The following is a 50005-nucleotide window of genomic DNA, read 5'->3' as shown; positions in this document are numbered from 1 at the left end:
ACCTCGGCCATCTCCCCAGGTGTCACACCATCACAACGACACCAACAGCCCAACAGACACGCCACTCAGAAGTGAAGCTGACCAAGCCCTACTAGGGGCGGGGCACGTTGCGGAGGTTGGAGCGGGCCATCTGGAGCATGCGGCCGACCCCGCCGTCGAGGACGATCTTCGAGGCGGACAGGGCGAAGCCGGTGACCATGTCGGCGCTGATCCTCGGCGGGATCGACAGGGCGTTGGGGTCGGTGACGACGTCGACGAGGGCCGGGCCCTTGTGCCGGAAGGCGTCCTTGAGGGCACCGGCGAGCTGCTTGGGCTTCTCCACCCGTACCCCGTAGGCCCCGCAGGCGCGGGCGACCGCGGCGAAGTCGGGGTTCTTGTTGGTGGTGCCGTACGACGGCAGTCCCGCGACCAGCATCTCCAACTCGACCATGGACAGGGAGGAGTTGTTGAACAGGACGACCTTCACCGGCAGGTCGTACTGGACCAGGGTGAGGAAGTCGCCCATCAGCATGGTGAAGCCGCCGTCGCCGGACATCGACACGACCTGGCGCCGGCGGTCGGTGAACTGGGCGCCGATCGCCATGGGCAGCGCGTTCGCCATCGAGCCGTGGGAGAAGGAACCGATCACCCGGCGACGCCCGTTGGGGGTGAGGTAACGGGCGGCCCACACGTTGCACATCCCGGTGTCGACCGTGAACACCGCGTCGTCGTCGGCGAGTTCGTCGAGGACGGAGGCGACGTACTCGGGGTGGATCGGAGTGTGCTTCTCGACCTTGCGGGTGTACGCCTTGACGACGCCCTCCAGGGCGTCCGCGTGCTTCTTGAGCATCTTGTCGAGGAAGCGGCGGTCGTTCTTGGCCCGCACGCGCGGGATCAGGCAGCGCAGGGTCTCGCGGACGTCGCCCCAGACCGCGAGGTCCAGTTTGGAGCGCCGGCCGAGGTGTTCGGGGCGCACGTCGACCTGGGCGATCTTCACGTCGTCGGGCAGGAAGGCGTTGTAGGGGAAGTCGGTGCCGAGCAGGATCAGCAGATCGCACTCGTGGGTGGCCTCGTAGGCGGCGCCGTAGCCGAGCAGGCCGCTCATCCCGACGTCGTAGGGGTTGTCGTACTGGATCCACTCCTTGCCGCGCAGGGCGTGGCCCACCGGGGACTTGACCTTCTCGGCGAGTTGCATGACCTCCGTGTGGGCGCCCGCGGTGCCGCTGCCGCAGAACAGGGTGACCCGGTCGGCGGCGTCGATCATCCGGACCAGCGCGTCGATCTCGGTGTCGCCGGGGCGGACGGTGGGCCGGGAGGTCACCAGCGCGGTCTCGACGGCCTTGGCGGGGGCCGGCCGGTCGGCGATGTCGCCGGGCAGGGAGACGACGCTGACTCCGGAGCGGCCGATCGCGTGCTGGATGGCGGTCTGCAGCAGCCTCGGCATCTGCTCGGGGCTGGAGATCAGCTCGCTGTAGTGGCTGCACTCGGTGAACAGCCGGTCCGGGTGGGTCTCCTGGAAGTAGCCGAGGCCGATCTCGCTGGAGGGGATCTGCGAGGCGAGGGCGAGGACCGGCGCCATCGAGCGGTGGGCGTCGTAGAGACCGTTGATCAGGTGCAGGTTGCCGGGACCGCAGGAGCCGGCGCAGGCGGTGAGCCGGCCGGTGATCTGGGCCTCGGCACCCGCCGCGAACGCGGCGGTCTCCTCGTGGCGGACGTGCACCCATTCGATGCCGGGGGTGCGGCGCACCGCGTCCACCACGGGGTTGAGGCTGTCGCCGACGACGCCGTAGAGGCGTTCGACTCCGGCACGGACGAGGATGTCGACGAACTGTTCCGCGACGTTCTGCTTGGCCATGGCTCCGGGGTGCCCCTTCGGTCTCCTTCGATGCCTCCGGGTTCCATTGGAGGCACAGGGGCGCGCGGTTCGCTCGGTCAGCTCTCCCAGACGGCGGCGGCGGTGCGGTCGTCGGCGTAGCCCTTGACCCGTACCTGGGTGTCGGCGAGGAACGCGGCGAGTCCCGGCGGGGTGGGCCCGGACCAGCGGTCGGTGAGGTGCCGGGCGAGGTCCGCCTCGCCGCGCAGCGGCTCGGCGAGGCCCCCGGTGCACATCAGGAGCGTGTCCCCCGGACGGGCTACGGAGGCGCGGAAGCGGAACGGTTCGCGGGCCGGTTCCGGGGCGGGCTCGTACGGGCTCGGGGGTGTGGGGATGCCCAGGTCCATGGTGAGCCGGTCGCCCTCGGGGGTCTCGGAGGGCGGCGAGCCGAATCCCACGACGGCCTCGCCGACGGCGTCGGTGACCCGGGGCTCGATGTCCTGCCACTGGCCGTCCCGCAGCCGGAACAGACCGCCGGCCCCGACGCCGAAGAAGACCCGGGTGCGGCAGGCGGGGTCGGCCGGCAGGAGCAGACAGCGCAGGGTGGCCGCGTACTCCTCCGGGTCGACACCCTGTTCGGCCGCGCCGGCGCGGAGCTTGCCGAGGCTGCGGTCGGTGAGGCGGTGCAGGCCGGACTTGAGGTCGCCGCGGCGGCCGGCGCGGATGTCCTCGGCGAGCCGGGCCTGGCTGCGGCCGACGGCCCGGCCGATCCAGTGGCAGACCTCGGCGGCGGCGCGGTGGGCGCCGGGGGTGGCGCGGGCGCCGGTGGCCATGGCGACGAGGACGAGGGCCAGGTCGCCGGTGCCGAAGCGGGCGGTGAGCAGGGCGTCGCGGCGGGGCTCGCCGCGGTAGCGGGCGGAGTCGCCGCGCACGGAGGCGGCGCGCAGGGTGCAGGCGCCGTAGTGCGCGCCGTCGAGCACGGTGTCGGCGACCAGGTCGTCCAGCGCGTCGGGGTCGGCGGGCGGCAGGGTGGTGGGCTCGGCGTCGTAGGTCGGCGGGCCGGAGCCGACGTGGGCGACGGTGACGGGCCGCTCGGCGAGGAGCGCCTCGGCCGTGGGCGGTACGGGGCTCGTGCCCACCGCGGAACCGGTGGGCTCGCTGGGCTCGGCCGGCTCCGCGGGCTGCGGTTCCCACGGGGCGCGGGGCCTGCCCACCGTGTGGGACGCCGAGGCGAACCGGTCGTCCAGCGAGTCCGGCGCGGCGGCGGGGCCGGTGTCCTCGGCGGTGTGGTCGTACAGCTGCATCCACCAGTCGTCGTCCCGACCGGTGGGCCTTCCCCCCTGCTGGCTCATGCCCCTAATTGTCCACCGCTCGGGGCGGATGAAAACGGGGCATCCGGAAAATCGGGTGAGGCGTCGAACGGGTGTGGGATTCCTGGGACACGGGGCGCCGCGGGGGGGTTCCGGAGTCCCGGCGGCGCGGGCCGGCGGGGGCGGCGCTGACCTGCGGGGTCATCCGGGCTCCTGCACTCTGGTCAGATGGGAGTGTGGGATCTCCTGCTGGTCGGCATGGTCATCCTGCTCGGCCTGTGCGGAGTGCTGGTGCCCGGCGTGCCCGGGTCGTGGCTGGTCTGGGCCGCGGTCATGTGGTGGGCGCTGAAGGACCCGCAGCCGGTGGCGTGGTGGCTGCTGGCCGGGGCGACGGTCGCGCTGTTCCTGTCCCAGGTGGTGCGCTGGGCCCTGCCGCCCCGACAGCTGCGGGAGAGCGGCGCGTCCCGGCAGATGGCGGTGTACGCCGGGTCGGGCGCGTTCCTGGGCTTCCTGCTGATCCCCGTGGTGGGCGCGATCCCCGGGTTCATGGCCGGTATCTACCTGGAGGAGCGCCATCGGCTCGGCCGGCACGCCGAGGCGATGGCGGCCCTGCGCACGGCGATGCGCTCGGGCGGCTCCAGCGTGCTGGCGGAGCTGTTCACCTGTCTGCTGATCGCGGGGGCGTGGGTGGGCGTGGTCCTGTGGGGCTGACCGGGCGGGGTGTCACAGCAGCGTGCCTTCGAGGGTGAGCAGGGCGGTCTTGCGCTCCAGGCCGCCGGCGTACCCGGTGAGGGAGCCGTCGGCGCCGATCACCCGGTGGCAGGGGCGGACGATCAGCAGCGGGTTGGCTCCGATGGCGCCGCCGACCGCCCGGACGGCGGCCCGGGGCGCGCCGATCCGCGCGGCGATCTCGCCGTAGGTGGTGGTCGCGCCGTAGGGCACGTCGTCGAGGGCGTCCCACACCTTCCGGCGGAACTCGGTGCCCTCGGCGCGCAGCGGCAGCCGGAACTCCTTCAGCTCCCCCGCGAAGTACGCGGCGAGCTGCTCCTCGGCGTCCCGGAACGCCCCGGGCGCGTGCAGCCAGCCCTCCGCGACGCTCCGCCCGCCCTTCTGCCCGGGCACGGACAGCGAGGTCAGGGCGCCGCTGCCGGGGTCGGCGGTGAGCAGCAGCGCGCCGACGGGGCTGTCGAGGCGGGTCCACTGAACGGTCATGTCGGTCACTCCCACTCCCCTGCGGTGCGCAGGTGCAGTACGGCGTACGAGCGCCAGGGGCGCCAGCTGTCGGGGACGTCGGCGCCGGGCGGGGCGACGTCGGGGTCGCCGAGGGCGCGGGTGCGCACGACGGCGGCGGTACGGGCGTCCAGTCCGGGCAGGGCGAGCAGTGCCCGGCGTGCCTCGTCCCGGTCTGCGCCGGGGTCCAGGCGCAGGGCGCCGTCGGCGAGGGCGGCGGTGAGCGCGCCGAGGGTGCCGTGCGGTTCGGCCTCGGCGAGGACGGCCGGTTCGGGGAAGAGGTGGGTGAGCGAGCCGCAGGGGGCGTCGAGCGCCTTGCCGTACCGGCGTACCAGCCGTTCCGACTCCGCCGGGCCGGCCACCGTCCGGACCGCCAGTTCCTCGGGGTCGGCGGCGCCCGGTGATCTCAGGCCGGGGCGGGCGGCGACCAGGGGGGCGAGGCGGGCGTCGGCGCCGAGCCGCTCGTCGACGGCGTAGGGGTCGGCGTCCAGGTCGAACAGGCGGCGCAGGCGCTGTACGGCGGTGGTGAGGTCGCGGGGGTCGGTGAGGCTCAGCCGGGCGTCGAGCCAGCCGCCGGGGCGGGTCGCGGTGCCGGTGCCGGTGCCTGTGCCTGTGGTGCCGGGGCGCTCGTGCACGGCGGCGATACCGGTGCCGTGCGGGAGGCGCAGGGTCCGGCGGTAGACGCGTCGGCCGGGAACTCCCTCGACGTCCTCGACCCCGGGGACGGCCTCGGCCTGGAGGAGGTCGAAGACGGCGTCGGCGCGGTAGGGGCCGCGGTGGGCGAGCCGCAGGGGGACGCCCGCGGCCGGGGTGGCGGCGCGGCGGACCGAGCGGGCGGTGGCGGCGCGCAGCCGGCTGGGGGTGCTGGCGTACACCGTGCGCACGGTGTCGTTGAACTGCCGGACGCTGGCGAAGCCGGCCGCGAAGGCGATCTCGGTGATCGGCAGGTCGGTGGTCTGGAGCAGGACGCGTGCGGTGTGGGCGCGCTGGGCGCGGGCCAGGGCGACGGGGCCGGCGCCGAGCTCGCCGGTCAGCTGGCGCTGCACCTGGCGGGCGCTGTAGCCGAGCCGGCCGGCGAGTCCGGTCACCCCTTCGCGGTCGACGACGCCGTCGCCTATGAGCCGCATCGCGCGGCCGACGACGTCGGCGCGGATGTTCCAGTCGGCCGAGCCGGGTGCGGCGTCGGGACGGCACCGTCGGCAGGCCCGGAATCCCGAGCCCTGCGCGGCGGCGGCGGTCGCGAAGAAGCGGACGTTGGCGCGTTTGGGGGTGACGGCGGGGCAGCTGGGCCGGCAGTAGATGCCGGTGGTGTCGACGGCGAAGAAGAACGCGCCGTCGAACCGGGCGTCCCGGCTGCGCACCGCCTCGTACCTGGTGTCCTCGTCCATCACGCGTCCCAGTCTCCGCCAGTGCGGGGGCTGGCGCTGGCGGGATTCGGACATGGCGGTGGTCACCTGTCGGCCGGTGGGGGGTTCTCGCGCAGTTCCCCGCGCCCCTGGGTGGGTTTCCCCGGGCGGGGTTGGGGGCCACCGTCGGCCGTTGGCGGCGGTGGTCACCGTTGCGGTCGGTGGGGGTTTCTCGCGCAGTTCCCCGCGCCCCTGGGTGGGTTTTCCCCGGGCGGGGTTGGGGGCCACCGTCGGAGGTGGTCACCGTTGCGGTCGGTGGGGGGTTCTCGCGCCGTTCCCCGCGCCCCTGGGTGGGTTTCCCGGGGGCGCGGGTGGGGGGCCACTGTTGGTGGTGTTATCGCCAGCCGTTGCGTTTGGCTTCGCCTGCTGCTCGACCCTCGGCTCCCTTGCGCTTCCAGTCGCGGCGGATCTCGGCGCGCAGGCGGGCGTCGGTCTTGGCGACGATGCGCTGGTTCTCCCGCATCAGCTTGCGGTAGCTCTCCAGCCGCCGTTCGGGCAGTTCCCCGGAGTCGATCGCGCCGAGGACCGCGCAGCCCGGCTCGGACTCGTGGGCGCAGTCGTGGAAGCGGCAGCGCCCCGCGAGTTCCTCGATCTCCGCGAAGACCTGTCCGACGCCGGCCTCGGCGTCCCACAGGCCCACGCCGCGCAGTCCGGGAGTGTCGATCAGGACTCCCCCGCCGGGCAGCGCGAGCAGGTTGCGGGTGGTGGTGGTGTGCCGTCCCTTGCCGTCGGCGTCCCGGGTGTCCTGCACGTCCATGACGTCGGCGCCGAGGAGCGCGTTGGCGAGGGTGGACTTGCCGGCGCCGGACTGGCCGAGCAGCACGGACGTGCCGCCGCCGACGATCGCGGTGAGCGTGTCGAGCCCCTCGTCGAGCCGGGCGCTGACCGCGAGCACCGGCACTCCGGGCGCCGTGGTCTCCACGTCCTGCACGAGGTGCGCGAGGGTCACCGGGTCCGGGACGAGGTCGGCCTTGGTCAGCACGACCACAGGCTGTGCGCCCGATTCCCAGGCCAGTGCGAGGAACCGCTCGATCCGGCCGAGGTCGAGTTCGACGGCGAGGGAGACGGCGACGACGGCGTGGTCGACGTTGGCCGCGAGGATCTGCCCCTCGGACCGCTGGGAGGAGGTGGAGCGCACGAAGGCGGTACGGCGCGGCAGATACGTCCGTACGTAGCGGGGGTTGCCGCCGGGTTCGACGGCGACCCAGTCGCCGGTGCACACGACCCGCATCGGGTCGTGGGGGGTGACGAAGGCGGTGTCGGCGCGCAGCACCCCGGTGGCGGTGACGACGTCGCACTGGCCGCGGTCGACACGGACGACGCGTCCGGCGATCAGTCCTTCGGCGTCGTGGGGGGCGAACTGGTCCGCCCAGGCGTCGTCCCAGCCGTAGGGGGCGAGCGCGGAGGAGGCAGAGCTGGAAGTCAAGGGTGACCCTTCACAAGGGCGGCCCCGGCACGCGTCGTCGGACGCGGAAGTGGAGTGGGTTCAGCCGGTGGCCACGGGAGTGGACGTGATGGATTGCTGGATGCGGGCAGCGCCCTGCGCAAGGACAGCCATCGGTCACACCTCCCGTACTTCACTCGTCGGTCACACACGTCGTTGTGACGCGCCGCCACTGTAGCCCGGCGGTGCGGCGGCGCGTCAACGGGTTTTCCGGGTCAGGAGACGGCGCACTCCCGTCCGTTCAGCTCGAAGTCGTGCGCCGGGGAGTTGCGGCCCTGCCAGGAGGAGATGAAGCCGAAGGTCAGGGCGGAGCCGGCGGCGACCGTCCGGTTGTAGGCGGCGGCGGTCGCGGTGACCCGGGAGCCGTCCTGCGCGAGGCTCGCGTCCCACATCTGGCCGACCCGCTGGCCGTCGCGGAAGGACCAGGCCAACTGCCAGGTTTCCAGGGCCTGTTCGGTGGTGACGGTGACGGTGGCCTGGAAGCCGTCGGGCCACTGGTTGACCAGGTCGTAGCGGACCCGGCAGGTCTCGTCGGCGTCGTCGGCGGACTGGGCGCCGCCGCCCGCGGTGGTGGTGGAGGTGCCCTGGGGCTCGGGGTCGGGGTGCTCGCGCGTCGGCGTGGCCTCGGGGGTGTCCTCGGTGGGCCGGGGGGAGTCGCTCCCGGCGGTGCCGTCGGCGGAGGGTTCGAAGGAGGCGCCGGGGTTGGCGGCCACCGGGGTGCGGTCCTGGGGTTCGCCGGCCGCCGCGTCGCCGCCGCCGGAGCCGCCGAAGGGCATCATCGACACCCCGAGCGCCAGCAGCGACGTCAGGACGGCCGCGACGAGGAGCCCGCCGCGCACCGCCCTGGCGCGCTGGGCGGCGGGGTCGGGTCCGGCGGGCGGCAGCTCGGGGCGGCCGGCGCCGAGCCGGACCTCGGCTGCGCGGCGGCGGCGCTCCAGGTAGGCGAGGCCGCCCCAGCCGATGACGCCGCCGGCGAGCGCGGCGGGCAGTCCGAGTCCGTGCAGTCGCAGACAGGCGGCGGCCTCGGCGCATTCGACGCAGGTGGCGAGGTGCCGGGAGAGGTCGTCGGGGGTGTCGGCGACGGGTGAGCGGGTCACGGCGTCGAGGAGCCGGACGTAGCCGCGGCACTCGGGGGCCTTCGGCGCGTCGAGGTGGTTGCGGTGGCAGCGGTCCCTGAACAGGGCGCGTACCTGGGCGAGTTCCTCGGAGGCGGTGGCCGGGTCGAGGCCGAGGCGGCGGGCGGCGACCGGCAGGGGCAGCGCCTCCACCTCGGCGAGCCACAGCAGTTCGGCGTCGGACTGCTGCATGTCGCGCAGTGCGCGCGGGGCGAGCGGGCGGCCCTGCGGAGGTCCGGCGTAGCGGGCGGCGTTGGCCGAGTTGAGCCACAGCCGCAGATCGGGGTCGAGGCGGTTGCCGCGCCCGGAGACCTCCCAGTCGGCGGCGGTGGTGCGTACGGCGGTCAGCAGCAGGGGTATTCGGGGCAGTCCCGGAGTGCGGCGGCCGGTGGGGCGGCCGGCCGGCGACTCGAGGGCGCGGACCTCGCGCATACCGGTCGAGAACGCCTCCGTGGCCAGCTCGGTGGCGGCGGTGGAACCGGCCGTGCACAGGTCCGCGTAGGAGAGCACCGCGTCCCAGCACTCGGAGAACAGCGCGGCCTCGGTGGCGTCCTGGGGGGTCGGCAGGTCAGGCATGAGTCTCCTGCATCCACAAGCGAAGTCAACTCGCCATATTGGCAATGGAGTTGGGGGGAACCTCGCGGCAGGACAGGACCTTTTCACGTTTCTGACACAACTGACAAGCGCGCCATTCGACTGCCACGGGCGCCCGTCCCGCCTCCCTCAACTCCTCCGCATGGTACGGATCCCGGGCGCCTCGTGCTCACCTCTGGTCACATCGCGGTCACACGCTGGTCCGTGATCACGCGCCGGCCGGCCGGTTCTCGGGCAGGCTGTCCATGAAGGAGCTGACCGAGAACACCGCGCGGCCGGGTCCGGGCGGGCCGTATCCAGGGGGCGAGGAGAGACCGAACTCGTCCATGGTGGCGCGGTAGGCCTCCAGCAGCCGGATGTGGTACTCCAGCGGCGCGCCCTGCGGGTTGGCCTTGCCGAGCGGGGTGGTGGGCTCGGGGCACCAGGTGGTGAAGCGGGGCGTGATGCCCTGCGACATGAAGAAGCGCAGCCCCTCGGTGGTGGAGGCGATCGCCTCGTCGACGGTCTTGAAGCCGAAGGGCTCCGCCATCTCCACGCCGGCGACGAAGTTGGGGATGACGTTGCGGGCGCCGAACACCTCCGCCGAGTCCAGGATCCGCTTGTGCCACACGTCGCGGCCGACGTAGCGCTCCTTGCCCGGGCAGAACAGCTTGAACAGGTACTCGTCCCACACCTCGTAGTTGGGGTGGTAGATCTGCACGCCGTAGTCCTTGAAGCGCTGCACGTCGTCGCGGGGCAGCGCCTGGGCGACGACCTTGCCGATCCAGCGGCCGGGGAAGCGCTCCTCGATGGCCTTGGCGTACATGCCGTAGAAGTCGGCCTCGTCGCGCCCGGCGACCGTCTTGGTGATGGCGCCGCCGGTGAGGGTGTAGGCGGTGGAGGCCCGGGCGGTGTCGTAGCGGTCGATGATCTCCAGCGCCTCCAGCACCTCCTCGACGTCCTTGACGCCGGTGTAGGGCCGGCCGGCGGCCTTGTGCTGGCGCCAGTTGTGGTTGATGTCGCAGTACTGGCACTCCTCCTTGGCGCCGAAGTACTGGCAGACCCGGAAGACGGTGAGGTAGATCAGATAGCCCCACTGGATGGTCGGGGCGACCTCCATCACGGACTTCCCGTTGGAGAGCTTGTGCCGGTAGTACTCCGGCATGGGCGGCACGCCGACGTCGGAGATCCGCTTGCCGTCGAGGTACAGCCCGAGCATGCCGTCCTCGTCGGCGGCGACGCGGTACGGCGACGACGGGTTGACCCGCACGGAGACCACGGTGCGCCGCAGGTCGTAGGGCCCGCCGGTGAGGATGATCTCCTCCGGGGGTCGGCGCAGCGCGGCCTCGCCCAGTTCCGGCAGGGTGCCGTGGTCGAAGGAGAAGATGAAGTACGACTTCGGCTTGACCTCGCCGGACTCGTTGTCGCTCAGCGCGGACGCGTCGAAGGCGACACCGCCGCGGAGCAGGTCCTCCTTGAAGACGGCCTCCCGCGGTACATGCGGAAACCGCTCCATCAGATCCTCGACCAGCGCGGTACGGCTGCCCATCCCGACTCTCCTCCCGGCTCAGGCGTTCGACTCCTCACGGTATGCCCCTGCCTGCCCGTCGCATGTACCGGGGCCCCTCGTGCCGCCCGGCGGGAATGAGAAGGTCTGACCGGAAGCACTCTCCGGGAGGAACCACGGATGACGGACACGGTCACCAACTGGGCGGGCAACATCGTCTACGCCGCCAAGGAGCTGCACCGCCCGCACTCGCTCGACGCGCTCAGGGCACTGGTGGCCGGCAGCGGCCGGGTGCGGGTGCTGGGCAGCGGGCACTCCTTCAACGCGATCGCCGAGCCGGGCGAGCGGGGGGTGCTGCTGTCGCTGTCGGGGCTGCCCGCCGAGGTCGACGTCGACACCGGGGCCCGCACGGTGCGGGTCGGCGGCGGGGTGCGGTACGCGGAGCTGGCCCGGGTGGTGCACGCGCACGGGCTGGCGCTGCCGAACATGGCCTCCCTGCCGCACATCTCGGTGGCCGGGTCGGTGGCGACCGGCACCCATGGCTCCGGGGTGGCCAACGGTTCGCTGGCCGCGCCGGTGCGCGAGGTGGAGCTGGTCACGGCGGACGGCTCGACGGTACGGATCGGGCGGGCGGACCCGCGCTTCGGCGGCGCCGTGACCTCCCTCGGCGCGCTCGGCGTGGTCACCGCCCTCACCCTCGACCTGGAGCCCGCCTTCGAGGTCGAGCAGCACGTGTTCACCGAACTCCCGCTGGAGCGGCTGGAGTTCGAGACGGTGGCGCGGGCCGCGTACAGCGTCAGCCTGTTCACCGACTGGGCGGAGCCGGGGTTCCGGCAGGTGTGGCTGAAGCGGCGCACCGACCAGCCGCTCGCCGCCTTCCCCTGGGCGGCGCCGGCCACCGGGAAGATGCACCCGGTGCCGGGCATGCCCGCCGTCAACTGCACCGAGCAGTTCGGGGTGCCCGGGCCCTGGCACGAGCGGCTGCCGCACTTCCGGGCGGAGTTCACCCCGAGCAGCGGCGCCGAGCTCCAGTCCGAGTACCTGCTGCCCCGGCCGTACGCGATGGACGCGCTGCGGGCGCTGGACGCGGCGCGGACGGCGGTGGCGCCGGTGCTGCAGACCTGCGAGGTGCGGACGGTGGCCGCGGACGAGCAGTGGCTGAGCCCGGCGTACGGCCGCGAGACGGTGGCACTGCACTTCACCTGGACCGATGACACCGCGGCGGTGCTGCCGGTGGTGCGGCGGGTGGAGGAGGCGCTGGAGGGGCTCGACGCGCGGCCGCACTGGGGGAAGGTGTTCACGGTGCCGGCCGAGGTGCTGCGCGGGCGCTACCCGCGGCTCGGGGACTTCCGGCGGCTCGCGGACTCGCTGGACCCGGGCGGAAAGTTCGCCAACGCGTTCGTCCGCGACTTTGTACACCCCCTTTCCTAACCCCTTGTCGAACGTCCCGGGCAGCCCATAGCCTTCTCGCGCGCCGGTGCCGCGTTCCGCCCCGGCCTGCGAGAAGGGAAGGGTGGCGGCTTCGATGAAGCGCACCTCACGAGACATCCGCACCGCGAACCGCTACGAGGTGCTGCGCCAGATCATCGCCGCGTCACCCACCTCGCGGCAGGAGCTGGCGGCCGCCACGGGGCTGAGCCTGGCGACGGTCGCCACGCTCGTCGGTGAGCTGCTCGACCTGCGGATGATCACGGAGGTCGGGTTCGAGGACTCGGCGGGCGGGCGGCCCCGCGGCCTGGTCGCGGTCGACACCGCCGGGGGCGCGCTGATCGGCGTCGACATCGCGGAGACGTACGTCCATGTCGAGCTGTTCGATCTCGCGCTGAACGTGCTGGCCCGCGCCGAGGAGGACGTACGGCCGGGCGAGAGCCTGCCCGAGCAGGTGGTCGCCCATGTCGCCTCCGCCGTCGGTTCGGTGGTCGCGCAGGCCGGCGTCGAGGGCTCCCGGGTGCTCGGCGTCGGGGTGAGCGTGCCGGGGCAGGTGGACCGCGCCACCGGTGTCGCCGAGTACGCGCCGAACTGGGACTGGCACGAGGTGCCGCTGCTGGACCTGCTCACCGAGCACATCGCCTACCCGCTGTACCTGGACAACCCGCTGCGCGCCTGTGCGGTCGCCGAGCTGTGGTTCGGGGCCGCCCGCGGGCGCGGGGACGCGGTGGTGGTCAACCTCGGGACCGGGGTGGGCGCCGGGCTCGTCCTCGGCGGGGCGCTGCACCGGGGGGTCAGCAACAGCGCCGGCGAGTGGGGGCACACCACGATCGTGCTGGACGGCCGGCTGTGCCGGTGCGGCCGGCACGGCTGCGTCGAGGCGTACGTCGGGGCCTCCGGGATCATGCTCACGCTCCGCGAGCTGAGCCCGCGGAGCCCGCTGCTGCACCCGGAGGACCAGACGGCGACGATCGCCGCGCTGGCGCGGGGTGTGCGGGCCGGCGACCCGTTGGCGCTCGAGGCGCTCCGTGACACCGTCCGGTACCTGGGCGCCGGAATCGCCGACCTGGTCAACCTGTTCAACCCCGAAGTGGTGGTGCTCAGCAGCTGGGTGGCGGCCGCGCTCGGCGAACCGCTGGTCGCGGAGGTGCGCGAGGCCGTCGCCCGGCACGCGCTGCCCCGGCCGACGGCGGCCACCGAGATCGTCCTCTCCCCGATCCCGACCGACCCGGTGTGCCTGGGCGCGGCGACGTTCGCGCTGGAGGGCGCCCTTCAGTCGGTCGGCCAGCGGCAGCCCCGGAGGAGCCGTACGACCCCCTCCGTGTGACGGCGGCGGTCCGACGCCCGCGCGCACCGACCCGGTGCGCGCGGGCGCTGTCGTGCGCCCGAGCCCCGGGCGTGCACGCCCCACCCCCCTTTACCCCACCCCTTGTCCGGCATCCCGAACGACCGGCAACGCTTCGAACCGACTTCGTCCAACCCCTTGCCGAAGCATTAGCCGAAGGTTAACGTCCCGCACCGCAACGGCATTTGGGTCATCGGTGCCGTGGCGTGGAGCCGCAGCCGCACAAGAGACAAGGACGTCAGCATGTCGGCAACGAGCAACAGCAACTGGGACCGCCGTACCGTTCTGCGCGCCGCTCTGGGCCTCGCCGCCACGGGAGGGCTCGCGGCGTGCGGCGGCAACACCGGCCGCGGGGGCGGGTCGGGTTCGGGCACGAACCTGGTGCAGTACTTCCACGCCTACGGCGAGGCGGGCACCGAGCAGGCGATCAAGCGGTACGCGAAGGCCTACGACAAGGCGAACGTCACCACGCAGTGGATCACCGGCTCCAACTTCGAGAGCAAGCTGTTCTCCGCCCTGCTCACCGAGAACGCGCCTGACGTCTTCGAGTTCCACCCGCAGATCCAGCTCGTCAGAAGCGGGCAGGTCGCCGACCTCAGCGACCTCGTCAACCCGGTCAAGGACGACTTCAACCAGGCCGACATCGCCTCGCACACCATCGACGGCAAGATATGGGGCGTCCGCATGATCGACGACCCGCAGTTCTTCTACTACCGCAAGTCGATGCTGGCCGACGCGGGCGTCGAACCACCGGCCACGCTCGACGAGTTGGTCGAGGCGGCGGCGAAGCTCACCACCGACAAGGTCAAGGGCGTCTTCCTCGGCAACTCCGTCACCCCGGTGATGAACCCGCTGATCTGGTCCACCGGCGCCGACACCCTGGACGACCGGAACGGGATCGCGTACCACACGGACGCGGTCGCCGCAGGGCTCGGCAAGCTGCGGACGATGTTCGAGGACGGCCATCTGCTGCTGGACGCCCCCGCCGACTGGTGGGACCCCTCGGCCCTCACCCAGGGCCTCACCGCCATCCAGTGGTGCGGCATGTGGGCGATGCCGGTGATCGAGAAGGCGCTCGGCGACGACGTCGGCATCATCCCCTTCCCCTCCTCGGCGGACGGCGGCAGGCCCGCGGTCACCAACGGCGGCTGGTCGATGTTCGTCAACGCCAAGTCCAAGCACCTCGACGAGGCGAAGGAATACGTCAAGTGGCTGTGGATCGACCGCAAGGAGTACCAGGAGGACTGGGCGCTCTCCTACGGCTTCCACATCCCGCCGCGCACCTCGCTCGCCGACTCCGCCGAGAAGCTGAAGTCGGGGCTGGCCGCCGAAGGGGTCAAGCTCTTCAACGAGTTCGGGCACTTCGACAACCCGGCCTGGACCCAGGCCATGATCGTCGCCCTGGAGGGTGTCGTCGCCGACTCCGTGCGCAAGGGCGGCAGCCCCGAGGCCGCCCTCGACAAGGCGGACACGACCGTGAACCGCGAGCTGAAGAAGCTGTTCGGATAGGCCGGCGCAGAGAGACCGACGCCATGTCGACGACCACCGCGCGCGGTGCCACCGAGAACCCCGCCGCCGAAGGGACCCCCGCGGTCCCCCGGCGGCGCGGGGTCCGGGGCCGCACCCTGAGCTTCTGGCTGTTCACCGGCCCGTTCCTGACCGGGCTGGTGATCTTCGTCTACGTCCCGATCGGCTGGAGCGCGTACCTGTCCTTCTTCGAGGCGCGCTACACCGTCACCCCCAGCGAGTTCATCGGCTTCGAGAACTACTCGTACATGCTGACGAACGACAAGTTCGTCGAGTCGCTCGTCACCTTCACCGTCTTCGCCGCCATCGTGGTGCCCGTCACCTGGGCGCTGTCGCTGGGGCTCGCGCTGATGGTGAACCGGATCCGCTTCATGCAGGCGTTCTTCCGGTCGGTGTTCTTCCTGCCGACGGCGGTCAGCTTCGTCGCCGCCTCGCTGATCTGGAAGATGTCCGTCTTCAGCGGTGTCCGCTTCGGCCTCGCCAACACCGTGCTGAGCTGGTTCGGCGTGGAGAACATCGCCTGGCTGGCCGACCCCGAACCGCCCTGGTACTGGCTGGTCATCGTCACCGTACGGCTCTGGCTCCAGGCCGGCTTCTACATGATCCTCTTCCTGGCGGCCCTGCAGAACATCCCGCCGGTGCTGTACGAGGCCGCCGCCATCGACGGCGCCCGCCCCGGCTGGCAGACCTTCCGCCACATCACCCTGCCGCAGCTGCGGGCGACCTCCACGGCCGTGATCCTGCTGCTCCTGGTCGCCGCCTACCAGGCGTTCGACGAGTTCTTCAACCTGCTCGCCAAGACCACCTGGGGCCGGCCGCCGCTGGTGGAGCTGTACTACACGGCCCTCGGCGAGAACCAGGACTACGGCGCCGGCAGCGCGGGCGCCATGATCCTCACCCTGCTGATCTGCACGGTCACCCTGCTCCAGGGGAAGCTCATGGGCTTCGGACGCGGGGAGGAGGCCAGGTGAGCACCCGACGCACGGCCACCACCGGCCTGTACATCGCCACCGGATTCGCCGCGTTCCTGTTCCTCGTCCCCTTCTATCTGATCGTCCGCAACGCCCTGTCCACCGATGCCGAGATCACCGGCGAGAACTGGAAGTTCTTCCCCACCGACATCCAGTGGGGCAACTTCACCGAACTCTTCGACGACCCCACGGTCCCCTTCGGCCAGTCCCTGTGGAACTCCGCGGTCGTCGGCGTGCTGCACACCGTCGGCACCCTGCTGGTCTGCTCGCTGGCCGGGTACGGGCTGGCCCGCATCCCCTACCGGCACGCCGACCGGATCTTCTACGCGGTCCTGGTGACGCTGATGGTGCCGACCGCCGTCACCTTCGTGCCCAGCTTCGTGCTGGTCTCCTCACTGGGCTGGGTGTCCTCGCTGCGCGGGCTGGTGATCCCGGGCCTGTTCAGCGGATTCACCTGCTTCCTGTTCCGGCAGTACTTCCTGGGGTTCCCCAGGGAACTGGAGGAGGCGGCACGGGTGGACGGGCTCGGCTACTGGGGCGCGTACTGGCGGATCGTGGTGCCGAACTCGCTGAACTTCTTCGCGGCCATCGCCACCATCACCTTCATCAGCGGCTGGAACGCCTTCCTGTGGCCCCTGGTCATCGGCCAGGACCAGGAGGCGTGGACGGTGCAGGTGGCGCTCTCCTCGTACATGACCAACCAGACCGTCAACTTCCATCTGATCTTCATGGCCACCGCCGTGTCGATCCTGCCCCTGGTGTTCGTCTTCCTGTTCCTTCAGCGCTGGCTGGTGCAGGGCGTCGCACAGACCGGCATCAAGGGCTGACCCCTCCTCCTCACCTCCCCCGAGACCTGGAGACCCATGTCGTCGCGCACCACCACCTACGTCGAGGACGTCTCGCCGGGCCGCGGGGCCCTCGCGCCCCGCGCCCGGTACGTGCACTCCGACGCCAAGACCCTCCCGCTGAACGGACCTTGGCACTTCAGGCTGTCGCCGACGGCGGACGCGGAGGACGACTCCTTCGCCGCCGAGGGGTACGACGCCACGGGCTGGGCGTCGGTGGAAGTCCCCGGCCACTGGGTCCTCCAGGGGCACGGTTCCCCCCTCTACACCAACCACCTCTACCCCTTCCCTGTGGACCCGCCGTACGTCCCGACGGAGAACCCGACCGGGGACCATCTGCGCCGCTTCGACCTGCCCGGGGACTGGCCGGAGCACGGCGGGGCGACGATCCGCTTCGACGGCGTGGAGTCCTGCGCCCGGGTCTGGCTGAACGGCACCGAGCTGGGCGAGTTCAAGGGGTCCCGGCTGCCGCACGAGTTCGCGGTCGGCCCCCTGCTGCGGCCCGTCGGCAACGTGCTCGCCGTCCGGGTCCACCAGTGGTCGGCCGGCTCGTACCTGGAGGACCAGGACCAGTGGTGGCTGCCCGGGATCTTCCGGGACGTCACCCTGCTGCACCGCCCGCCGGGCGCCGTCGGCGACTTCTTCGTGCACGCCTCCTACGACCATGTCACCGGCGCCGGCACGCTGCGGGTGGACTCCGAGGCCGGGGGCCGGGTGACCGTGCCGGAGCTGGGGCTCGACCTGGCGGCCGGCGAACCGGTGACCGTGCCGGTCGAGCCGTGGACCGCCGAGACACCCCGGCTGTACGACGGGGTACTGGCCACCGCGGGCGAGCGGGTGCCGCTGCGGATCGGCTTCCGCACGGTGCGGCTGGAGGACGGACTGATCAAGGTCAACGGCCGGGCCGTCCTGTTCCGGGGCGTCAACCGGCACGAGTGGCACCCCGAGCGGGGCCGGGCGCTGGACCTCGCGACGATGCGGGAGGACGTGCTGCTGATGAAGCGGCACAACATCAACGCCGTCCGCGCCTCCCACTATCCGCCGCACCCCGCATTCCTCGACCTGTGCGACGAGTTGGGCCTGTGGGTGATCGACGAGTGCGATCTGGAGACCCACGGCTTCACCGAGCAGGGCTGGCGCGACAACCCCGTCGACGACGACCGCTGGACGCCGGCCCTGCTGGACCGGGCGGCGCGGTTGGTCGAGCGGGACAAGAACCATCCCTCGGTGGTGTTCTGGTCGCTGGGCAACGAGGCCGGCACCGGGCGCGGTCTGACGGCGATGGCCGAGTGGATCCGCGGCCGCGACCCGGACCGGCTGCTGCACTACGAGGGCGACGCCAACTGCCGTGACACCGACGTCTATTCGCGGATGTACGCCTTCCACGACGAGGTCGAGCGGATCGGGCGCGGCCTGGACGGCGGCCCCCGCGGGCGACGCGAATTGCCCTTCCTGCTCTGCGAGTACGCGCACGCCATGGGCAACGGGCCCGGTGGACTCGCCGACTACCAGGCGCTGTTCGAGCACTACGACCGGCTCCAGGGCGGCTTCGTCTGGGAGTGGATCGACCACGGCATCCGCCACCCGGAACTCGGCTACGCGTACGGCGGCGACTTCGGGGAGGAGCTGCACGACGGCAACTTCGTCTGCGACGGACTGCTCTTCCCCGACCGGACGCCGTCGCCGGGGCTGGTGGAGTACAAGAAGGTCGTCGAGCCGGTCCGGTTCGAGGGCGACGGCACCGACGGCACCGTCCGTGTGGTCAACCGGTACGACTTCGCGGACCTGTCGGGTCTGGCGCTGGAGTGGTCGTACCAGGTGGACGGCGAGACGGTGGCCTCCGGGGCGCTGGCGTCGGCGCGGCTCGCGCCGGGCGGCTCGGCCGAGGTGAAGCTGCCTTCCCCGCCCGCCGGCGCCGGGGGCGGGGAGGCGTGGTGGACGCTGCGGGCGGTGCTCGCCGAGGACACCGCCTGGGCGCCCCGGGGGCACGAGGTGGCCTGGGCCCAAGTGCCGGTCACCGGGCCGGTGCGGCCCACCGCCGTGGCGGGTGCGGCGCCCGTCGTCCGGGAACGCCTCGTGCACCTGGGGCCGGGCACCTTCGACGCCCGCACCGGGGCGCTGCTCGACATCGGCGGGGTGCCGGTGAGCGGACTGCGGCTGGACGTGTGGCGGGCGCCCACCGACAACGACGAGGGCGCCGAGTGGCAGCCGGAGGTCTGCTACGGGACCCTCTGGCGCCGGCTCGGCCTGCACCGGATGCGGCACCGGCTGGACGGCGTGGAGCGGGACGCCGGTTCGTTGACGGTACGGACGCGGGTGGCACCCGCCGCCCGGGACGTCGGCCTCGGCACGGTGTACCGGTGGACCTCCGACGGCGAGCGGCTGCGGCTGACCGTGTCGGTGACCCCCGAGGGCGACTGGACGGTGCCGCCGCCCCGGCTCGGCGTACGGTTCGGGCTGGCCGGGGCGGACGCGGTGCGCTGGTTCGGCGGCGGGCCCGGCGAGGCGTACCCGGACAGCGGGACGGCGTCACGGATCGCTGGTTGGCGGTCCACCGTCGACGCCCTTCAGACCCCGTACGTCCGCCCGCAGGAGAACGGGGCGCGCGCCGACGTCCGCCGGGTGGAGCTGGGCGGGCTGCGGATCGAGGGTGACCCGGAGTTCTGGTTCACCGCGCGGCGCTGGACGAGCGAGCGGCTCGCCGAGGCCCGTCACTCGACCGACCTGACGCCCGGCGGCACGGTGTGGGTCAACCTCGACCACGCCCAGCACGGCATCGGCTCCCAGTCGTGCGGCCCGGGACCGCTGCCGCGGTACGTGCTGCGGGCGCGGGCCGCGCAGTTCGCCTTCGTGTTCTCGGCGGCGCGTGAGGGCTGACGGTCCCAGGGGTCCGCGGAGTTCGCCTCGTGGACGCGGGGACGCTCTCAGTGGTCCGCGCAGCACGGTGTCGGTTCGGGGACCTCGAAGGGGACCAGGGTGCCACCGGCGGCGGGCATGGCGGTCAGGACGAGGGTGCCCGACTGCCAGTGCGGGCGGACGTGTTCGCGGGTCGTCAGCCGGGCCGAGGGGGCGGGCGGGTCCGCGGCGCCCATCGCGCCGACGGCGGACCGGTTGCCGTCGGTGCCGCGCAGCCGCACGTACAACGGGCGTTCCAAGCGGCCGAGTTCGTAGGTGAGACGGACGGTGCCGGCCTTCTTGCCGGCCTCGTAGGACTTGACGACCTTTGCCGTCGGCGCGGTGAGGGTGTCCCGGTCCGCGGCCTCGCCGGTGACATCGCCCCGGACGACGTCGACGCGGGCCAACTCCATCTGGAAGCAAGCCCAGTTGGGGCCGCCGGCGAGAGCGTCCCACCCCAGGGGCGCGGGGAACTCGGCGACCAGCCCCCCACCAGGCCGCCCACGACCTCCGCGACGGCCAGCAAAGGTCCCATCCCGGCTGCGGCGCCGCGGGGGTTGCTCGCGCAGTTCCCCGCGCACCCAGGTGGGTGCGGCCCTGGCCAGCCGGACAGTTCCCACCCCAGGGGCGCGGGGAACTGCGCGACCAGCCCCCACCGGGCCGCACACGCACGACCTTCGCAAGGGGTTGCGTCCCGGCCGCGGCGCCGTAGGGGCTGCGCGCCCCCCAGGTGGGTGCGGGCCGGGCTCGCCGCACAGGTCCCACCCCAGGGGCGCGGGGAACTGCGCGACCAGCCCCCACCGGGCCGCACACGACACGCGGCCCCCGGCGGCGCTACTCGTTGCGGAGGACCTCCGCGATCGTCAGCCTCGCCGCGCGCCGCGCCGGAATCAGCGCGCCGAGCACCGCGATGGCGATCCCGGCGAGGGCGAGGCAGGCCAGGACCGGGGCCTGCCACACGTCCGTCATGTACGCGGGCAGCGTGATGCCGACCGCGTCCGCCATGCGCGGGACGACCAGTTCGTGGCCGAGGACCCCCAGGGGCACGCCGAACAGGGAGCCCGCGACCCCCAGTACCGCCATCGACGTCACCGTCATCGCCGTGACCTGGCGCGGGGTCATGCCGATGGACTTGAGCGTGCCCAGGTCCCGCCGGCGGTCGCGGGTGTTGAGGACGACGGTGTTGAAGACGCCGAGGCCGGAGACCAGGGCGAGCATCACGGTGAGCGCGGTGGCGGAGCCGATGATGGTCCGGGTGACGTTGTTGGGCCCCTGGGGTGCCGGGCTCAGCCCGGGGTCGGCGGCAGCGGCGGCGCGCGCGTAGACCTGCGGGTCGGTGCCGTCGCGCAGGGCGACGTGGTAGGCGATGGGCTTCTCGTCCGGGACCAGCGTGGTGAGCGTGGGCCAGTCGACGACGACCATCCGGGGGTCGTTCGACATGAACTCCCCGACCACGCGCACCCGTTCGGCCCGCTCGCCCTTCTCCAGCCGGATCAGGTCGCCGATCTCCAGGCCGTTGCGGCGCAGGAACGCCGATCCGGCGACGGCCTCACCGTCACCGCGCGTCCACCGTCCCCCCGTGAGCACGCTGTCCAGGCGGAGCCGGTCGCCACGGCGCGCTTCGAGCAGGACGCGGTCGGCGGAGCCGGTCATCCGTGTCTCGACGTCGGCGCGCGCGGTGACCTCGGCCGCGCCGGGCAGCGCGGCCAGCATCGCGTGGATCTCGCGGTCCGTGCGCCGCGGCAGGATCTCCCTGCCGTCCTCGAAGCTGCCCACGTACACGGTGACCTGGTAGGCGTCGCGGCCCGCGTTCCCGAACCGGTCCATGGTGGCCGCCAGCCCCGTCGCGAACGTCACGGTGGCCGCGCCGAGGACCACCGCGGCGAGGGTGAGCGCGCTGCGTCCCGGACGGGCGAACGGCAGCCCCAGGCCGAGGCTCAGCGAGCGGGGCAGCGGTCCGGCGGCCAGCAGGCGCTGGACTCCGAGGGCGCGTCCGGTGGCCGGCGCGCTGCCGGCGCTGATCGCGCGGGCCGCCGGCATCCGGTGGGCGCGCAGCGCGGGCGGCAGCGCGGCGAGGACGCAGACGGCGGGCATGCCGAACAGGGTCACGGCGTTCACCCAGGTCGCCACCGACACCTCGCCGTGGAAGACGCCCGCGTCGGGCCCGGTGAACACGAACCCGAAGAACGGCTCGGCCAGCAGATTGCCCAGGGCGGTGCCGAGCGCGCAGCCGAGCACCGCCGGCACGGAGATCATCGTGAGGTGGACGGCGAGCACCTGCCCGGGGGTGAAGCCCAGCGCCTTGAGCACGCCGATCTGCCGGAACCCGGAGATCACGGCGCCGCTGACGACGTTGGCGATGATCAGCACGGCCACCGCGACCCCGAGGACGCCGAAGGCCATCAGGTACGGGGTGTACGCCCGGGCCGAGCTGCTCACCTGTTCCTTGAGCGCGAGATGGGTGCGGGAGGCGGTGAGCGCGTCCGCGGGGAGGGCGTCGGTCACCTCGCCGAGCGCCGTGCGCAGCCGGTCCTCGGTGGTGTCGCCGGTGAAGCGGAACAGCATCTGGGTGGTCGTCGGGCGCAGCTCCGCCATCTGTCCGGGGGCGACCCAGGCGTCGGCGGTGGCGCTGAAATCGGCGGCGAACCCGACGACGGTGAGGGAGGGCCCGCCGGAGATCTCGATCTTCTTGCCGAGGTCGTCCGGGGCCCAGTCCGGGTCCCGCCGCAGGACGATCTCCCCGGGGCGGGTGGCCCAGCGGCCCGTCCACACGTCGAGCCGGTCCACCGGCCCGCCGGGGTCGGCCCGTCCGACCACGGTGAGCTCGCTGCCCAGACCGAACGTCCAGGCCCGGGCGCGGAGTTCGACGGATGCCTGCGCGAAGGGCCCGGCGGCGGCCTCGACCCCGGGCCGCCGGGCCGCCTCGGCGAGCCGTTCGTCGGAGACGGCGTCCGGGGCGAAGGCGGCGACCACATGCGGGCCGCGCTGCTCGCCGAAGGCGCGCTCGAACGGGGAGGAGGCCGCGTCGACCAGTCCGAGGGCGACCACCAGGGCCGCCGTGGAGGTCAGGGTGACCAGCGCGATCACGACCGTCTGGAGTCCGCGCCGCCGCACCGCCGCGCGGGCGGTCCGCCACACCGCCCTCATACCGACGGCTCCAGGGTGTGCTCGCCGGTGACCCGGCCGTCGGCGAGTTCGACGATCCGGCTGGCGCAGCGCCGCGCGAGATGATCGTCGTGGGTGACCAGGATCAGGGTCTGGCCGATCTGGTTGAGGTCGATCAGCAGGTCCATCACCTGTTCCCCGGAGCGGCTGTCGAGGGCGCCGGTCGGTTCGTCGGCCAGCAGCAGGGCGGGCCGGTTCATCAACGCCCGCGCCACGGCGACCCGTTGGCGTTCACCGCCGCTGAGTACGGCCGGGTGGGCGTTGCGGCGGTCGGCGATGCCCAGTTCCTCGAAGAGCTCCAGGGCGCGGCGGCGGGCCTGCCGGGCCGGGGTGCCGGTCAACTGGGCGGCCAGGGCCACGTTGTCGAGCGCCGAGAGGTCGTCGAGCAGGTTGAAGAACTGGAAGACCATGCCGATCCGGCGCCGCCGGTACAGGGCGAGCCCCTTCTCGGAGAGTTCCCCCACGTTCTCGCCGTGCACGAGGACCGAGCCGTCGGTCGGCCGGTCCAGGCCCGCGATCATGTTGAGCAGGGTGGACTTGCCGCACCCCGACGGCCCCATGACGGCGACCGACTCCCCCGCCGTGATCCGCAGCGAGACCCCGTCCAACGCCGTGGTCTCGCCGTACTCCTTGCGTACACCGTCGAGTCGTACGACGGCCGAGCTGTCCTCAGTGACCATGAGCGGGACGCTACGGGGCGCCCGGCGGCGGACACATCCCTCTCCGGACGGCACCCGGGAGGGCTTCTCATCCCGGGGATGCAGCCGCTGCATCCGGGGGCCGATGCGCGCGGCGGGCGGGTCTGCGAGGGTGAACCCCGTGTGGGAGTCGACGGTTGCGGTGGGGGCGTGCGCGGTGACGGTGTGCCTGGCGGTGGCGCTGGTACGGACACGGCGGCGCTGGCGTACGGCGGTGGGGGAACGGGGCTGGCTGTTGGAGCGGGAGCGGGAGAACGCGGCGGCCGCCGCGGTCGCGGCCGAACGGGAGCGCATCGCACGGGAGTTGCACGACATCGTGAGCCACAACGTCAGCCTGATGGTGGTGCAGGCCGGGGCGGCGAGGGAGGTGCTGGGCACCATGCCGGACGAGGCGGCGACGGCGCTGCGCGCGGTGGAGGACGCGGGGCGGGGCGCGATGACCGATCTGCGGCACCTGCTGGGCGTACTGGCGCCGTCCCCGGACGGCGAGGACGGCGAGGACGGTGCCGGGGGTCTCGCCCCGCAGCCCGGTCTCGGCCGGCTCGGCACCCTCGTCGACCGGGTCTCCTTCGCCGGACTGCCGGTGGAGGTACGGATCTCCGGCGAGGCGCGCCCGCTGCCGCAGGGAGTGGACGTGACGGCGTACCGCATCGTGCAGGAGGCGCTGACCAACGCCCTGCGGCACGGCGACGGCGGCCGGGCCGAGGTCACCGTGCGCTACGCCGACCACGCCCTGCGGGTCGAGATCCTCAACACCGGCGGCAGCGTCCTGACCGGCGGGGCCCCGCCGCGCGCGCCCCGGCCGGGCACGGGGCGCGGCCTGCTGGGGCTGCGCGAGCGGGTCGCGGTGTACGGCGGTGACCTGGACGCCCGCCGCCGACTGGGCGGCGGCTACCGGGTCCGGGCACGCATCCCGCTGGACCGCCCGTGACGGCGCCCCGGGTCCTGGTCGTCGACGACCAGACGCTGATCCGGACCGGTTTCCGGCTGATCCTCACCGCGCGCGGCATCGACGTGGCGGGGGAGGCGGCCGACGGGGCCGAGGCGGTGTCGCTCGCCCGTGAACTGGAGCCGGACGTGGTGCTGATGGACATCCGGATGCCGAACATGGACGGCCTGGAGGCCACCCGCCGGATCCTCGGCCGCTCCCCCGGCTGCCGGGTCCTGATGCTGACCACCTTCGACCTGGACCACTACGTCTACACGGCCCTGTCGATCGGGGCGAGCGGGTTCCTCCTCAAGGACGTCACGCCCGAACACCTGGCGGCGGCGGTACGCCTGGTCGACACCGGCGACGCGCTCCTGGCGCCGTCCATCACCCGGCGCCTGGTGGAACGCTTCGCGCCGTCGGCACCGGTCGAGCCGCCGCCGTCCCTCGCGCCGCTCACCCCGCGCGAGCGGGAGGTGCTGACCCTGCTGGGCCGCGGCCTGTCCAACGCGGAGCTGGCGGCCCTGCTCACCCTGAGCGAGGCGACGGTGAAGTCCCATGTGGCCCGCATCTTCGCCAAACTCGCCCTGCGCGACCGCGCGCAGGCGGTGGTGCTGGCCTACGAGACGGGGCTGGTGAGACCGGGGACGGACTGAGCGCGGCCTGTGCCGACGGGATCCGTTCCTGGAACCCCTAGCTTGTAGGCTTGGCATCCAAGGGAACGGAAGGCGGCCACGTCATGCCCCGTGCGGGTCTCACCGCCGATCGTGTCACCGCGGCCGCCGCGGATCTCGCCGACGAGGTCGGGCTCGACCGGGTCACCCTGTCGGCGCTGGCCCGGCACTTCGGTGTGAAGGACGCGAGCCTGTACTCGCATGTGCGCAGCCTGAAGGATCTGCGCACGCGGATCGCGCTGCTGGCGGGCGGGGAGCTGATCGACCGGATCGCACTGGCGGTCGCGGGCCGGGCGGGCCGGGACGCGCTGGCGGCGTTCGCGGGGGCCTACCGGGAGTACGCCCTGCTCCACCCCGGCCGGTACGCGGCCACCCAACTCCCCATGGACCAGGCGCTGATCGCCGGCTCCCCCGCGCTGCGCCGCACCGCGGACCTCACCTACGGCATGCTCCGCGCCTACGGACTTCAGGAGCCCGACCTGACCGACGCGGTGCGCCTGCTGCGCAGCACCTTCCACGGCTACTGCGCCCTGGAGTCGGCGGGCGCCTTCGGCGCGCCCCGGGAGGTGGACCGCTCGTGGGACAAGGCGGTGCGGGCGCTTCATGTGGCCCTGGAGCACTGGCCGGGCGAGGCGGACGCCTGAACGTCCTCGTAGGTCGGTGTGGCCCCGCCCGGCACCCGGCCGGCCCGGACGGCGGCGACCGCCTCGACGGCCGCGCCGAGCGCCCGCCGGTACGGCAGCGAACCGAGGCTGACCCGGCGTACGCCCAGGTCGGCGAGGCGCGGCAAGGAGGGGCCGTCGGGTGACCAGAGGATGTTGAGCGGCACGTCCAGCCAGTCGGTCAGCGCGGCGATCCGCGCCGGGTCGGTGAGTCCGGGGACGAACACGCCGTCGGCGCCCGCCTGTCGGTAGGCGTCGAGTCGGCGCCGGGTGTCCCGGTCGTCGCCGTCGCCGAGCCAGTGGGTGTCGGTGCGCGCGTTGACGAACAGGGTGGGCGCCGCCTTCTTCACGGCGGCGATCTTCGCGGCGTGCAGCGGGACGGACCCGAGGCCGTCCTCCAGGTTGATGCCCACGGCGCCCACCGCGAACAGCTGTCGGGCCAACTCCCCCACCGCGTCCGGGTCCTGAGCGAAACCGCCCTCCGCGTCGACGGTGAGCAGGAACGGTCCCCGCCCGAGTGTCAGCGCGAGCCGCAGGGTCTCGTCCCGGGTCACGGAGGCGCCGTCGGGGACGCCGGCCGCCGCGGCGACGGCGAGGCTGGTCGTGCCGACGGCGGGGAAGCCCTGCGCCGCGAACGCCGCCGCGGAGGCGTGGTCCCAGGCGTTGGGCAGCAGTAGGGGCTCGTCGCCGTGGTGGAGCCGGGCGAACGCGGTGGTCACAGCGGCGGGTGTCATAGGGCCGACGGTAGGCGGGGGTCGTTTCGGCGCCGGCCGAACCGTCACCGCCGCCCCTGGACCGTACGTCCCGGTCGGGTCACCTCCACCCGGCCCTGCGCCATCCGTACCCGCTGCTCGTCGCTGCCGGCCCAGCGCACCACGACCGTCCCGCCCTCGGCCGGATCGGCGATGACCTCGACCAGGTCGGCCAGGTCCGCGGGTTCGGGGTCCGCCGTGAGGCGCGCGACGGCGGCGAAGAGGGCCGGGGTGTCGCCGACGGCGCCCGTGAGGTCGTCGTCGAGGGCGATCGCGGGGGCCAGTTCGGCGCGCGGGCCGCCGGCGGCCGGCCAGCCGGTGACCCGGACGGAGGTCCCGGGCTCCGCGCCCGTCACCAGGTGGACGCGGACCTCCACCGCCCCGCGCACCAGGACCGCGCTGGTCACCCGGGCGCCGGAGGGGACGGTGTGCCGGGAGGCCGCCCAGCCGTCGCCGACGCCGAGCGGCTCGATGGCGGTGCGGCCCGGGTCGTCGCCGACGAACACGCTGTTGTCGTACGCCGATGACGGCGCGGTCGCCGTGGAGTACGCGAGCCGGGAGTAGTGGGGGTCGTAGCCGGGCTGCTCGGAGCCGTGGTTGTGGAGGCGGACCAGGCCGTCCGAAGTCGTGGACTGCACAAGCCAGTTGGGCGGTCCGATCGGGTGGGCGGCGTCCGGTCCCTCGGCCGGGGCGGGTTCCTCGGTCGCCGTCCACACCTCGTGCTCCGGGGGCAGCAGCAGGCACAGGAACGCCTTGCTCGCCCAGTAGGGGGAGGCGGGTCCGGAGTAGTCCTGGAGCACGGCGGGGTCGGGGCCGTGCCAGCCGAGGGTGAGCAGTCCCCGGTCGTCGACGGCGCCCCGCTCCAGGAAGTGGCGCAGGGCTCCCGAGGCGAGGCGGCGGGTGAGGCCCGGTGCCAGGGGGGTGTGGCCGGTGAGGGCGCCGAGCCACAGGGGCGCGGTGGTGGCGAAGCGGTAGGTCAGGGAGCGGCCCTGGCGCACAGGGGCGCCGTCGGCGGCGAACAGGCGGGCGTAGGCGTGCAGATGGCGGGAGAGCCGGCCGCCGTAGAGGTCCAGCAGGGCGGGGTCTTCGGCGAGCCAGGCGTGCAGCACCGGGTAGAGGTGCATCGCCCAGCCGTTGTAGTAGTCGAACTTGCGGCCGTCGCCGTCGGTGTACCAGCCGTCGCCGAGGTACCAGCGCTCGATGCGTTCCAGGCCGCGGTCGACGGCCTTGCGGGACGCCTCCGGTTCGTGGCCGACCGATTCCAGGAAGCCGCCCACGGTCACCGGGAACAACTCCCAGTTGCACGGCCAGGGTTCGGCGCTCAGGGCGTCCGCGAGCCAGTCGGCGGTCCGCTGCCGGACGGGGTCGTCCAGGCGGTCCCACAGCAGCGGTCGGGTCAGGCGCAGGGCGAGGGCGACGGACGCGGCCTCGACCAGGGGCTGGCCGCGGTGTTCGATGCGGGGCCACACACCGGCGGTGCCGGCCGCGAGTCCGTCGGCGTAGCGCTCCAGAGCGGTCCCGTCGCGGCGGAAGGCGGCCAGCAGCAGCGTACGGGCGTAGCCCTCCAGGCCGTCGGAGAGGCGCCCGGAGAAGCTCTGCCGGTCGCCGGGGAGGTGGTAGAGGGCGCGGTCGGCGGTGGCGTACGGCTCCACCGCGGCGAGGAGCCGGTCGGCGGCCGCCTCCCAGTGGGCCCGGGTGAAGCCGGTGCGAGGGCTCGCGGCGCGGTCCTCGGGCGGCAGCTGCATCGGTTCTCCCGTCGGCTCGGGGCGCCCGGGGCGCGGGCGCCGCGCGGCATGGACCTGGGGCGCCCCGGTTCCGGTCGGGACGCCCCAGGTGCTCATCCCACCCGCACCAGGCCCTCGGGCACCAGCCCCTGGGCCAGAAGTCCGTCACGGACCAGGGCCGCGTAGGCCGAGGCACCGCGCACCGAGGTGTGGGTGTTGTCGCGCTTCTCGTTGTAGAGGTACAGGGCCTTGGAGCCCTCGACGCCGAGCGACTCGACGAGCGCCTTGCTCTGCGCCGTCAGGTCGATCAGGGGTACCTCCTGGGCCTCGGCGACCGACCGGACTACCGCGGGATGGTCGACGCCCAGTCCGTTGACGAGGAGCGCGGTGCCGTTGTTCAGCGTGCCGTCGGAGTTGAACCAGCGGCGGACGATCGGGGTGACGAGGACGGGCCTGCCGCGCTCGGCCCGCACGCCGGCCACCAGTGTCTCCAGGTTGGCCCGGTAGGTGGCCTCGTCGGTGGTCTTGTCGTTGTGGGCGAGCTGGATGAGGACGAGGTCGCCGCGGCGGATCCGCGGCTGCACGGTGGCCCACAGTTGCGGGTTCCCCAGATAACTGACCGTACTCTCGCCGGAGTCGGCGTGGTTGGCGACGGACAGGCCCTTGCGCAGGTACTGCGGGAGCTGCTGGCCCCAGCCGTAGTAGGGGTCGCCGGGCTGGTCGCAGACGGTGGAGTCGCCCACCAGGAAGATCTGCCGGGCGTGCCGGGCGGGGGTCACCCGGATGCCGGCGAGGGCGGGTGCCGTGCCGCCGATGACGAGGTCGAGTCCGGCGGTGCCGTCGGCGCCGGTCGGCTCGCCCTCGGGGGTGCGGACGTCGACGGTGAAGCTGCGGACGACGCGTTCACCGGCCGGCGCGGCCGTCTCGGGGAGCAGCGCGCGCCGGGTCTCACCGGTGATCGCGGTGCCGGAGTCCGCGTCGCCGCCCAGCAGGACCTTCACGTCGTACGTGCCGGGCGGGACGTCGAAGTGGCAGGCGGTGTCGGTACAGCCGGCCAGGTCCCACCCGGGCCGGGCGGGACCCGCGGCCTGGGCGGGCAGGGCGCTCAGGACGGTGCTCAGCGTCACCACCGCCAGCACAGCGATGCTCGGACGTCTCACCGGCGACTCCTCCGTGAGGTCAACAGGGTCTGGCGCTGGACCGTACCGCCAATGGCAAGCGCTTTCTAGACCCTGGACGGGATTCACAACATCGCGAACCTCCCCTTTACGAAAGCCCTTTCAGGCTCCGGACAGGCAATGTCGACGCACCGTCAGGAGCCGCGCGTCCACTGCTGGTTGGTGCCCCCGTTGCAGGTGTAGGTGATGATCGCGGCGGAGTTGGCGGTGGACGCGCCGTTCACGTCGAGGCACCCGCCGGTGGCCCGGGAGACGACGTTGGCGTAGGAGCCGGCGGTGGTCACCGACCACTGCTGGTTCACCGCCGTGGCGTCGCAGTTCTCCTGGGTGACCGTGTTCGCGTTCTCCCGCACGCACAACGAGCTGTGCCGGAGGGCGAGTTGGTAGTAGCCGCCGCCGACGGACCTGAACCAGAGGCGCTGGTTGGCGCCGCCGTTGCAGTCGTACTGCTTGAGCTGCGCGCCCTGCCACTGCGACTGGCTCGTCACGTCGGCGCACCGCGCGGAGTGCCGGGCGATCAGCGTCTGGTACGTGGCGCTCGTACCGCTCACCGCTCCGGTGGCCGTGTCGACGGTGACCTCCGGGGTCCAGGACATCGACAGCGTGGTGGCGGTGGGGAAGGCCAACGGCAGCCAGACGTAACGGGAGTCGTTGACGGTGCCGCCGAAGGAGTTGCCCCAGCGGTCGCCGAGGTAGAGGTAGCCGGTGCCCGAACTCCCCTGCACGGGAAGGACGTACGCGGTCTGCGATCCGTAGGCCGTGGCGTCGCCGGTGTTCGCCATGGCGCTCCAGGGGCCGGACAGGGAGGTCGCGGTCGCGTACTGCTGCTGGTTGGGGCTCCAGCCGGTGGCCCCCGAGGTGAGCATGAAGTAGACGCCGCCGCGCTTGAACAGTGCGGGCGCCTCCCGGTGGCCGCCGTGCCAGGGGTCGGCGACCAGGGCGGCGACGCCCGTGTAGTCGGCGGTCAGCCGGTAGATGTGCAGGTCGTAGTTCTCCCGGGCGGCCGAGACCATGTAGCCGGTGCCGTCGGTGTCGACGAAGACCGTGATGTCCCGGGACATGTGGGCGCCCAGCGGGCGGAAGCTGCCCTGCCAGGTGTAGTCGCCGTCGACGGTGTCGGAGACGGCGACCGCGGCCCGGGCCTCGCTGTAGTCGACGCCGTTCTCCTTGTGCATCCACATCACGAACGTGCCGGTCGCCGCGTTGTACATCACCTTGGGACGCTCGATGTTGGCGGTGGCCAGCTCGGGGTCGCTCGCCTCGGTGAGGACGTGGTTGCGGAACTCCCAGGTCTTCAGGTCGGTGGAACGGTAGGCGTCGACGTAGCGGAAGGTGTTGTCGGCGTTGCGGTGCTCGCCGAACCAGTAGTAGTAGGCGCCGACCTTGATGACCCCGCCGCCGTGGGCGTGCACGGGGTTGCCCGAAGTGTCCTTGAACTGTGTGCCGTTGGCGACGGTCTGGGCCGCCGCGTGGGCCGGCCCCGCGGTGGCCAGGGCGCCGGCCAGCGTCAGGCAGAGGGCGAGCAGGATCGCGTACGCGCGTCTCGCGGCGCGGGCGGCCGCGGGCAGGGCGCGGCCCGTCGGTGTCGGTGGGCGGCTCGGGATGTGCGGCAGATCGTGTGCGCGGCTCATGCGGACTGCCTCTCGGGGGGGTGGTGACGTGGGGACACGCTCCGGATGTTCGACATCACGGACGACATCTGTGATTACGGACGCCGAAAAGGTAGAGGTGTGTCATGGAACGGTCAACGGTGTCGGCGTGCACGGTCGGGACCTGGTCCCACATTCCGGTCACCCCGCCCATTCCTCGGACGGGTCCGGGCGCTCCACTCGGCCACGGTTCGACTAGCGTCGAGGCATGACCAGCGCCACCGCGTTCGCCGAGGCCCTCGCCGGGGGTCCGCTCGTCCTGGACGGCGGGATGTCCAACCAGCTGGAGTCCGCCGGGCACGATCTCGGTGACGAGCTGTGGTCGGCGCGGCTGCTCGCCGAGCGGCCCGAGGCGATCACCGAGGCGCACCTCGCCTACTTCGAGGCCGGCGCGGACGTCGCGATCACCGCGAGCTACCAGGCCACCTTCGAGGGGTTCGCGGGGCGCGGGATCGGCCGGGAGCGGGCCGCCGGGCTGCTCGCGCTCAGCGTGGAGCTGGCCCGCGAGGCGGCGCGCCGGGCCGGTACGGGGCGCCCGCTGTGGGTGGCGGCGTCCGTCGGGCCGTACGGCGCGATGCTCGCCGACGGCTCCGAGTACCGCGGCCGCTACGGCCTCTCCGTCTCCGAGCTGGAGCGCTTCCACCGGCCCCGTCTCGAGGTGCTGGCCGGTGCCGGGCCCGACGTCCTGGCGCTGGAGACGGTGCCGGACGCGGACGAGGCGCGGGCCCTGGTGCGGGCGGTGCGGGGGCTGGGGGTGCCGGCCTGGCTGTCGTACTCGGTGGCCGGCGGGCGGACCCGTGCCGGGCAGTCGCTGGAGGAGGCGTTCGCGGTGGCCGCCGAGGCGGACGAGGTCATCGCGGTGGGCGTGAACTGCTGTGCGCCGGGGGATGTGGGTGCGGCCGTCTCTACGGCGGTGCGGGTTACCGGCAAGCCGGTGGTTGTCTACCCGAACAGCGGGGAGGTCTGGGACGCGGCGGCCCGCGCCTGGCGGGGGCGCTCGACCTTCGGCCCGGCGCAGGTGCGGGGCTGGCACGAGGCGGGCGCCCGCCTCCTCGGCGGTTGCTGCCGCGTGGGGCCGTCGGCGATCCAGGGCATCGCGGGGGCGCTACGGGGGTAGCCGGCTTGCTCCGGCGGGTCGTCTGCGGCGCCGCGCGGGCTGATCGCGCAGTTCCCCGCGCCCCTATGGGGTGCTTCCCCCAAGGGCAGGTTGGGGATGGGCTGTCGGTTGGTACTGGTGTAGCGCGGATTCCCGTGGGCGGGGGTCCGCCTCCTGCGCTCTCGGCGACGCCCTCAAGGGGCGCGGGGAACTGCGCAACACCAGCACCAACCGACAGCTCAGTCACAACCCCGCCCAGGGACGCGCCCCATAGGGGCGCGGGGAACTGCGCGACGTCAGCACGAGTGGACGGTTCGGTCTCAACTCCGGTGTGAGGGAGCGTCCTGAAGGGGCGCGGGGAACTGCGCGACACCAGCACCAACCCGCGGCCCACCCCAACCCCGGGACGGGAAAGCACCCCAAGGGGCGCGGGGAACTGCGCGGCCGGACCAAGTGGCGCCGCGCCCGCAGGCGCAGGGCGCGTCAGTGGCGGCGGACCGCGCCCGGCAGGCGTAGGCGTCGTACGACCGAGCGGAGTTCCGTCGTGCGTATCCCGCCGTCGGCGGGCACCGGCACCGAGGAGAGGGCCGGCGCCTCGGGGACGGGGGCCGCGGCCCACAGGGCCAGCTCCCGGTCCCGCGGACCGAGGACCGTGTGCGGCGCCCCCGCCCCGAACACCCGCACCGGATGATCCGCCCCCCAGTGCCGCCAGCCCGGCTCACCGACGGAGGCGAACCGAACCCACGCCCCGTGCATCGCCTCGGACAGCTCGCCCGGAGCCCCCTCCCCCGCCAGCCGCACCGACGCCGGCGTCTCCCCGGTGCCGAACACGAACCCCAGCTCAAGGGAGTGGCAGGCGCCGAGACCGGGCCGGTTGGAGGGCCAGGCGAACTCGTAGACCCAGGAGGTGTCCGGCCGCGCGTCCGCCAGCCGGTGGAGCGGAATCCGCAGCAGGTGGTCGGTGACCATCTGCCCGACCGTCTCGGCGGTACCAGCCTCGGGATGCAGCGTGCGGTAGCCGCGCGGCACCTCGTGCCCGCAGCGGCAGCGGGCCATGGCCCCGGCCAGCGCGACCGCGCCGAGCCGGTCGACCCGCTCCAGGAGCCCGCCCGGCACCAGCCACAGCCGGTACTCCTCGCTGGTCCAGCCGGCCATCACCTCGACCCCGGCCGCCGCCCCGCCCTCGGTCAGCGCCTCCAGGGGATCGCGCGGCACGAGGTCGCCGTCGACGACGACACCGAAGGCGGGCCCGCCGAGCACCGGGCTGCTGAGCCGCCCGACGTCGGCCTGGGTGCGCAGCAGCAGCTCCCGGTCGACCTCGGCGAAGGCGGCGGCCGTGGCCGGGACCTTCAGCCGGGCGGCCATCCGGCGCACCATCCGCCGCACCTTGTCCCGCTCGGCGGCCTCGGGCGGGCCGCTCTGCAGGATCGCCCGCCGCACCAGGCCCTGGGCCTGCGGGGCGGCCAGCAGGGCCCCCGCGCTGATGGCCCCGGCGGACTGTCCGAAGAGGGTGATCCGGCCGGGGTCGCCGCCGAAGGCCGCGATCGAGGCGTGCACCCACTCCAGGGCGGCGAGCTGGTCCCGCAGCCCGGGGTTGGCGGGGGCGTCCGGGAACAGCCCGTACCCCTCGACGCCGAGCCGGTAGTTGACCGAGACCAGCACGATCCCGTCCCGGGCGAAGTGCCGCCCGTCGTACACGGGCACCGCGGAGGACCCGCGGGTCAGCGCGCCGCCGTGCAGCCACACCATGACGGGCAGCCGGGCGCCCGGGTCCGGGTCGGGCGTCCACACGTTGAGGTTGAGACAGTCGTCGCCCGCCACCACGGGGTCGGACAGGTACTGGGCGAAGGCCTCGGAGTACGGCGGTTTCGGCGCCGTCGGCCCGAACGCCCCGGCGTCGCGGACGCCGTCCCAGGGCTCCGGCGGCTCGGGCGGCCGGAAGCGGCGGGGGCCGAAGGGGGGTGCCGCGTAGGGGATGCCCCGGAAGACCGCGACGCCCCCCTCGTATCTGCCACGCACAGCCCCGTGGGGGGTGTCGACCACGGGGTTCGTCGAGTCCGCCGGCATGTACCCACCAGCCCTTCGCCAACGCTCCGGCACCGTTCACATCAGAGCACCACATCGCCCGGATGTATTCCGGCGGAGAGCGTCGGCGCTGACCCACTCGGGTGACACCCGCCGGTACCACGCCCAAGCCCTCCCGAGGCCGGTGTTCGGCATGTCGAAAGCCCCTGCCCGCCCGGAGCCCCTGGGGCCACCGGCCTCTTCCCGCCGTCCGGCCGCGAACCTAGGGTAGGAAGCGCTTACTATCCGGAGAGGCGGTTCCCCATGGTCCGTACGGGGAGTACGAGCGTGGCGGCCGGGCCGACCCTGGCGGTCGTCGCCCGGGAGGCAGGGGTGTCCGTGCCCACCGCCTCCAAGGTCGTCAACGGGCGCGAGGACGTCGCCCCCGAGACCCGGCGCCGGGTCACGGAGGCCCTGGACCGGCTCGGCTACGTCCGCAGACCCCGCTTCGACGCGGTCCGCACCCCCGGCCTGGTCGACCTGGTGGTGCACTCGCTGGACACCTCCTCCTCCGGCGCGGTCCTGCACGGGGTGGAGGCGGCGGCCCATGACGCCGGCCTCGAGGTGGTCGTCTCGGCCGGGCTGCCGCGCTCCGTGGGCGGCCGGTCCGAGCGCGACTGGCTGGACAAGCTCACCGCCCGCGGCTCCTCGGGCGCGCTGTTCCACCTGCCCGATCTGACGGCCGTCCAGTTCGGGCGGCTGGAGCAGCACCGCATCCCGTTCGTGATGATCGACCCGGTCCTCGAACCGCCGCCGGGCGTGGTGTCGGTGGGCGGGGCGAACTGGCAGGGCGGGGTGACGGCGACCGAGCATCTGCTGGCCCTGGGGCACGAGCGGATCGCCGTGGTCGGCGGCCACCAGCGCACGACGGCGTGCTCGGCGAGGGTGGCCGGCTACCGGTCGGCGCTCGCCTCGGCGGGGGTGCGGCACCGGCCGGAGTACATCCGTCACGCGGGCGCCGACGAGAACCTGGCCCGGCGCCGCACGCGGGAGCTGCTGGACCTGGCTGAGCCCCCGACGGCGGTCTTCGTCTGCTCGGACCGGCTGGTCCACGGGGTGTACGACGCCCTGGCCGAGCGCGGTCTCGCCGTGCCGGAGGACGTCAGCGTGGTCGGCTTCGACGATCTGCCGGAGTCCCGCTGGATCACCCCGGCACTCACCACGGTCCGTCAGCCGCTCTCCGAGATCGCGGCGACCGCGCTGCGGCTGCTGGTGCGGACGATGGACGGCGACCGCCCGGAGAGCACCCGCACCGAGCTGTCCACCCGGCTGGTGGAGCGGGCGAGCACGGCGCCGCCGTGCCGGTCGCTCAGCTCCCGGCCGTGCGCCGCGCCGCCCAGGTGATGCCGCCCCGCAGATGGGCCCGGAAGTCCGGGTCGGCGTAGAGCTCGGCCGCGTGGCCGAGGGCGGTGTAGAAGACGCGGCCCGCGCCCTGTTCGCGGCACCAGGCGAGGGGGTGGTCGGCGCCCATGCCGCCGCCCTCGTAGGAGGACTCGTCGGCGCTGACCAGCACCCTCGCGTCCGGGCGGGGGCTGACGTCGAAGTCGTACCACTCGTCGGTGAGTTCCCAGACGGGCGGCAGATGGCGGGTGGCCGGGTGGTCCCGGTCCTCGACCGGGGCACGGCCGGGCTGGAGCCGGGGGTGGCGGGTGAAGCGGGCGCCCAGCAGCCGCCCGTAGTACGGCCAGGCGTACTCCGTGCAGGCCGCAGCGTGCACCCCGACGAATCCGCCGCCCGCCTCCACGTACCGCGCGAGCCGCTCCCGCCCGGCGGGGGTGAGCACGTCACCGCTGGTGGAGAGGAAGACGACGGCGGCGTACGCCTCCAGCGGTGCGGCCACCGCGGCCGGGTCCTCGCTGTGGTCGACGGTGAAGCCGCCCAGGGTGCGCAGACGGTCGACGCCGGCCGGGATGGAGTCGTGACGGTAGTCGGCGGTGCGCGTGTAGACGAGAAGCCGGGGACTCATGTCCGTTGACCCTAGGCGCTGTTGGCCGCACCGATCCACACATGACGGAGCCTCAGCCGGTGGCGTTCTGGTCGTTGTCGGGGGCGCCGTCGCCGACCGGTGGGAGGTCGCCGCGTTCCACACCTGCCCCGCCCGTGCTCGCCGACTCCGGGAGCAGGGCGTCCAGTTCGCCCTCGGACGGCCGGTGCACGGCGAGGGCGGCCTCCCGCAGCACGTCCCGGGGGATGCCCGCACCGCCGACCCGCACCACATGGCCCTTCTTCGGTACGGCGTACTCCTGGCCGCGGTACCAGATCTCGCCCTCCCGCTCGCAGGGCGCCGTCGCCCCCTCGGCGCAGTCCGCGGCGGTGACCGTGCCGCGGTCCACGGAGAGCTGGAGCTGCGCCCCGCCGTCCTCGGCGACGTACACGGCCGAGAAGCCGTCGCCGCCGAGCACGCCCACCGACTGCCGGGCGAGGGTGAAGCCGGGTACGTCGGTGACGTAGACGTGCTCCGGCGCGACACCGAGGGCGGAGGCCCGCGCGGCGATCTCGGCCGGGGCCGCGGCCGGGTCGCCGCCGGCCTTCTCGCTGCCGCAGGCCGTGAGCAGCACCGATGTGAACAAGAGCAAGGACGGAAGACCCCGTTGACACTTCATTCGGCCATCCTGCCGCACACGCGTTCTCATCCGGTGTCCGTTTCCTTCAAGACCGTCGGCTCCCCCGGTGTCTACGGTGACCGCATGACTCCACGATTCGACGCCATCGGCCTGGTGGTCTCCGACATGGCCGCCGCCGTCGCCTTCTACCGCAGCCTCGGGTTCGACTTCCCGGAGGGGAGCGAGCGGGAGCCGCACGCCGAGGCCCCACTGCCCGGCGGGACCCGGCTGATGCTGGACACCGAGGAGCTGGTCAAGTCCCTGCACCCGGACTGGCGGCCGCCCGCCGGCGGCCGGCACTCGCTGGCACTGCGCTGCGACGACCCGGCCGAGGTGGACCGGGTGTACGAGGAGCTGGTGGGCGCCGGCCACCACGGTGAGCTGAAGCCGTGGGACGCGTTCTGGGGCCAGCGGTACGCGGTCGTGCAGGACCCGGACGGCCACGGCGTCGACCTGTTCGCCCCGCTGCCCCCGGCGGCCTGAGCGCGCGGCCCTGGGGCGCGGCCCTTGGGCACCGCCCCTAGGTTCCGCCCAGCAGAACCCCCAGCGGCACCCCGGCCAACTCCTTCACGTCCCGGGCCAGATGGGCCTGGTCGGCGAAGCCGGCCCGGGCCGCCGCCTCGGCGAAGGGCACCCCCGCGCGGGCCAGTTCCAGGGCGCGGCAAAAGCGCAGGATGCGGGCCAGGGTCTTGGGTCCGTACCCGAAGGCGGCGAGCGAGTGCCGGTGCAACCGGCGTGCGCCGAGGCCGAGTTCGTCGGCGGTGGCGGCGACGGGCCGTCCCGCGGCGAGGGCGGCGACCAGGCGCCGCAGCGCCGGGTCCGGCTCGGGGGCGCGTTCCAGCACGGCGGACTCCAGCGCGGTGGAGAGGTCGGCGGCGCCCGCGATCCGGTCCCGCAGCCGGCGCGCCTCGGCGGCGGGCCACAGTTCGGCGAGGTCGACGCGCCGGTCGCGCAGTTCGTGCGCGGGCACGCCCAGGAAGGCGGGCGCGCCGCCCGGGCCGAAGCGCACCCCGAACCAGCGGCCGGCCTCGCCCTCGGTGGAGTGCGCCCGGGTGTCGGGCCCGGCGACGATCAGCCGGTCCTCGTGCCAGAGCAGATCCATGCAGCCGTCGGGCAGGACCCGCCCGTCGCCGGAGGACGTGGTCGTCCACACCACGGCGCCGGGCAGCCGGGACGGCCGTTCCCCGTACACGGCTAGGGCCCTTCCGAGGGAGCAGAAGGACCCTGGGCCCCCCTCACCCGGTGTTCCTGCGGGCTCACCCCGTACACCCGTTTGAAGGCGCTGGACAGGGCGAAGGCGCTGCCGTAGCCGACCCGGCGGGCGATGGCGTCGAGGGTGTCGTCGCAGTCGCGCAGGGCGTCCGCCGCGAGCGCGAGCCGCCAGCCGGTGAGGTAGGTCATCGGCGGCTCCCCGACCAGCTCGGTGAACCGGCGGGCGAGCGCCGCCCGGGACACGCCCGCCTCGGCCGCCAGCGCCGACACGGTCCAGGCGTGGGCCGGATCGTCCTGCACCAGCCGCAGCACCCGCCCCACCACCGGGTCGGCGAGCGCCCGGTACCAGGCGGGGGCGGCCGCCTCGGGCCGGGAGAACCAGGCCCGCAGCGCCGCGATGACCAGCAGGTCCAGCAGCCGGTCCAGGACCACTTCCTGGCCCGGTTCGTCGCGGACGATCTCCTCGGCCAGATACGGGGTGAGCGGGCAGTCCCACACGTCCCGGGTGAGCGTCAGCAGCGGCGGCAGCGCGTCCAGCAGCCGTCCGCCGACCTCGCCCTGCCACAGGTAGGTGCCGATCAGCATCACCGCGGAGCCGTCGAGCCGGTCGCCCCAGGTGCGCACGCCGAGATCCATGACGCCGTTGAGGGAGCGGCCGTCGGGGTAGCGGCACTCCCCGCCGGGCAGGATCAGCGCCTGCGGCGGGGTGCCGGGGTCGTCGGCGCAGGTGTACGGGTCGGGTCCGCGCGCGATGGCGAGGTCCCCGGGGCCGATGCGCACCTTCTCGCCCGTGTCCGGCACGATCCACGACTCGCCGCGGACCATGAGCATCACGGTGAGCGGGGCCCGGTCCTCGATGCGTACCGCCCAGGGCGGGTCGAAACAGGCGCGGATCATGAAGGCGCCGCGGGCGCGGGGTCCCTCCAGCAGCCCGGCGATTGCGTCCATGGCGCCAGCGTAGACGTGCGCGTTCAGCGTAGACGCGCGCGTATGGGATTGAGCCGCTCGGCGATGGGCCGGAGCGACCCGCGGCCGTTGACTGGGGACATGACGAACACGACAGCGGAAGCAGAGAACACGACGGCCACGACCGTGGTGGTGACCGGGGCCTCGGGGCGGACCGGCAGCCGGGTGGCGCGGGCGGTGCGGGCGGCCGGTCTCGGGGTGCGGGAGGCGACCCGGTCCACGGGGTTCGACTGGGAGGACCCGACGACCTGGGCGGCGACCCTGCGCGGGGCCGACGCCGCCTATCTGATGTACCCCACCGACATCGGCTCGCCGGCCGCCGCCGAGGGCGTGGGCGCGCTGGCCCGGGAGGCGGTCGGTCTGGGCGTAGGGCGGCTGGTGCTGCTGTCGGCGCGCGGGGAGGACCAGGCGCTGCCGGCCGAGGAGGCGCTGCGGACGTCCGGCGCGCGGTGGACGGTGGTGCGGGCGGCGTGGTTCGCCCAGAACCTCAGCGAGGGTCCGCTCGCCGGTGAGCTGTGCGAGAGCGGCGGGCTGGTCTTCCCGGCGGGCGAGGTTCAGGAGCCGTTCGTCGACGTACGGGACATCGCGGACGTGGTGGCCGCGGTGCTGACCGCCGGGGACCGGTACGCGGGGCGGACGGTGGAGCTGACCGGGCCGCGGCTGCTGTCCTTCCGCCGGGCGGTCGAGGAGGTGGCGGCGGCCACCGGGACCGCGCTGACGTACACGCCGGTGCCGGCGCGGGCGTACGGGGAGCGGCTGACCGGGTTCGGGATCCCGCCGGAGGAGGCGGAGTTCCTGGTGGAGGTCTTCGAGACCCTGCTGGACGGCCGTAACGCCCGGCTCACGGACGGGGTGCGGCAGGTGCTGGGCCGTGCGCCCCGGGACTTCGCCGACTTCGCCCGGGAGGCCGCGGCGGAGGGGGCCTGGAAGGGGTGAGGCGCGGCGGCCGGGCGGTCAGTCGCCGTCCGGCTTGCGCGGCGGGTGCGTGCTCTTCACATGGGTGCGCAGCCGGGAGGAGAGGTCCTCGGGCGGCAGGAAGCGGGACCAGCGTTCGGGGAACTCCGAGGGCATGTCGGGGTCGTCCGGGTCGTCGGGGTCCTGGGCGGCCTCGCGGTGGGCGGTGGCGCGGGCCACGTACTCGGCGACCTGGGCCTCGCGCAGCCGTTCGTTGGCGGCGCGGGCCGCGGCCGTGGCGGCGGCCGGCCAGACCCGGTCGATGGCGGCGTTGACGGCGGCCCCGACGAGCACGGCGAACGCGGAGACGCCGATCCACAGCAGGACGGCGACGGCGGCGGCGAGGGAGCCGTAGATGGTGGCGCCCTCGACGGTGTTGGTGAGGTAGATCCGCAGCAGGAAGCTGCCGAGGACCCACATGCCGAGGGCCACCAGGGCGCCGGGCACGTCCTCGATCCACGGGGAGCGCACGGGGACCGAGACGTGGTAGAGCGTGGTGAGGAAGGCGATGGACAGCACGATGACCACGGGCCAGTACAGGACCTGGACCAGCGTCTCCGACCAGGGCAGGACGTTCAGCACCGCGTCCGGGCCGGCCACCATCAGCGGCAGCGCGATCGAGCCGATCACCAGGGCGACCAGGAAGAGCACGAAGGCGACCAGCCGCGTCTTGACGATCCCGCGGACCCCGTCCAGGCCGTACATGACGGTGATCGTGTCTATGAAGACGTTCACCGCGCGGGAGCCCGACCACAGGGCGAACAGGAAGCCGATGGAGATGACGTCGGGGCGGCCGCCCTTCATGACGTCGTCGAGGATCGGCTGGGCGATGTCCCGCACGCCCTTGTCCGACAGGACCGTGCGGGACGCCTCCAGGAGGTTGGCCTCCAGGCTGGTGATGGTCTCGGTGCCGGTCCAGTCGTCGACGTAGCCGAGCAGTCCGATCATGCTCAGCAGCAGCGGGGGGACGGAGAGCAGCGTGAAGAAGGCCGCCTCCGCCGCGAGCCCCAGGATCCGGTACTCGATGCACGAGTTGACGGTGTCCTTCAGCAGCAGCCAGGCGGTCCTGCGCTTGGAGACGTTCCGGTAGAGGGCACGCGCCCGGTGGAGACGGCCGGAGGGCCGCTCGGAGGATTCACTTGCTGGCTGCACGACCTAACGTTATCCGCCGTACGGCCCGCTTCCGTCCCGCCCCGGGGGCGGGAGCGTCGGTGCGGTCACCGGGCCGGCACGGAGCGGTAGGTTCGCACGCATGGACGGCACCACCCACACCGTGACGAATCAGCCCCCGCCCCTGGTCGGCTACGACGTGTACAGCGCCGACCGGGCGCTCACCTCGGCGGTCGAACGGCATCTCGGCCCGGGTCCGCTCGACGAGGCGCGCCGGGAGCTGTCGGCGCTGGGGCGGTCGGCCGGCTCGGCGCAGCTCCAGGAGTGGGGGGCGCTGGCCAACGAGAACCCGCCCGGCCTGCGCACCCACGACCGCTACGGCAACCGGGTCGACGAGGTCGCCTTCCATCCGTCCTGGCACCGGCTGCTCGGCAAGGGGGTCGCGGCGGGGCTGACCTCGGCGTGGAACCGTCCGGGCGGGCATGTGCGGCGGGCGGCGGCGTTCGTGGTGTGGACGCAGGTGGAGGCCGGCACCTGCTGCCCGCTGTCGATGACGCACGCGGCCGTGCCCGCGCTGCGCGCCGAGCCGGACCTGGCCGCCGAGTGGGAGCCCCGGCTGACGTCCACGCTCTACGAGCGGGAGCTGCGGCCCGCCCGGCTCAAGGCGGGTGCCCTGTTCGGGATGGCCATGACGGAGAAGCAGGGCGGCAGCGACGTGCGGGCCAACACCACCGCCGCGCGCCCGCTGCCCGACGGGGAGTCCTACGAGCTGACCGGGCACAAGTGGTTCTGCTCGGCGCCGATGTCGGACGGCTTCCTGGTGCTGGCGCAGGCCCCGGGCGGTCTGACCTGCTTCCTCGTCCCGCGGGTCCTGGACGACGGCACCCGCAACCCGTTCCTGCTCCAGCGGCTCAAGGACAAGCTCGGCAACCGGTCCAACGCCTCCGCGGAGGTCGAGTTCGCCGGGACCTGGGCGCGCCGGGTCGGCGAGGAGGGGCGCGGGGTGCGGACCGTCATCGAGATGGTGGCGGCGACCCGGCTGGACTGTGTGCTGGGGTCGGCGGGGCTGATGCGGCAGGCGGTCGCCCAGGCGGTCCACCACTGCGAGCACCGGCGGGCCTTCGGCGCCCGGCTGGCCGAGCAGCCGCTGATGCGCAACGTGCTGGCCGACCTCGCCCTGGAGTCCGAGGCGGCGACCGCGCTGGGCCTGCGGCTCGCGGCCGCGTACGACGACGGGAGCGAGCAGGAGCGGGCCCTGCTGCGCATCGCGGTGCCCGCCGCCAAGTACTGGGTGACCAAGCGGTGTACGCCGGTGGCGGTGGAGGCCGCCGAGTGCCTGGGCGGCAACGGCTACGTCGAGGAGTCGGGGATGCCCCGGCTGGTGCGGGAGTCGCCGCTGAACTCGGTGTGGGAGGGGGCGGGCAACGTGCAGGCGCTGGACGTGGTGCGGGCGCTGCGCCGGGAGCCGGCCGCGCTGGACGCGTGTCTGCGCGAGATCGGCCTGGCGCGGGGCGCGGACCACCGGCTGGACCGCGCGATCAGGGGGCTGCTGACCGAACTCGCCGATCTGGAGGGCGTCGAGGGCCGGGCCCGGCGGCTGACGGAGCGGCTCGCGCTGGTGCTCCAGGGGTCGCTGCTGGTCCGTTTCGCGCCGCCGGAGGTGGCTGACGCGTTCTGTGCCTCGCGGCTGGGCGGGGACGGGGGCGCGGTCTTCGGGGCGCTGCCGACCGGCCTGCCGCTGAAGGCCCTGGTGGACCGTGCCCGGCCGCTGGGATGACGGTGTGACCTGGGCGGACGCGTTGGCGGGGGTGGTGCTGCGCCGACACGGCACCACCCCCGCGCTGGCCCGTTCGAGGCCGCGAACGCCGCTCGGGACGGCGTTGCTCAAGTTTCAATCAGGCCAAGCGCCACCACCAGGGTTGCAAGAGGTTGCAACTTATTGGCCGCTGTGTGCGGACTGTGCCCCTCCGCGGGGGCGGGGCGTCACCATGAGACGAACAGTCAGGAAGGACCGCGACCGAGGGGAGGAGCAGTGGCGCTGTCACCGATGGACGTGACGCAACTGGCCGCCGTCGACACGGCACGCGCGGCACGGGTGCTGAGCGAGGTGCGCCAGGCCGCGCTCACCGGGCAGCGGGGGCCCCTCGCCCCGCGCCCGGTGATCGAGCAGTCCTGGGGGCGGATGCTGCGCGGCGGGGTCGACCCCGACCACGACTTCCGGGCCGGGCTGCTCTCGCGCGAGGAGGTGGAGCGGCGCCGGGAGGCCAGCCCGCTGCGGCAGGTGCTGCCGGTACTGCGGGAGGGGCTGCTGTCGGTCGCCGACACCGCGCACCACATCATGGTCGTCGCCGACGAGGAGGCCCGGGTGCTGTGGCGCGAGGGCAGCCCGGCGGTGCTGCGCAAGGCCGACGTGCTCGGGTTCGAACCCGGGGCGGACTGGCGGGAGGACGTGGTCGGCACCAACGGCGTGGGCACCCCGGCCGTGGTGCGCCGGCCCGTCCAGGTCTTCGCCTCCGAGCACTTCGTGCGCACGCACGCCAGCTGGACCTGCGCCGGCGCCCCCATCACCGATCCGCGGGACGGCCGGCTGCTCGGCGTGGTGGACGTCAGCGGACCGCTGGAGACCATGCACCCGGCGACCCTGGCCTGGGTGGACGCGGTGGCCAAGCTCGCCGAGGCGCGGCTGCGGGAGGCGCATCTGGCCTCGCTGGAGCGGCTGCGCGCGGTGGCGGCGCCGGTGCTGGCCCGGCTGGCGGGGCGGGCGCTGGCGGTGGACCGGGACGGCTGGTGCGCGGCGGTGACGGGGATGCCGTACGCCGGCCGGATCACGCTGCCCAAGGCGCTGGGGGCGGGCCGCCGGTGGCTGCCGCCGCTCGGGCCGTGCGCGGTGGAGCCGCTGGCGGGCGGCTGGCTGCTGCGGCCCGTGGACGAGCCGGTGCCGGGCGGGCGGACCCGGATCGTGCTGGATCTGTCGCAGCCCCGGCGCCGTTCACTGACGGTGGCCGGGGGCGCGGGCGCGTGGAGTCATGAACTGAGCCCCCGGCACGCCGAGTTGCTCTGCCTGCTGGCCCGGCACCGGGGCGGGCTCGGGGCGTCGGCCCTGGCGGAGGAGGTGTTCGGCGACCCCGGCCGGACGGTGACGGTGCGGGCCGAGATGTCCCGGGTACGGCGTTATCTGGGGGGCCTGCTCGACCATCGGCCGTATCGTTTCTGCGAAGGCGTGGAGATCGAGGTGCTGCGCCCCGAGGACCCCCGCGATCTGCTGCCGCACTCCACGGCACCCGGGGTGGCGGCCTGCCGGAATCCGGGCGCCGGGGCCTGAAGGGCCCGCCCGCGAGGGGCGGTCGGGGCCGCGGGCGCCGGGCTCGGGAGTGCCTCGGGTCGGCCCTCCGAAGCGCCTCGGGAGTGCCTCGCGTTGGCCCTCGCGAGCGCCTCGGGTTCGGCGGCCGGTTCGTCCTCGGGAATGCCTCATGGCGGTGTCTTCCGCATATTTGCGGGGTCTTCGTCCCCGAGCGTGCCCCACTGCCGTAGCATCGCTTACGGGCCACCCCACCTGCTCCTTGGTCAACGCACAGATCAACAGGCGCAGTTGGCCCGCCCTCGGGAGGACGGCATGACGAAGCATCGCGGCAGACACCGCCGGCGCAGAAGGGGCCGTGCGCTGCGCGGAGTGCTGGCCGGGACCGCTCTCGCGCTGACCGCCGCCGCCACCATGATCAGCGTCTCGCAGGCCACCGTCGAGGACGACCCCGGGGCGCTGAAGCCCCTCACCTCCGCCGCCGAACTGGACCCGCTCCGACTGCGCGAGGAGCCGGCGCCCGAGCGCGCCCCCGGCCGCTCCGTCGGCGTCGGCACGGTGCTCGACCACGCCGACCGCACCCTGCGCGACCCCGCCCACTGCACCACCGGCGAGCGCGCCGCCCTGCCGGTGGCGCCCGCCGCCACCCACGCGTACTGCTGGGACGCCGCCGACACCCGCGGCTGGCGGTCCGCCGGAGTGACCACCTCCGGGGACGCCGACGACGACGGCCGCTGGGGCGAGCACCGTGTGGTCCTCTCCGCCTGGTCCACCCCCGGCGCCTCCCGGGTCGCCTTCGTCGACGCCGACGACCTCGACCGGCTCCGCTACACCTGGGTCCTGCTGGCGGCCCCCGCACCCGAGGGAGCCGGCGGCACCGGCCAGCGCGCCCTGCGCCCGGCCGTCTCCGGCCTGGTCTGGTACCAGGACAAGCTGCTGGTCGGCGCCGGCGACGGGGTGTACGTCTACGACCTGCACCAGATCCGGCGCGCCGACGCCACGACCGCCGCGGAGCACGGCACCCGGTTCGTCATGCCGGTGACCGGCGTGTACCGGACGGCCGGGCCGGACCCCGTGGGCCTGTCGCTGGACCGGACGACCTCGCCCGACAGTCTGGTGGCGAGCGGCGAGGGCCTGCTGCGGCGCTATTCGTTCAGCAAGGAGCCGGGCCGCGCCGGGCTCCTCGCCACCGGACTCCCGGCCCAGGCGTACCGCTCGGAGGTCGACGGGTCCGGCGGGGTCCTGTCGTACGGCTCGCACTGGTACGTGACCCAGCCGGCCGAGGAGCGCGGCACGCTCTGGCGGCAGGGCACCGAGGAGGCCCGGCCCACCCGGTGCGGGGCCGAGGAGTCCCACGCCTGCTGGAGCGCGGCGACACCCTCGCTGTCCTACTGGGAGGAGCGGGGCGAGGTCTGGTCCCAGTCGGGAAGGGCCCTGTTCGCGCTGGAGCTGGACGCGATCGACAACGCGCTCGAATAGATGATTCCCTGGGCTTCATGCCCAACATCCCCGTGACCACCTGGTCCCTGGAGCAGACGGACCCCTCCGACCTGCTGCCGGCCGCCGCCCCCGAGGGGGACGTGCGGATCGTCCGCTCCGAGGTCCCTTCCCCCGAGTTCAGCCGCTTCCTCTACTCCGCCGTCGGCGGCGACATCCGCTGGATCGACCGGCTGGGCTGGAGCCACGCACAGTGGCGGGAGCACCTGGAGCGCCCCGGGGTGGAGAACTGGGTCGCCTACGACCGGGGCACACCGGCGGGCTATGTGGAGCTGTCCCCGCAGGACGACGGGGTCGTGGAGATCGAGTACTTCGGACTGGTCCCCGCCTTCCGGGGCCGCCGCATCGGCGGCCACCTCCTCTCCCGGGGCGTCGCCCGGGCCTGGGACCTCGCCGACCGCTGGCCCGGACTGCCGCGGACCGAGCGGGTGTGGCTGCACACCTGCAGCCTGGACGGCGAGCACGCCATGGCGAACTACCAGCGCCGCGGCTTCAAGCTGTTCGACACCAAGGTCGAGGAACAGCCCGAGGTGGCCGCCCCCGGCCCCTGGCCCGGGGCATACCCCGCCTGACCTGCACAAGGCGAGACAACTCCGCCATGTGACCAAGGACACCCTTGTCTCGCTCTATGGGACAAGGGTGTCCGCATCTTGGACGAAGCTGGACTGTGTCCAGAACGCCGTGACACGCTTCCGTCATGCCTGGAACTGGAATTGCCTTGGTGAGTCGGCGGCACGTCGACCTCGGCCGCATGTCCAGCGCCATCTGTCCGGCGCGCTGAGAGCCCCTCCAGCACCGCCCGGCACATCCCCCTTTGCCTGCTTTCCTGCGCAAGGACGCGCACGTTTGCCGTGCCCCCTGTGCGCAGATCAGAGCCGTTTACCCGCCTGTCCCGAAGGACGTAGAACCATGGCCGCCACCCCGCAGAACCCCGCCGCCGCGACTCCTCGCCGCAGGGCGAGCCGTCACCGCGGCGAGGGCCAGTGGGCCGCGGGGCACTTCACCCCGCTGAACGGCAACGAACAGTTCAAGAAGGACGACGACGGTCTCAATGTGCGGACACGCATTGAGACGATCTACTCCAAGCGCGGTTTCGACTCCATCGACCCCAACGACCTGCGCGGCCGGATGCGCTGGTGGGGTCTGTACACCCAGCGCCGCCAGGGCATCGACGGCGGCAAGACGGCCGTCCTGGAGCCGGAGGAGCTGGACGACGAGTACTTCATGCTGCGCGTCCGCATCGACGGCGGCCGGCTGACCACACAGCAGCTGCGGGTCGTCGGTGAGATCTCGCAGGAGTTCGCGCGCGGCACCGCCGACATCACCGACCGGCAGAACGTCCAGTACCACTGGATCCGGATCGAGGACGTGCCCGAGATCTGGAACCGCCTGGAGGCGGTCGGCCTGTCCACCACCGAGGCCTGTGGGGACACGCCCCGAGTGATCCTCGGCTCGCCGGTAGCCGGTATCGCAGCCGACGAGATCATCGACGGCACCCCGGCGATCGACGAGATCCACCGCCGGATCGTCGGCAACAAGGACTTCTCGAACCTGCCCCGCAAGTTCAAGTCCGCGGTCTCCGGTTCCCCGCTGCTGGACGTGGCGCACGAGATCAACGACATCGCGTTCGTCGGCGTGAACCACCCCGAGCACGGCCCCGGCTTCGACCTGTGGGTCGGCGGCGGCCTGTCCACCAACCCCAAGATCGGCGTCCGGCTCGGCGCGTGGGTGTCGCTGGACGAGGTCCCCGACGTCTACGAGGGCGTCATCTCGATCTTCCGTGACTACGGCTACCGCCGGCTGCGCACCCGCGCCCGCCTGAAGTTCCTGGTCGCCGACTGGGGCCCGGAGAAGTTCCGCCAGGTGCTGGAGGACGAGTACCTGGGGCGCAAGCTGACCGACGGCCCGGCCCCGGCCCAGCCCGTCGAGCGCTGGCGCGACCACGTCGGCGTGCACCGGCAGAACGACGGCCGCTTCTACGTCGGTTTCGCCCCGCGCGTGGGCCGCGTGGACGGCGCCACCCTGACCAAGATCGCCGAGCTGGCCGAGGCGCACGGCTCGGGCCGGGTCCGTACCACCGCCGAGCAGAAGATGCTGGTGCTGGACGTCGAGCAGGAGCAGGTCGACTCGCTCGTCGAGGGCCTGGAGGCGCTCGACCTCACCGTCAAGCCGTCCCCCTTCCGGCGCGGCACGATGGCCTGCACCGGCATCGAGTACTGCAAGCTCGCCATCGTCGAGACCAAGGCGCGCGGCGCCTCCCTCATCGACGAACTGGAGCGCCGCATCCCCGAGTTCGACGAACCGATCACCATCAACATCAACGGCTGCCCGAACGCCTGCGCCCGTATCCAGGTCGCGGACATCGGTCTCAAGGGCCAGCTGGTCCTCAACGACCAGGGCGAGCAGGTCGAGGGCTTCCAGGTGCACCTGGGCGGCGCGCTCGGGCTGGAGGCCGGCTTCGGCCGCAAGGTGCGTGGTCTGAAGGTGACGTCGCAGGAACTGCCCGACTACGTCGAGCGGGTCCTGAAGCGGTTCCAGGCCGAGCGCGAGGACGGCGAGCGCTTCGCCGTCTGGGCCGCCCGTGCCACCGAGGAGGCCCTGTCGTGAGCGAGCGGGCCGCCCCCTTCTACTGCCCCTACTGCGGTGACGAGGACCTGCGCCCCAGCGAGCAGGGCCACGGCGCGTGGGAATGCGCGGCGTGCAACCGGGCCTTCCAGCTGAAGTTCCTCGGGCTGCTGGCCCGGGGCGTTCGGCCGACCGAAGCAGGGGGAGACGAGATATGACGACCACTCAGAAAGAGCGCACCGCCGAGGACTTGAAGGCGCTCGCCGAGCAGGCGGGCCGCGATCTGGAGGACGCCTCCGCGCTGGAGATCCTCCAGTGGGCGGTGGACACCTTCGGCCCGCGGTTCTGTGTCACCTCCTCCATGGAGGACGCGGTCGTCGCCCATCTCGCCTCCCGCGCGCTGCCCGGGGTCGACGTGGTGTTCCTCGACACCGGCTACCACTTCCCCGAGACCATCGGCACCCGTGACGCGGTGGAGGCGGTGATGGACGTCAACGTCATCACGCTCACCCCGCGTCAGTCGGTCGCCGAGCAGGACGCCCAGTACGGCCCGAAGCTGCACGACCGCGACCCGGACCTGTGCTGCAAACTGCGCAAGGTCGAGCCGCTGGAGCGCGGCCTGACGGAGTACCAGGCGTGGGCGACGGGCCTGCGCCGCGACGAGTCCCCGACCCGGGCGAACACCCCGGTCGTCGGCTGGGACGAGAAGCGGCAGAAGGTCAAGGTCTCCCCCATCGCCCGGTGGACCCAGGAGGACGTGGACGCCTACGTCACCGAGCACGGCGTCCTCACCAACCCGCTGCTGATGGACGGTTACGCCTCCGTCGGCTGCGCCCCCTGCACCCGCCGTGTCCTCGAGGGCGAGGACGCGCGCGCCGGCCGCTGGGCGGGCAACTCCAAGACCGAGTGCGGACTGCACCTGTGACCACGACCCCGTTTCCGGAGAATCAGGAGAACCACGTGACGACCGGAGCCACCGTCTGGCTCACGGGTCTGCCGAGTGCCGGCAAGACCACCATCGCGTACGAGCTGGCCGGCCGGCTGCGCGAGGAGGGCCACCGTGTCGAGGTCCTCGACGGCGACGAGATCCGCGAGTTCATCTCCGCGGGCCTCGGCTTCAGCCGCGAGGACCGGCACACCAACGTCCAGCGCATCGGCTTCCTGGCCGACCTGCTCGCCCGCAACGGCGTCAAGGCGCTGGTGCCGGTGATCGCGCCGTACGCGGACAGCCGTGAGGCGGTGCGCAAGCGCCACCAGGAGAGCGGGGCCGCGTACGTGGAGATCCATGTGGCCACCCCGGTCGAGGTGTGCAGCGAGCGTGACGTCAAGGGCCTGTACGCCAAGCAGGCCGCGGGCGAGCTGTCCGGGCTGACGGGGGTCGACGACCCCTACGAGGAGCCCGAGACGCCCGATCTGCGCATCGAGTCGCAGAACCAGTCCGTACAGGAGTCCGCGGCGGCCGTGTACGCCCTGCTCAGCGAAAGGGGCCTGGCATGACGACGACCGTCTCCTCGGTCGAGGAGGGCACAAACACCCCGTACGCGCTCTCGCATCTGGATTCGTTGGAGTCCGAGGCGGTGCACATCTTCCGCGAGGTGGCGGGCGAGTTCGAACGGCCGGTGATCCTCTTCTCCGGCGGCAAGGACTCCATCGTCATGCTCCACCTCGCCCTGAAGGCGTTCGCGCCCGCCCCGGTTCCCTTCACGCTCCTGCACGTCGACACCGGGCACAACTTCCCCGAGGTCCTCGACTACCGCGACCGCGCCGTCGCCCGCCACCAACTGCGCCTGCACATCGCCTCCGTCCAGGACTACATCGACCG

Annotated in this window: 43 protein-coding genes and 1 pseudogene; 24 read left to right on the top strand and 20 right to left on the bottom strand. The window is 73.4% G+C overall.

Translation table 11 applies throughout. The features are described from left to right. Positions 1-91: 91 nt before the first annotated feature. Both ABT296_RS33015 and ABT296_RS33010 read right to left on the bottom strand, forming a co-directional pair. A complete protein-coding gene (locus ABT296_RS33015; RefSeq protein ID WP_351932848.1) occupies positions 92-1834 on the bottom strand; it encodes a pyruvate dehydrogenase in 1743 nt (580 codons plus the stop codon). A 77-nt stretch (positions 1835-1911) separates the two neighbouring features. Beyond that, positions 1912-3144, bottom strand: a complete 1233-nt coding sequence (locus tag ABT296_RS33010) for a protein phosphatase 2C domain-containing protein (protein ID WP_351932845.1) — start codon at positions 3142-3144, stop codon at positions 1912-1914. Positions 3145-3330: 186 nt separating this feature from the next. Between ABT296_RS33010 and ABT296_RS33005 the strand changes: the two genes are divergently transcribed. Beyond that, complete coding sequence (locus ABT296_RS33005; RefSeq protein WP_351932843.1) at positions 3331-3813, top strand: DUF456 domain-containing protein; 483 nt, start codon at positions 3331-3333, stop codon at positions 3811-3813. A 12-nt stretch (positions 3814-3825) separates the two neighbouring features. Here the strand turns inward: ABT296_RS33005 and ABT296_RS33000 are convergent, their stop codons facing one another. The 5 genes from ABT296_RS33000 to ABT296_RS32980 all read right to left on the bottom strand — a co-directional run bounded on the left by ABT296_RS33000 (position 3826) and on the right by ABT296_RS32980 (position 10419). Further along, positions 3826-4314, bottom strand: a complete 489-nt coding sequence (locus tag ABT296_RS33000) for a methylated-DNA--[protein]-cysteine S-methyltransferase (protein ID WP_351932841.1) — start codon at positions 4312-4314, stop codon at positions 3826-3828. A 5-nt stretch (positions 4315-4319) separates the two neighbouring features. Next, positions 4320-5720, bottom strand: a complete 1401-nt coding sequence (locus ABT296_RS32995; RefSeq protein ID WP_351932850.1) for a DNA-3-methyladenine glycosylase 2 family protein — start codon at positions 5718-5720, stop codon at positions 4320-4322. Between the two features lie 352 nt (positions 5721-6072). Then, positions 6073-7164 carry a ribosome small subunit-dependent GTPase A gene (rsgA, locus tag ABT296_RS32990; protein ID WP_351932839.1) on the bottom strand — a complete coding sequence of 364 codons (1092 nt, stop codon included), beginning with the start codon at positions 7162-7164 and terminating at the stop codon, positions 6073-6075. Positions 7165-7397: 233 nt separating this feature from the next. Continuing rightward, complete coding sequence (locus ABT296_RS32985) at positions 7398-8873, bottom strand: cellulose binding domain-containing protein (RefSeq protein WP_351932837.1); 1476 nt, start codon at positions 8871-8873, stop codon at positions 7398-7400. A gap of 226 nt (positions 8874-9099) precedes the next feature. Next, positions 9100-10419 carry a radical SAM protein gene (locus tag ABT296_RS32980; RefSeq protein WP_351932835.1) on the bottom strand — a complete coding sequence of 440 codons (1320 nt, stop codon included), beginning with the start codon at positions 10417-10419 and terminating at the stop codon, positions 9100-9102. A 138-nt stretch (positions 10420-10557) separates the two neighbouring features. Here ABT296_RS32980 and ABT296_RS32975 point away from each other — a divergent pair, with 138 nt between their 5' ends. The 6 genes from ABT296_RS32975 (at position 10558) to ABT296_RS32950 (ending at position 19370) form a co-directional block, all read left to right on the top strand. Continuing rightward, a complete protein-coding gene (locus ABT296_RS32975; protein ID WP_351932833.1) occupies positions 10558-11808 on the top strand; it encodes an FAD-binding protein in 1251 nt (416 codons plus the stop codon). A 94-nt stretch (positions 11809-11902) separates the two neighbouring features. Continuing rightward, complete coding sequence (locus tag ABT296_RS32970) at positions 11903-13132, top strand: ROK family transcriptional regulator (RefSeq protein WP_351932831.1); 1230 nt, start codon at positions 11903-11905, stop codon at positions 13130-13132. Positions 13133-13393: 261 nt separating this feature from the next. Further along, positions 13394-14659 carry an ABC transporter substrate-binding protein gene (locus tag ABT296_RS32965; RefSeq protein WP_351932830.1) on the top strand — a complete coding sequence of 422 codons (1266 nt, stop codon included), beginning with the start codon at positions 13394-13396 and terminating at the stop codon, positions 14657-14659. Between the two features lie 23 nt (positions 14660-14682). Beyond that, entirely contained in the window at positions 14683-15648 is a 966-nt protein-coding gene (locus ABT296_RS32960) for a carbohydrate ABC transporter permease (protein WP_351932829.1), read from the top strand. Beyond that, positions 15645-16475, top strand: coding sequence for a carbohydrate ABC transporter permease (locus ABT296_RS32955; protein ID WP_351932828.1), 831 nt, complete (start codon positions 15645-15647; stop codon positions 16473-16475). The genes ABT296_RS32960 and ABT296_RS32955 overlap by 4 nt, the downstream gene beginning before the upstream one ends. A 36-nt stretch (positions 16476-16511) precedes the next feature. Beyond that, entirely contained in the window at positions 16512-19370 is a 2859-nt protein-coding gene (locus ABT296_RS32950) for a glycoside hydrolase family 2 TIM barrel-domain containing protein (protein WP_351932826.1), read from the top strand. A gap of 185 nt (positions 19371-19555) precedes the next feature. Here ABT296_RS32950 and ABT296_RS32945 read toward each other — a convergent pair. The 3 genes and pseudogenes from ABT296_RS32945 to ABT296_RS32935 all read right to left on the bottom strand — a co-directional run. Further along, positions 19556-19837: pseudogene (locus ABT296_RS32945) on the bottom strand (histidinol-phosphatase); the annotation flags it as partial. A 385-nt stretch (positions 19838-20222) separates the two neighbouring features. Beyond that, positions 20223-22535: an ABC transporter permease gene (locus ABT296_RS32940; protein ID WP_351932824.1), complete on the bottom strand. Its 2313-nt coding sequence runs from the start codon at positions 22533-22535 to the stop codon at positions 20223-20225. Further along, the gene (locus ABT296_RS32935; protein ID WP_351932822.1) at positions 22532-23233 is read right to left on the bottom strand and encodes an ABC transporter ATP-binding protein; all 702 of its coding nucleotides are present in this window, start codon (positions 23231-23233) and stop codon (positions 22532-22534) included. The genes ABT296_RS32940 and ABT296_RS32935 overlap by 4 nt, the downstream gene beginning before the upstream one ends. Positions 23234-23372: 139 nt before the next feature. Here ABT296_RS32935 and ABT296_RS32930 point away from each other — a divergent pair, with 139 nt between their 5' ends. The 3 genes from ABT296_RS32930 (at position 23373) to ABT296_RS32920 (ending at position 25497) form a co-directional block, all read left to right on the top strand. Then, positions 23373-24182 carry a sensor histidine kinase gene (locus ABT296_RS32930; RefSeq protein WP_351932820.1) on the top strand — a complete coding sequence of 270 codons (810 nt, stop codon included), beginning with the start codon at positions 23373-23375 and terminating at the stop codon, positions 24180-24182. After that, a complete protein-coding gene (locus ABT296_RS32925) occupies positions 24179-24835 on the top strand; it encodes a response regulator (protein WP_351932818.1) in 657 nt (218 codons plus the stop codon). The genes ABT296_RS32930 and ABT296_RS32925 overlap by 4 nt, the downstream gene beginning before the upstream one ends. Before the next feature lie 83 nt (positions 24836-24918). Continuing rightward, a complete protein-coding gene (locus ABT296_RS32920; protein WP_351932816.1) occupies positions 24919-25497 on the top strand; it encodes a TetR/AcrR family transcriptional regulator in 579 nt (192 codons plus the stop codon). On the opposite strand, the gene ABT296_RS32915 is transcribed toward ABT296_RS32920, so the two are convergent. The 4 genes from ABT296_RS32915 to ABT296_RS32900 all read right to left on the bottom strand — a co-directional run bounded on the left by ABT296_RS32915 (position 25455) and on the right by ABT296_RS32900 (position 30800). Next, entirely contained in the window at positions 25455-26249 is a 795-nt protein-coding gene (locus ABT296_RS32915; RefSeq protein WP_351932814.1) for an isocitrate lyase/PEP mutase family protein, read from the bottom strand. The genes ABT296_RS32920 and ABT296_RS32915 overlap by 43 nt on opposite strands. Before the next feature lie 44 nt (positions 26250-26293). Then, positions 26294-28012, bottom strand: a complete 1719-nt coding sequence (locus ABT296_RS32910; RefSeq protein ID WP_351932813.1) for a DUF2264 domain-containing protein — start codon at positions 28010-28012, stop codon at positions 26294-26296. 92 nt (positions 28013-28104) lie between these two features. Next, complete coding sequence (locus ABT296_RS32905) at positions 28105-29151, bottom strand: rhamnogalacturonan acetylesterase (RefSeq protein ID WP_351932811.1); 1047 nt, start codon at positions 29149-29151, stop codon at positions 28105-28107. Between the two features lie 152 nt (positions 29152-29303). After that, positions 29304-30800, bottom strand: coding sequence for an RICIN domain-containing protein (locus tag ABT296_RS32900; protein WP_351932809.1), 1497 nt, complete (start codon positions 30798-30800; stop codon positions 29304-29306). 226 nt (positions 30801-31026) lie between these two features. Between ABT296_RS32900 and mmuM the strand changes: the two genes are divergently transcribed. After that, positions 31027-31935, top strand: coding sequence for a homocysteine S-methyltransferase (gene mmuM, locus ABT296_RS32895; RefSeq protein ID WP_351932807.1), 909 nt, complete (start codon positions 31027-31029; stop codon positions 31933-31935). Between the two features lie 462 nt (positions 31936-32397). Here mmuM and ABT296_RS32890 read toward each other — a convergent pair whose 3' ends face one another. Beyond that, positions 32398-33981: a carboxylesterase/lipase family protein gene (locus ABT296_RS32890; RefSeq protein ID WP_351932805.1), complete on the bottom strand. Its 1584-nt coding sequence runs from the start codon at positions 33979-33981 to the stop codon at positions 32398-32400. A 261-nt stretch (positions 33982-34242) separates the two neighbouring features. On the opposite strand from ABT296_RS32890, the gene ABT296_RS32885 reads away from it, so the two are divergent. Continuing rightward, entirely contained in the window at positions 34243-35322 is a 1080-nt protein-coding gene (locus ABT296_RS32885; protein WP_351932803.1) for a LacI family DNA-binding transcriptional regulator, read from the top strand. On the opposite strand, the gene ABT296_RS32880 is transcribed toward ABT296_RS32885, so the two are convergent. Then, a complete protein-coding gene (locus ABT296_RS32880) occupies positions 35288-35944 on the bottom strand; it encodes a ThuA domain-containing protein (RefSeq protein ID WP_351932801.1) in 657 nt (218 codons plus the stop codon). The genes ABT296_RS32885 and ABT296_RS32880 overlap by 35 nt on opposite strands. Before the next feature lie 52 nt (positions 35945-35996). After that, complete coding sequence (locus ABT296_RS32875) at positions 35997-36581, bottom strand: hypothetical protein (protein ID WP_351932799.1); 585 nt, start codon at positions 36579-36581, stop codon at positions 35997-35999. Between the two features lie 84 nt (positions 36582-36665). Between ABT296_RS32875 and ABT296_RS32870 the strand changes: the two genes are divergently transcribed. Next, entirely contained in the window at positions 36666-37064 is a 399-nt protein-coding gene (locus ABT296_RS32870) for a VOC family protein (protein ID WP_351932797.1), read from the top strand. 37 nt (positions 37065-37101) lie between these two features. Here the strand turns inward: ABT296_RS32870 and ABT296_RS32865 are convergent, their stop codons facing one another. Both ABT296_RS32865 and ABT296_RS32860 read right to left on the bottom strand, forming a co-directional pair. Then, on the bottom strand, positions 37102-37773 hold the full coding sequence (locus tag ABT296_RS32865; protein ID WP_351932795.1) for a DUF6597 domain-containing transcriptional factor: 672 nt from the start codon (positions 37771-37773) through the stop codon (positions 37102-37104). Positions 37774-37775: 2 nt separating this feature from the next. Continuing rightward, positions 37776-38741 (bottom strand): AraC family transcriptional regulator, encoded by a 966-nt coding sequence (locus ABT296_RS32860; RefSeq protein WP_351932793.1) that lies wholly within the window; start codon positions 38739-38741, stop codon positions 37776-37778. Positions 38742-38840: 99 nt separating this feature from the next. Between ABT296_RS32860 and ABT296_RS32855 the strand changes: the two genes are divergently transcribed. Next, positions 38841-39695, top strand: a complete 855-nt coding sequence (locus tag ABT296_RS32855) for a Rossmann-fold NAD(P)-binding domain-containing protein (protein WP_351932791.1) — start codon at positions 38841-38843, stop codon at positions 39693-39695. An 18-nt stretch (positions 39696-39713) separates the two neighbouring features. Here ABT296_RS32855 and ABT296_RS32850 read toward each other — a convergent pair whose 3' ends face one another. Further along, positions 39714-40865 (bottom strand): YihY/virulence factor BrkB family protein, encoded by a 1152-nt coding sequence (locus tag ABT296_RS32850; protein WP_351932789.1) that lies wholly within the window; start codon positions 40863-40865, stop codon positions 39714-39716. Positions 40866-40965: 100 nt separating this feature from the next. Between ABT296_RS32850 and ABT296_RS32845 the strand changes: the two genes are divergently transcribed. From ABT296_RS32845 to ABT296_RS32800, 10 genes are all read left to right on the top strand, one after another. After that, a complete protein-coding gene (locus tag ABT296_RS32845) occupies positions 40966-42600 on the top strand; it encodes an acyl-CoA dehydrogenase family protein (protein ID WP_351932787.1) in 1635 nt (544 codons plus the stop codon). 255 nt (positions 42601-42855) lie between these two features. Further along, complete coding sequence (locus tag ABT296_RS32840; RefSeq protein ID WP_351932785.1) at positions 42856-44145, top strand: helix-turn-helix domain-containing protein; 1290 nt, start codon at positions 42856-42858, stop codon at positions 44143-44145. A 291-nt stretch (positions 44146-44436) separates the two neighbouring features. Further along, a complete protein-coding gene (locus ABT296_RS32835; RefSeq protein WP_351932783.1) occupies positions 44437-45600 on the top strand; it encodes a hypothetical protein in 1164 nt (387 codons plus the stop codon). Between the two features lie 17 nt (positions 45601-45617). Continuing rightward, positions 45618-46190, top strand: coding sequence for a GNAT family N-acetyltransferase (locus tag ABT296_RS32830; RefSeq protein WP_351932781.1), 573 nt, complete (start codon positions 45618-45620; stop codon positions 46188-46190). 125 nt (positions 46191-46315) lie between these two features. Further along, complete coding sequence (locus ABT296_RS32825; RefSeq protein WP_310887545.1) at positions 46316-46399, top strand: putative leader peptide; 84 nt, start codon at positions 46316-46318, stop codon at positions 46397-46399. A gap of 128 nt (positions 46400-46527) precedes the next feature. Continuing rightward, positions 46528-48225, top strand: a complete 1698-nt coding sequence (locus tag ABT296_RS32820) for a nitrite/sulfite reductase (RefSeq protein WP_351932779.1) — start codon at positions 46528-46530, stop codon at positions 48223-48225. Next, positions 48222-48401 (top strand): hypothetical protein, encoded by a 180-nt coding sequence (locus ABT296_RS32815; RefSeq protein WP_351932777.1) that lies wholly within the window; start codon positions 48222-48224, stop codon positions 48399-48401. Before ABT296_RS32820 ends, ABT296_RS32815 begins: the two co-directional genes overlap by 4 nt. After that, positions 48398-49108, top strand: a complete 711-nt coding sequence (locus tag ABT296_RS32810; RefSeq protein WP_351932775.1) for a phosphoadenylyl-sulfate reductase — start codon at positions 48398-48400, stop codon at positions 49106-49108. The genes ABT296_RS32815 and ABT296_RS32810 overlap by 4 nt, the downstream gene beginning before the upstream one ends. After that, positions 49105-49680, top strand: a complete 576-nt coding sequence (cysC, locus tag ABT296_RS32805) for an adenylyl-sulfate kinase (RefSeq protein ID WP_502977387.1) — start codon at positions 49105-49107, stop codon at positions 49678-49680. The genes ABT296_RS32810 and cysC overlap by 4 nt, the downstream gene beginning before the upstream one ends. Beyond that, positions 49677-50005 (top strand): phosphoadenosine phosphosulfate reductase domain-containing protein (locus tag ABT296_RS32800; RefSeq protein WP_351932771.1); only part of this gene is annotated, 329 nt, incomplete at its 3' end. The genes cysC and ABT296_RS32800, both read left to right, overlap by 4 nt.

It is taken from the genome of Streptomyces sp. NPDC000983 (genome assembly GCF_040299205.1).
Lineage (GTDB): Bacteria > Actinomycetota > Actinomycetes > Streptomycetales > Streptomycetaceae > Streptomyces.
Note: the sequence above shows the minus strand (reverse complement) of the source record. Positions and strands in the feature narration are given on the sequence as shown.

Coding starts and splice junctions, on each gene's coding strand:
- ABT296_RS32820 (WP_351932779.1), top strand. CDS start 46,528: ATGGCCGCCACCCCGCAGAACCCCGCCGCCGCGACTCCTCGCCGCAGG.
- ABT296_RS32870 (WP_351932797.1), top strand. CDS start 36,666: ATGACTCCACGATTCGACGCCATCGGCCTGGTGGTCTCCGACATGGCC.
- mmuM (WP_351932807.1), top strand. CDS start 31,027: ATGACCAGCGCCACCGCGTTCGCCGAGGCCCTCGCCGGGGGTCCGCTC.
- ABT296_RS32950 (WP_351932826.1), top strand. CDS start 16,512: ATGTCGTCGCGCACCACCACCTACGTCGAGGACGTCTCGCCGGGCCGC.
- ABT296_RS32830 (WP_351932781.1), top strand. CDS start 45,618: ATGCCCAACATCCCCGTGACCACCTGGTCCCTGGAGCAGACGGACCCC.
- ABT296_RS32875 (WP_351932799.1), bottom strand. CDS start 36,581: ATGAAGTGTCAACGGGGTCTTCCGTCCTTGCTCTTGTTCACATCGGTG.
- ABT296_RS32935 (WP_351932822.1), bottom strand. CDS start 23,233: ATGGTCACTGAGGACAGCTCGGCCGTCGTACGACTCGACGGTGTACGC.
- ABT296_RS32890 (WP_351932805.1), bottom strand. CDS start 33,981: ATGCCGGCGGACTCGACGAACCCCGTGGTCGACACCCCCCACGGGGCT.
- ABT296_RS33010 (WP_351932845.1), bottom strand. CDS start 3,144: ATGAGCCAGCAGGGGGGAAGGCCCACCGGTCGGGACGACGACTGGTGG.
- ABT296_RS32995 (WP_351932850.1), bottom strand. CDS start 5,720: ATGGACGAGGACACCAGGTACGAGGCGGTGCGCAGCCGGGACGCCCGG.
- ABT296_RS32910 (WP_351932813.1), bottom strand. CDS start 28,012: ATGCAGCTGCCGCCCGAGGACCGCGCCGCGAGCCCTCGCACCGGCTTC.
- ABT296_RS32920 (WP_351932816.1), top strand. CDS start 24,919: ATGCCCCGTGCGGGTCTCACCGCCGATCGTGTCACCGCGGCCGCCGCG.
- ABT296_RS32915 (WP_351932814.1), bottom strand. CDS start 26,249: ATGACACCCGCCGCTGTGACCACCGCGTTCGCCCGGCTCCACCACGGC.
- ABT296_RS33015 (WP_351932848.1), bottom strand. CDS start 1,834: ATGGCCAAGCAGAACGTCGCGGAACAGTTCGTCGACATCCTCGTCCGT.
- ABT296_RS32885 (WP_351932803.1), top strand. CDS start 34,243: ATGGTCCGTACGGGGAGTACGAGCGTGGCGGCCGGGCCGACCCTGGCG.
- ABT296_RS32845 (WP_351932787.1), top strand. CDS start 40,966: ATGGACGGCACCACCCACACCGTGACGAATCAGCCCCCGCCCCTGGTC.
- ABT296_RS32855 (WP_351932791.1), top strand. CDS start 38,841: ATGACGAACACGACAGCGGAAGCAGAGAACACGACGGCCACGACCGTG.
- ABT296_RS32810 (WP_351932775.1), top strand. CDS start 48,398: ATGACGACCACTCAGAAAGAGCGCACCGCCGAGGACTTGAAGGCGCTC.
- ABT296_RS32975 (WP_351932833.1), top strand. CDS start 10,558: ATGACGGACACGGTCACCAACTGGGCGGGCAACATCGTCTACGCCGCC.
- ABT296_RS32980 (WP_351932835.1), bottom strand. CDS start 10,419: ATGGGCAGCCGTACCGCGCTGGTCGAGGATCTGATGGAGCGGTTTCCG.
- ABT296_RS33005 (WP_351932843.1), top strand. CDS start 3,331: ATGGGAGTGTGGGATCTCCTGCTGGTCGGCATGGTCATCCTGCTCGGC.
- ABT296_RS32900 (WP_351932809.1), bottom strand. CDS start 30,800: ATGAGCCGCGCACACGATCTGCCGCACATCCCGAGCCGCCCACCGACA.
- ABT296_RS32960 (WP_351932829.1), top strand. CDS start 14,683: ATGTCGACGACCACCGCGCGCGGTGCCACCGAGAACCCCGCCGCCGAA.
- ABT296_RS32985 (WP_351932837.1), bottom strand. CDS start 8,873: ATGCCTGACCTGCCGACCCCCCAGGACGCCACCGAGGCCGCGCTGTTC.
- ABT296_RS32880 (WP_351932801.1), bottom strand. CDS start 35,944: ATGAGTCCCCGGCTTCTCGTCTACACGCGCACCGCCGACTACCGTCAC.
- ABT296_RS32970 (WP_351932831.1), top strand. CDS start 11,903: ATGAAGCGCACCTCACGAGACATCCGCACCGCGAACCGCTACGAGGTG.
- ABT296_RS32940 (WP_351932824.1), bottom strand. CDS start 22,535: ATGAGGGCGGTGTGGCGGACCGCCCGCGCGGCGGTGCGGCGGCGCGGA.
- ABT296_RS32825 (WP_310887545.1), top strand. CDS start 46,316: ATGCCTGGAACTGGAATTGCCTTGGTGAGTCGGCGGCACGTCGACCTC.
- ABT296_RS33000 (WP_351932841.1), bottom strand. CDS start 4,314: ATGACCGTTCAGTGGACCCGCCTCGACAGCCCCGTCGGCGCGCTGCTG.
- ABT296_RS32965 (WP_351932830.1), top strand. CDS start 13,394: ATGTCGGCAACGAGCAACAGCAACTGGGACCGCCGTACCGTTCTGCGC.
- ABT296_RS32835 (WP_351932783.1), top strand. CDS start 44,437: ATGACGAAGCATCGCGGCAGACACCGCCGGCGCAGAAGGGGCCGTGCG.
- ABT296_RS32860 (WP_351932793.1), bottom strand. CDS start 38,741: ATGGACGCAATCGCCGGGCTGCTGGAGGGACCCCGCGCCCGCGGCGCC.